The following is a 57671-nucleotide window of genomic DNA, read 5'->3' on the forward strand; positions in this document are numbered from 1 at the left end:
AGCAGTGGAGCGGGCCGTTGCCCGTCGTGCTCAATTGCCTCACCAGTACCCCGCCCTTTTGCCAGCCCGCCCTGGTGGCCACCTTTGATCGGCATCACGGGCAGAATGGACGCGTGGCGCCTCTCACTCCGACCCGTTTCCGGCTGCCTCGTGGCGCTTGTGCTGACGCCGTGCTGGCTTTGGGGACGTTCGTGCTGCTGGCGATCGCCGAGGGGCAGCGGCCGCGCAGTGGCGAGGGCTCGATGCCCTCGCTGATCGTGTCCTGGCTGCTGATCGTCACGGTGTGCGGAGCGCTGCTGTTCCGGCGCCGATACCCGGCGACGGTGGGCTGGTTCACGGCGCTGGCCACCGGGGTCTACTACGTACTCAGTGCCGTCGACGGGCCGTTGGTCCTGGTCCCGATTGTGGCGCTGTACGCCATCGCGGCCCAGGGTCGGATGCGGTTGGCCGTCGCCATCGCGTCGGCGATGGTGATCGGTGTCGGCGTGGGCGCCATCATGACCCACAGCGATGTCACGGGTACTGCGGTGTTCATGCTCACCGGCTGGCTGGTCGCCGTCGTGGCGCTCGGCAGTGTGCGGCACGGTCGCGTGGCGTACGCCGAGGAGGAGGCGCGGCTGCGGGCCACCGAGGAACGGCTGCGCATCGCCCGAGAGTTGCACGATGTGATCGGGCACAACATTTCGATGATCAACGTTCAGTCGGGTGCGGCCCTGCATCGGTTGAAGAAGGATCCTGCGCAGGCTGAGGCGGCGCTCAGCGCCATCAAGGCGGGGAGTCGGGAGACCTTGCAGGAGCTGCGGGCCACTCTCGACGTGCTTCGCCGAGTCGACGAGGACGCGCCCAGGGCACCCGCGCCGGGTCTGGCCCGGGCCGATGCACTGGTGGCCTCGGCGAAGCTCGCGGGGCTCGCGGTGCGGATCGAGCGGACTGGGGCTGAGCGTGCGTTGCCCGCCCAAGTCGACCTGGCCGCATACCGTATCGTGCAGGAATCGTTGACCAATGCGGTCCGGCACAGCGGCGCCGGACAGGTCACGATCCGGCTCGCCTACGGGGATCGGGAGCTGACTGTGGCCGTCGAGGACGACGGCCGGGGTCCGGCAGCCCGCCCGGGCCGGCCGGGAGGCGGCAGCGGCATTGCCGGCATGACGGAGCGGGCGCGGGCACTGGGGGGCGAACTGGCCGCGGGTCCACGGCCGGAAGGCGGATTCGCGGTGCGGGCCCGGCTGCCGTACGGGATCACAGGAGAGCGATGGAGCGGAGCAGCCGATGATCAGGGTCCTGCTGGCGGATGACCACTGGCTGGTGAGGGCCGGGTTCCGGTCTGTGCTGGAGGACGAGGACGACATTGAGGTGGTGGGGGAGGCAGCGGACGGGCGAGCCGCGGTCTCAGCCTGTCGCGAGCTGAAGCCGGACGTGGTCCTGATGGACATCCGGATGCCGGGGATGGACGGTCTGGAGGCCTCCCAGGTGATCACGGGCGATGAGCAGCTGGCGGCGGTGAAGGTGGTCATCCTGACGACCTTCGATCTGGACGACTACGTGTACGGGGCACTGCGCGCCGGGGTGACCGGCTTCCTGGTGAAGGACACCGAGCCGGAGGAACTGCTGCACGCGGTGCGGGTCGCCGCCCGGGGCGATGCCCTGATCAGCCCGTCGGTCACCCGGCGGCTCATCGCCGAGTTCGCGGTCCGGGCCAAGAGCCCTCAGCCGGACCCTCGGCTCGATGTGCTCACCGACCGGGAGCGCGAGGTCATGCAGCTGGTGGCCGCGGGGCTCACGAACGACGAGATCGCCCAGCGGCTCGTGCTGCAAGTGTCGACGGCGAAGACGCACGTCAGCCGCATCCTGACGAAGCTGGGCGCACGAGACAGGTCACAACTCGTGGTCCTGGCATACGAGTCCGGAATGGTCAGTCCCGGCTGGCTGGAGGATTAGGCGGGCCCGGCCTCTTCCGCCAGGTCACTCACGCTTCCATCCCAGGACGTCACTACGGCCCCACGCGGGGCGCACCCGCCCTCGTACAGGTGCACCTGTGCCGGACGGGCGCGGCCGTACACGCTGCGGCAGTCCGGGGGATTCGCTGACCCGGCATGCCCGCGACCACGCGTGGCGCCTGAACCTGTACCTGGCTGACCACCTCGCCGGCCCGGAGGCGGCACGCATGTTCTGTCCCTTGCACGCGGTGCTCGAGTGCAAGGACCGCCTGGCAGACAGGGGCGACAGTGCGTCCATCCGCATGGTCACGCGTGGGCACGGGTGCCGTCCACGATCAGCACGGTGTCCTGAGCGAACCGCCTAGGGGCCTGCAGCGCGAGCGCCGGCCCCAGGTGGTCGACGATGTGGTCGGACGCGGATTTCGAGACGTCGGACAAGAGCGCCGGCTCCCGCAGCGTCAGGTTCGTGCTGCCGTGGGCTCAGCCCAGCGAACGGGGCCATCCATGAGGACACCGACGCTCTGATCACACTAGGCACGGCAAGATCGTCTCACCTGTCGTACCGGCAGTTGTCGAGCCAGTCTGCCCGTTCCTCACGATTGACGCCGCCATCGCCGTCCACCACGTAGGCCAACGCCTCCATGAAGGCAGCGCCCAACGGCCAAAGCCAGTGCGGCCCCACGGCAATAGCGCGACCAGTGGCTGAGATGTATGTGAGGAACTGGCTCGACCACATGCCCAAGGGGCTGAAGTTCTCTCCGTAGTGCCGCTCCAGCGTGGCCGCTTCCTCGGCGGCGTCGATGCAGGCGTCGACGGGGTCCACGTGCAAGCGCGAACCGGGGACACGGGACGAGGAGCTCCTGATCGTCAGCTCACCGAACTCGGCCCAGATCTCTACCGCCACGTCGTTGAGTTCGAACCCGGCTCCCGTCAGCTGCCGTGTCCAGTCCGTAACAGCGATCTATGGGCCCTCCCATTCGACCTTGTCTGTTGCTCCAGTCTGCCGCCCGTCCCGACCAATGGACAGGGTTGTTGGCTACACAGGCCTCGGAGATCGTTTACGGGCCACTCCTTCGATCGGCGGTCCGCGCGTGGGCGCCGTCCTACCTCCGGGGTACCGCGTCGGATACATCTGCCGGGGTACGCCTGGTGTCGTCTCGGGACGGACGATTTCGGACCGGTCGCGCCTGCACGATCAAAGGCATGAACGCACCTCACTCTTCCGGACGGGTCACGACCGCGATCGTCGGTGCTCTCGTCGGAGCTGCCGCCGGCATTCTGCTGGTCTCGGCCGCCGGGGCCCTGGCCTTGGAGGTCGACGGCCTGTTCGTCGGCCTGGCGATCGGCGTACCTGCCCTGTGCGGCGGTGTTGTGGGCGCGTTCCTCATGCCCGGCAACTCACGCTCGAATCCGAGGTAGTCACCATGTCTCCCAACCGCGGCGCACCCGCGCCCCTTGCCCCGCCTGCACCACCAGGCCGAGGAGGCCGGCGAACGAATGCGCGCGTCGGCCGGTTCGGTGCCCTGGCCGACTGGGCCCAGCGCCACCGCTGGGCCGCCCTGCTGCTCTGGGTGGCCGTCCTGGCCGTCGTCACGTTGGGCTCGACGGCCGCCGGCGCCGCGTACAAGAACAACTTCGCGCTGCCGGGCACCGACTCGCAGAAGGCCACCGACCTGTTCACCAAGCACGGTTCGGACCAGGCCGGGGACAGTGTCGAGATCGTCTTCAAGGACACCCGGGGCATTGACGAGCCCAAGGCCGCCGTGGAGAAGATGCTGGCCGAGGTCAAGCAATTGCCGGGCGTCGCCGAGGTGCGCAGTCCCTACGCCGACGCCTCTGCGGTGTCCAAGGACGGCACGATCGCCTACGCCACCGTCACGCTCGACGGCAAGGCCGAGTCCGTGCCGAAGGCGGAGGTCGCCGAGATCATCGAAACCGCCCAGGGCATCGAGTCAGGCAGTCTCCAGGTCGAGCTCGGTGGCGAAGCCGTGCGCGGCGCCGAGGACAAGGAAGCCCCGGTCGCGGAAATGGCCGGAATCGTGGCCGCTGTGATCATCCTCGGGCTGCTCTTCGGCTCCCTGGTGGCGGCGGCCGTCCCGCTGGTCACCGCTCTCTTCGCGGTCGGCTCGGCCCTCGGTCTGATCGTCCTTGCCTCGCACGTCTTCACCATCGCCGATTTCACGCCGCCCATCACGATGCTCGTCGGGCTCGGCGTCGGCGTCGACTACGCCCTGCTGATCTTCTACCGTTACCGGCAGGAACTCACCGACGGCGCCGAGCCGGCCGAAGCCACCCGTAAGGCCCTGGACGCCGCAGGACGTACGGTCTTCTTCGCCGGCTGCACGGTGATCATCGCCCTGCTGGGGCTGGTCGCTCTCGGTCTCGGCTCCCTGCAGGGGGTGGCCCTTTCCCTGGCGCTGACCGTGCTGACGACCATGGCCGCCTCGTTGATCCTGCTGCCCGCACTGCTGGCGGTCTTCGGCAGGCGCATCCAGCGCCATGTGCTCAAGCACGCGGCCAGGACCGAGGCCAAGGGCAAGGCCGAAGGACGCCGTTGGAGGGCCCTGGCCTCGGCGGTACAGCGGCGGCCGCTGCCCGCTCTGGTGGCCGCCACCATCGCCCTGCTGGCGCTGTCCGCACCGGCTCTGGGCATGCGGCTCGGCTTCGCCGACGCGGGCAACGATCCGAGGACCACGACGTCCCGGCAGGCGTACGACCTGCTCACCGAGGGCTTCGGCCCGGGTTTCAACGGTCCGCTGATCGTCCTCACGCAAGGAGACGCGGCGGCCGGCAAGGCCGTGTCGTCCGCACTGGCCAAGACCGAGGGGGTGGCGGCGGCCAGCCCCGCGGTGCCCTCCGAGGACGGCGCTCTGTCCACCGTGTTCGTCTACCCGACGACGTCACCGCAGGACAAGGGCACCGCCGACCTGGTGCACCACCTGCGCGAGGACCTGGCCCCGAAACTCGAGCAGGACACCGGTGCCGAGGTCCTGGTGGGCGGCGCCGTCGCAGGCTCCCAGGACTTCTCGGAGACCGTCTCCAAGCGGATGCCGATCTTCATCGCCGTGGTGGTCGGGCTGTCGTCGCTGCTCCTGATGATGGTCTTCCGGTCGATCCTGATCCCCCTCAAGGCAGCGCTGCTGAACCTGATCTCGATCGCCGCCGCGCTCGGCGCCATGACCCTGGTGTTCCAGCACGGTTTGTTCGGGGTGCAGCCGGGCCCGATCGAAGCCTTCCTCCCCGTGCTGATCTTCGCGATCGTGTTCGGGCTCTCCATGGACTACGAGGTGTTCCTCGTCGGGCGAATGCACGAGGAGTGGGAACGTACGAAGGACCATTCCCTCGCGGTACGGGAAGGACTGGCCTCCACCGGCAAGGTGATCACGGCGGCAGGCGCCATCATGATCGTGGTGTTCGGCGCCTTCATGCTGAGCGCCGACCGAATGCTCCAACAGTTCGGCCTGGGGCTTGCGGTGGCGATTCTGATGGACGCGCTGGTCATCCGCTGTCTGATGGTTCCGGCCCTCATGCAGCTGATGGGCAGGTGGGCCTGGTGGCTGCCCGCCCCGCTCGCCCGGTGGCTGCCCAAGGTGACGCTCGAAGCCCCTGCGGACAGCCCGTCGGCGGCCAAGGTGACCGCCGTTCCTTGATCGGCGGATTGCCCTGATCGCCGCTGCACGTCGAGCAGGCGGCGCGAGCCGCCCGGCACCCTCGGGGAAGCTCGCCCGACGGTCGTGCTCCTGGTGACGGTGGCCCACTGGTACCTCGGTACCAGTGGGCCACCGAAGAGTGGTCTGTGGTCCCAGCGATTCGGCTTTTCCCGCCCGTAGCTTCGAATGCAGAGGTCACGGCCCTTCCGTGGCCGTGATCGGAGCGGAGAAAGGGTGATCTCGATGATCGAAGCGCGCGAGCTGACCAAGCGCTACGGCGACAAGACGGCCGTGGACCGTCTGAGCTTTTCTGTCAAACCTGGTGAAGTGACCGGATTCCTCGGCCCCAACGGCGCGGGCAAGTCGACGACCATGCGCATGATCGCCGGTCTCGATGCCCCTACCGGGGGCGCAGTCACCGTCAATGGTCGCACCTACGCGGAGCACCCGGCGCCGCTGCACGAGATCGGCACTCTGCTCGAGGCCAAGTCCGTCCACCCGGGGCGCAGCGCGCGTAACCACCTGATGGCGTTGGCGCACACGCACGGCATCCCGCGCCGCCGGGTGGACGAAGTGATCGAGCTGGCAGGGCTGACCAGTGTGGCCGGCAAGCGGGTGGGTGCCTTCTCGCTCGGCATGGGGCAGCGGCTCGGTATCGCCGCAGCACTTCTTGGCGATCCGGAGATCGTCATGCTGGACGAGCCGGTCAACGGCCTGGATCCGGAGGGTGTGCTGTGGGTGCGCAACCTCCTGCGCGGGATGGCCGACGAGGGCCGGGCGGTGATGCTCTCCTCGCACCTGATGAGCGAGATGGCGCTGATCGCCGACCACTTGGTCATCGTCGGCCGCGGACGGCTGCTCGCGGACACCACGCTGGACGATTTCACGCGGACGGCCGCCGGCGGCGGCGTGAAGGTCGTCACCGACCAGGCGGAGCGGCTGCGCTCGTTCATCGCCGGCCCGGATGTGGTGATCACCTCCGACTCCGCCGAGGAGTTGGTGGTCTCCGGGCGCACTGCCCGGGAGATCGGAGTGATCGCCGCCTCGCACGGGGTGTCGCTGTATGAGCTGACCCCGCAGGCCGCTTCCCTGGAGACGGCCTTCATGGACCTCACCCGTGATGCTGTGGAGTACCACAGCGGACCCGTCGCCGGCGCGGGCACCGACCGGAAGGCGGCATGATGACCACCTCGTCTCTTTCCGAGGTAGCTGCCGCGTCGACGCCGGTGGGCAAGGTGACGCCTCGCGGGGTCGTGCGTTCGGAGTGGCTCAAGTTCTGGTCGCTGCGCTCCAGTTGGATCGCTCTGGCTGCCTCCCTGGTCGTGCTGCTCGCCTTCGGGGTGATCGCTTCCGCCACCTACAGTCCCCCCACGGCAGGGAACTCTGATCAGGGTATGGGCGACGGTTCCCGCGACGCGGTCAGCCTGGCCCTGATGGGCTCGCCGTTGGTGTCGCTGATCGTGGGCTCGCTGGGAGTGCTGCTGTTCGCGGGCGAGTACAGCACGGGCATGATCCGCTCCACGCTCACCGCGGTCCCCAGGCGGCTGCCGGTGCTGTTGTCCAAGGGTGTTGTGGTGGCGCTGCTGGTGCTGGTCCTTACCGCGATCGGCGCGCTGGTGGCGTTCGCGCTGGGCGCGGTCGGTCTGGACGGCGAGAAGATCTCCCTGTCGCTGGGGGATGAGGGTGTGCTGCGCAGCCTGCTCGGTTTCGGGGTGTACATGGCTCTGGTGGCGGTGTTCGGTGTGGCTCTGGGCGCGTTGCTGCGCTCTCCTGCCGGAGGTATCACCTCCCTGCTCGGCATCCTGATGATCCTGCCCAATCTGACCTCGCTGCTGCCCGACTCGATGGGCGACGCGCTCGAGCCGTACTTCCCCGGCACGGCTGGAGAGGCCATGTTCTCCCTGCACCGGTCGGCCGATTCGCTCTCGCCCGGTGCCGGGTTCGTGGTCTTCGCCGGCTGGGTGGCGCTCGCACTCTCCGCGGCGGCCTTCCGGCTGCAGCGGACCGACGCCTGAGCTGGGAAGTGGAGACCAGCGGGCTCATGAATCGGCACCGCCACGCGGCCCTTGCCGCGAATCGGGTCCGGGGGGCGGCAACCTCGATGCCCCCCGGATTCGAGGCCGGCGGGGGACACCCCCTGCTGGACTGGCTGCTGCGCCGCCGGCGCAGCCTCAAGCAGGTGGGCCGGCGGTATCCCTGGCTGCTCGACACCGCGGTGGTGCTGATCGTGGCGGTGATCGGGCTGACCGACCTGTTCTCCGACGGCGGCAGCGACGGCCCCTTCGGGGTGACCGAAGGCCGCGACGACCTGCCGGCCGCCGTCTCCTACGTGGTGTCCGCCGCGCTGATCGTGCCGCTGTGGTGGCGCCGCCGCGCCCCGGCCCCCGTGTATTTCGTGATCGCCCTGGTCACGCTTGTCCAGGGGGCGCTGGGCCTGCAGTTGGCGGCCGGCATCGCCGCGTTCATCGCCCTGTACACCATGGCCCGCTACGGTTCCCTGCGGCTGGTGGGCTGGGTCGCCGCCGTGGCCATCGCGCAGGAGACGGTTCCGGTTCTCGTACTGCTGCCGGCTGAGCGCTGGCTGCAGAGCCTGTTCTTCGAGCTGGGGACGATGACCGCGGCTGCCGCCGTCGGGCTGACGCTGCGTACCCGACAGCTGTATCTGACCGCGCTGGAAGACCGTGCCCGACGGCTGGAGATCGAACGCGACCAGCGTGAACAGCTCACCGTCGCCGCCGAACGTTCCCGCGTCGCCCGCGAGATGCACGACATCGTCGGCCACAATCTCTCCGTCATGATCAGTGTCGCCGACGGCGCCGCCACCCTCGCCGCCAACAGCGGTGAGCAGTCCGAACAGGCCCTGCGCATCCTCGGCGACACCGGCCGCCAGGCCATGAGTGAACTGCGGCGTGTCCTGGGCGTCCTGCGCGAGACGCAGCACGGCGACCGGCCGCTCAGCCCGCAGCCCGGCATCCGCGATCTGGACGCCCTGCTGGCCCGGGTCCGCACCGCGGGGCTGGGCGTCACCTACCGGAGCGTGGGCAACCTCGACACACTCGGCGGCAGCGTGCAGCTGACCGTCTACCGCATCGTCCAGGAAGCCCTGACCAACACCCTCAAGCATGCCGGTGCAGGCTCCACCGCCGAGGTCGCCGTGACCGCGGACGCCGGACAGGTCCGCATCCGGATCACCGACACCGGCGCCCCGCTGGAGGTGCCCGGGCCGTGGCCACGGCCGCAGGCCGACGATGCCGGGCACGGCGTGGTCGGCATCCGCCAGCGGGCCGCCCTGTACGGCGGCATCGCCACCGTCGGCCCGCGCGACGACCGGCCCGGCTGGATGGTCGATGTCGTACTTCACGCATCCGACGGGCCTGCCCCGCCGACACCAGGAGAAGAACCGCTGCCATGACCACTGTCCTGATCGCGGACGACCAGCCTCTGCAGCGCATGGGCTTCCGCATGCTCATCGAGGGCACCCCCGGCCTGACCTGCGTCGGCGAGGCCGGGCACGGTGCGCAGGCCGTCCGCATGGCAGCCGAACTGCGCCCCGACGTCGTCCTGATGGACATCCGCATGCCTGGCATGGACGGCCTGGAGGCAACCCGCCGGATCACCGCAGGCGGCGGTCGGACCCACATCCTCATCGTGACCACCTTCGACCTCGACGAGTACGCCCACGACGGACTGCGCGCCGGAGCCAGCGGCTTCCTGCTCAAGGACGCTCGCCCCGAGGAGATCGTCTCCGGCATCCACGCGGTCGCAACAGGCGACGCCGTCGTGGCCCCCAGCCTGACCCGGCGCCTGCTGGACGCCTACGCCCACCAGGTCCTCGCCCCGGCCGGCGCCCCTGTCGTCGAGGACCCCCGGCTGGCCACGCTCAGCGGCCGTGAGCGGGAGGTGCTCATGGCCATCGGCAGGGGCTGGAACAACGCAGAGATCGCCGAACGGCTCGTCCTGACCGAATCCACGGTGAAGAAGCACGTGGGCCGGGTCCTTGCCAAGATCGGAGCGAGGGACCGCATCCAGGCCGTGATCACCGCGTACGACGCGGGACTGGTTCGCACGAAGCCGTAGCAGGTCCGCCACGAAGTCGCTCACGGGTCTCCGCCGTGGTCACCGGCAGGGAGACTTCAGGGGCTAGGGAAGCAGCACGGTGAAGCGGGCACCTTCGCCGGGCGCCGTCCTGAGTTCTACGCGGCCGCCGTGGGCTCCCAGGATCGCGGCGGTGATGGCCAGTCCGAGTCCGGTGCCGCCGCGGGAGCGGGAGCGGGCCTCGTCGACCCGGTAGAACCGGTCGAAGATGTTCGGCGCGGCCTCCAGCGGCACGCCGGGACCTTGGTCGACCACTTCCAGTACGACGCGGCTGCCCGGCTCCAAGCTTCCCGCCACGGCCACGGGAGGTTCGGGCACCGTGACGGGCATGCCTACGCGGACGTGCACGGGAGTGCTGGGCGGGGTGTGGGCCATGGCGTTGCTGACGAGGTTCGTGATCACCTGACGCATCCGGTGTTCGTCCACGGTGACCCGGATCGGCTTTTCGGTGCTTTCCAGGATCAGCGGCCGCTCCGGGTCGCGGGCCCCGGCGTCGTGCACGGCGTCCTCGACGAGCGTGCAGATGTCGAGTTCGACCAGGTCAAGGGCGCGTTCCTGGTCGAGCCGGGCGAGCAGCAACATGTCGTCCACAAGGCGGCTCATCCGGATCGCCTCGTCTTCGATCCGGACCATCAGCCGGTCCACGTCGGCCCGGTCCGGCGCGCCGCCGCAGCGGTTGAGCTCGGCGAAGCCACGGATCGATGTCAGCGGGGTGTTGAGCTCGTGCGAGGCGTCCGCCACGAATCTGCGCAGCCGCTCCTCGGACCGTTCCCGTTGGCGCAGTGCGGAGGAAAGCCTGCTGAGCATGGTGTTCAGGGCGCCACCGAGCCGGCCGACCTCGGTGTGGGCATCCGACGCCACCCGCAGCTCGAGGTTGCCGCCGGCGATGTCCTCCGCCGTCTTCTCGATCTTGGTCAAGGGTCGCAGTCCAAGCAGTACCAGCAGGAACCCGACCCCGCCGACGATGAGCAGCAGAGCGGTCCCGACCCCGATCTCGATCCAGATCAGCTGCGTCACGGTCGCCTCGGTGGTCTCCGTCGACTGTGCGGCCACGATGATCCGCTGTCCGTCGGCCATCTCCCGCCTGGACACCACGACGCGCCAGTCGCCGCCGCCCTGCTTGTCGGCAACTGTGAACGGGTGCTCCTCGTACCGGTCGACGGTGGTCGAGTTGATCACCGGCAGGGCCGGCCCCGCCGTGGGCAGCTGGGCGGACAGCTCCGGCTTCCCGTTGGTGTACAGCACGTGGAGCGCGAACTCTGTGGGCAGACCGGTGGAGTTGCGCCGGTCCTCCGGCGACGGCTTCAACTGTCCCGGGCGGCCGTCCACCTGTTGCACGAGGACCCTGAGCTGGTTGTCCATCCGGGCGATCATGGAATCGCGGATCATCACGACGCTCGCGGCCCCGATGGCGCCCAGGCCGAGGGCGGCCAGCACCAGTAACGCCGCAACCAGGCGCGCCCGTAGGGTCCACGGTCTGCGCCACCGGTTCTTGCTCATCGTTCTTCCCTGGGCAGCCGCAGTGAGTAGCCGACGCCCCGGACGGTATGGATCAGCGATGGTTCCACCGAGTCGATCTTGCGGCGCAGATAGCTGATGTACGACTCGACGATCCGGCCGTCCCCGACGAATTCGTAGCTCCACACCCGGTCGAGGATCTGCGGTTTGCTGACCACCCGTTCGGCGTTGACCATGAGGTACCGCAACAGGTTGAACTCGGTGGGCGACAGCCGGACCAGCCGACCGGCCCGGTGGACCTCGTGGGCGTCCTCGTCGAGCACGAGATCGGCGTACCGGAGGGTGCCGTCGTCCTGCGGGACGTCGGTGCCGCTGCCTGTGCGCCGCAGGATCGCCCACAGCCGTAACACCACTTCTTCCAGGCTGAACGGCTTGGTCACGTAGTCGTCGCCGCCGGCTGTCAGGCCCGCGATCCGGTCTTCCACGGCGCCCCGGGCGGTCAGGAAGAGCACCGGCAACCGGTCATGCAAGGTACGGAGGTTGTGGGCGAGGCTGAAGCCGTCGGTGTCGGGCAGCATCACGTCCAGAATGACGATGTCCGGCCGTACACGCCGGGCCGTGGCCAGCGCTTCGGCTCCGCAGTTCGCCGCGTGCACGGAGAACCCGCTCAGCCGAAGCGCTGCCGACAGCAGCTCCAGGATGTTCGGTTCGTCGTCGACTACCAGGACGGTCGTCTCGCCACGTTGATGCTGGTCCACTTGACCAGCATCAACGACAAACCTGGGAACTTGCTGGGAACGCTGTGAATCAGGCGTCGGTGCACTCGTACAGTGTCCCGTTCTGGCCCGCGGTGAGCACAGGATGGCAGTTCTGCTTGATCCATTTGGTCCGCTCGATGAGCGTCTTTGCGTCCGTGTTCATCATCCCGCCGCCCGTGAGCACGAACCGCAGCCTGCCCTCGCGCACCCAGGTGGACAACTGGTCCACCGAGGGCACCGGGTCCTTGCCGTCGAACCCGCCCATGCCGACCACGCTCTGGCTGGTCGCGACGATGTACACCCCCGCGGCCTGGGAGCCGCCCTCGACCGCCAGCGTGATCCCCGCTCCGGACGAATGCGACTTGGCGTAGGACAGGATCTTGCGTTGCTCCGCCGTGAGTTCCCCGCTGTCCCAGCCGGCAGGCATCACCTCCTCCACCGGCCCCGCGGCCGGCAGGCTCGGGGTGCCAGCGGTGGAGACCGAACCGGCAGCGGACCACACGGCGGGTGCCAGCAGCACCGCGCCGAGCCCGAGCGCGATTCCCGCCTTCGGGACCTTGCGTAGCACCAGGGCCAGGATTGCCACCAGTGCGACCAGCACCACCGCGTAACGCAGCCAGCCGTGCCATGAGGTGTCCCGGGAGATGAGCACCCACGCCCATGCCGCGGTCACCGCGACGCCGGCGGGCAGCATGAACCGGCCCAGTCCGTGGCGCTCTTGGTACTTCTGGAACGCCCACACGGTGCCTGCGCCGACCAGTGCGCCGATCGCGGGTGCCATGAGCGTGGTGTAGTACGGGTGGAAGACGCCCTTCTGGTTGCTGAACACGAGCGCGTTCACCAGGAGCCAGCCGCCCCACAGCACCCAGCCTGCCCGGTGGGCGGGGTCCGCTGGGTCGCTGCGGCGCAGCCGCCGGAAGCCGAGCAGCGCCGCGAACGCCAGCGCGATCAGCGCCAGCGGCAGCAGCCAGCTGATCTGCCCGCCGACCGCGTCGCCGAACATCCGGCCCGCACCGGGCGGGCCGCCGAACGAGGCACCGCCTGCGCCGGGGCCGCCCCCGCCGGGGCCGCCTGCGCCGCCGGTGGCAGCCGCCCCGCCGGTGCCGTTCCCATCACCGCCGAACACGCGGCCGAGCCCGTTGTAGCCCAGGATCAGGTCCAGGGCCGTGCCGTCCGTGCTGCCGCCGACGTAGGGCTTCTTACCCGGCCACAGTCCGCATGCGGCGACCCACCACAGTGAGCTCGCCAGCAGCACCACGGCCGCACCGGCCAGGTCGAGCACCTGACGGCGCCAGTGCGCCTTGCTGCCGGCCAGGTACGCGGCGAAGAAGGCGGGAAGGACGATGTACGCGGCCGCCATCTTCGCCAGGAAGCCGCAACCGATCAGGAAGGCCGTGAACAGCAGCCACTTCGTCCGTGTGTGTGGTTCCAGTGCTTTGATCGCGCGAGTGATGGTGCAAGCCGCCGCGACGAGCGTGAGGACGAGCATGGTGTCGGTGTTGTTGGTGCGGGTGATCGCCACGGTGACCGGCGTGAGCGCGAAGACCAACGCGGCGATCAGTGCGGCCTTCTCACCCGCCCACATCCGGACCGCCCGGTGCAGCAGGAAGATCGCCGCGACGCCTTCGACCACCTGCGGCAGCAGCACGGACCACTGGTGGAAGCCGAAGATCTTCACCGAGACCACCTGCGGCCACAGCGCCAACGGCGGTTTGTCGATCGTGACCGTACCGGCCGGGTCGAACGAACCGAACAGGAAGTTCGTGAAGTTCGACGACATCGACTTGACCGCGGCCGTGTAGTACGTGTTGCCCCAGCTGTCGGTCCACAACACCCAGCCGTACAGCACCGTCCCGAGTACGAGGATCGCGATGAGCGCGTACGCCGGCCAGGGCCGGGGACGTTGCCGTGTCGGTGCAATGTGCACTGTCTGCTGCGCGTGACCGGTATCGGCGGCGGTCATACGTTTCCCTTTTCCTGTTTGAAGACCCAGCCACGCAGCAGGACGAACCGGCCGGCTGTGCCGAGCACGGACGCGCCGAGCAGCACGACCAGTTCGAGGAGACGCGAGGGTTCGGCCACTGCCGCGTGCAGAACCAGCAGCGCGGTCGATGTGAAGGCGTAGTAGAGGCCGAAGACGATGAGCCCTTGCAGGTGCGCTCTGCCGGACGAGCCACGGGAGCCGAGGAACGTGAACCGCCGGTTGGCCTCGGTGTTGAACATCGTGGTGACCACGAGCGCCAGCAGATTGGCCGCCAACGGGTGCATCGTCGGCCGCAGGAGCGCGTAGAGCAGCAGGGTGACCGCGGTGGAGACGAGGCCGATCGTGCCGAACGACAGCACTTGCCAGACCAGACCCGGGTCCCGTCGCGACAACACCGCGTCCGGGTGGGCCGCTTGGGGTTCCGGACGCCGCGGCAGGCCGGCGACTCTCGCGGTGCCGGCGGCCTTCGCCCGCGCCACCCGGATCAGACCCCGGATGTCCTCGAGCGCGGTCGATCCGATCCTGACCCGGGTGTCGATGTCCTCGACCCAGTCGACCGGAACCTCGTGCACCCGCAGTCCGTTGTGCTCGGCCAGCAGCAGCAGTTCGGTGTCGAAGAACCAGTTGTCGTCCTTGATGTGGCCGAGCAGCGGGCGGATCACGTCGGTGCGCGCGGCCTTGAAGCCGCACTGGGCGTCGGAGAACTTCGCGCCGTGGCTGAGCCGGATGAGCGCGTTGTAACCCCGGGAGATCAGCTCACGCTTCGGGCCGCGCACGGTCCTCGCGCTCGAGGCCAGCCGCGAGCCGATCGAGACGTCCGAGTGGCCGTTGACCAGTGGAGCCACCAGGGGCAGCAACGCGTCGAGGCCGGTCGACAGGTCGACGTCCATATAGGCCACCACGTCGGCGTCGCTCCATTGCCACGCGGTGCGCAGGGCCCGGCCACGGCCCTTCTCGTCGAGATGCAGCACACGAACCCGATCCGATGCCTCGGTCAGCTCGTTGGCGATCGCCAGGGTGGCGTCGGTGCTGGCGTTGTCGACGATGGTGATGGTCCACTCGAACGGCAACTGTTCGCCCAGATACGACGTCAGGACGTCCACGCAGCCGCGCAGCGCGCGTTCCTCGTTGTACACCGGGATCACGACGTCGACCGTGGCGGTCTTGGTCGCACCGGTCAGGTCCGGCGGTGTCGCCGGGGCAGGGGTGCCAGTCATGACCACAGGTGTGCCAGGCGTACCCGCAAGCAGCCTGGACGGGACCTGAAAGAAGCCTGGGAATCCGCGAGTTCGACTCCCAGGCAACTCGCACAAACGCGTCCTACGGTCGCGGCGTGTCAGCAGCATCGGAATCCGTCGAGAGCGACGAGAAACAGACGCGAACATCCCGCCGAGTGGGACTGATGGCTACAGCGGTCGTGCTAGCAGTCGTGGTCAGGGTCGCCATGTTCGACCACGAGTCCACCGACTACAAGTTCTTCGTCAAGGGCTGGTACGAATTCATTTCCACACACGGTGGATTCGGAGCGCTCAAGTACAGCTTCGCCGATTACAACGTCCCTTATCTGTACCTGATAGCGGCATTGACCTATCTGCCGATACCCGCACTCACCGGGATCAAGATCATCTCGGTGGCGTTCGACCTCGTACTGGCGTACTTCACCTACCGCATCGTCGCGCTGCGCCACACCGACCGCCGGCTGCCGGCACTGGCTGCCCTCATCGTGCTGTCCCTCCCCACCGTGGCGGCCAACAGCGCGATGTGGGGACAGGCCGACTCCATCTACGCCGCGTTCGGCCTCGGCGGCGTGTACTTCCTCCTGCGCCGGCGGCCATGGCCGGCCGGCGTCTTCTTCGGCCTGTCACTGGCCTTCAAGCTGCAGGCGGTCTTCTTGTTCCCGCTGCTCTTGGTCCTCGCTTTGAAGAAGTGGATCCCCTGGCGGGTACTGATGGCCGTCCCCGGGGTCGTCCTGCTCCTTGACGTGCCGGCGCTGCTGGTCGGAGCACCCATAGGGCGCCTGCTGTCGGTCTATGCGGACCAGACGAGCTCGTACACGCAGCTGTCCCTGCACGCGCCGTCGATCTACCAGTTCCTCCCGGCGAGCGCCGACGCGGAGGTGATCCGGCCCATCGGTATCGCGGTGACCGGGCTGGTGATTCTCGGGTTGTGCCTGGGCGTACTGCTCAGCCGAGTCAGGCTGACGACAGCGAAAGTCGTACTGCTGGGAGCAACTTCGGCCGTCCTCGTGCCGTTTCTCCTGCCGTCGATGCACGAGCGCTACTTCTACCTGGCCGAGGTGCTCACCGTGATCGCGGCGTTCCATCTGCCGCGTCGCCTCTGGTACGTGCCCGTCCTTGTGCAGGTGGCCTCGCTTCTCGCCTATCTGCACGTGCTGTTCCCGGCAGAGGATTCATCGCCCCCGGGAGACCTGCCAGGAGGGACCAGCCTTCCCGGCGGAGGGGCCATGCCGGGCGGTACGACAGGCGAGATGCCGAGCGAGATGCCGGCCGGGATGCCGAACCCGTTCGCGCCCACCCTGGAATTCCGGATCCTCGCTGCCCTCATGGCGGTTGCGGTCGTATCCGTGGCATGGACGGCATTCTGCGAGTTCCGGCGAGACTCCCCGTTGGGACCGCCCGAAACACAAACTCACGATGCGCTGAGTACACGGTGATCCACCAGGTTCCACCACGGAATTCCACGACCGACCGGAGGGAGTCAAATCATGTATGTGGCAGCCGCCGACCAGCCAGGGGGTCTCACCGGCCTGGTGATGGACACCATGGACCAGCTGGGCGGACCGGGCGCGGCGCTCCTCGTCGGCATCGACAACATCTTCCCGCCGATGCCGAGCGAACTGGTGCTGCCCCTGGCCGGTTTCGCCGCGAGCCAGGGCACCATGAGCCTGTTCATGGCGCTGTTCTGGACCACCCTCGGCTCCGTCGCCGGCGCCCTGCTCACCTACTGGCTGGGCGCCTGGCTCGGCCGTGACCGCGTCCGTTCCCTGATCAACCGTGCGCCCCTGATGAAGCCGTCAGACTTCGACCGCACCGAACGCTGGTTCCTCAAACACGGCACGAAGGCGGTCTTCTTCGGCCGGATGGTGCCGCTGTTCCGCAGCCTCATCTCGCTTCCTGCGGGCGTCGAACGGATGCCTGTGCTCCGGTTCCTGTGCCTGACCACGCTCGGCAGCTTGATCTGGAACGCCGGCTTCGTCGTGACCGGCTACCAGCTGGGCGCCAACTGGCAGGACGTGGACGCGTACGCGGGCGTCTTCCAGAAGGTGGTCATCGTAGTCGTCGCAATGGCAATCGTCGTGTTCGTGGCGGTCCGGATGCGTGAACGGAGACGAAGCGATGGCAATGTCCAGTAGCGGGTGGCTTGTTGAACTGGTCGGCTGCGCGGGACGCCGACAGAGCGGTGGTCGGAGCCAACTGCCGTGCGGAGTCCTGTTTGCGACGGGGCCGACCGCGGTCGGCCCCGCCAGCGCTCAAAAGGCGGAGTTCGGGGGCGTGTTGGGAGCAGGCGGGAGCAGCCGCCACGAAACGGCCGCCCAGACGTCGCGGACGCGCCGACTGTCCCATCGAGCGCAGCGGCCCCGGCGCTGCAGGATTCCGGAAATGACACCGACTCGACCGAGACATGACTGACAAGTCATCTCAATTGGCGCTCAAAGACGGGGGAATGCGTTGGCCGGTCTGGAGCAGCAACGGTTGAATACCGCCGTGGAGAGCACCTGGACACCGGCCCATCAAGCGGTGGAGAACGAGGACGCAGAGACCTTGGCTCAGCTGCTGGCCGAGGGAGCCGACCCCGACGAGGTGTGCGACAACATGACCCTTCTGACGCATGCCATTGACGCTGAAGGCGATGGGGCCCTGCAGAGCGGCGTCCCACTGACTGTGCATACCACCGCTGTGCTCCTGGCCTTCGGTGCTGACCCGCAACTCCCGGGGCCTGACGGGCAAAGGCCCATGGACCTGGCCCTTCACTATGACCACGACCTGGCAGTCAGGCTTTTGCAACGGCACATCAGCGGGTGAGGTGGCGCAGGCAGCTGAGGGTGCAGGCGATGCTGGTGAGGGCGGGAAAGTGTTCGGCCTTGGTTCGTAGCGGCGATGGAAACGGCGGCAGTCGGCCGGCTACGAGACGGCCCGTTCGACGTCCCAACGGTGGCGGTCCAGCCGCTGAGAGCTGCCCCTTCCCTTGCGGGTGATCCGATCCCGGATACCGCGTGCCGATAACCATCGCCGCAGGTGGCGTAGTCGTATCCCGCATGCGCATCTGCCCTTCTCGTCCGCACACTGACGCTCCGTCATGCGACATGCCGTCCCTGGCAGTTGAGGGAGCCACCGCAGGGGCAGCCTCTCTTCCAAGCCTTCATGTGCTCCCCGCACCTGTAGGCGCGGCGAGTGGCTCTCCTCGCTGACCTGCGCAGGGGCCGGCCGGCCCGGGGCTCAGTCGGCGGCGGTCACATGGGACCGGGCGGTGGTGTCCTGGACGAGGACCAGGGCGGTCACGAGCGCGGCCAGGACGGCCAGGGCGACGAGAGAGGGGACGAGGGTGACGGCGGGTCCTGCGACGAGGCAGACGGCTCCGCCGGCGAGGAGGAGCGGGGAGCGGTGGCTCGTGGTGCGCAGGAGCAGGGCGGCCGAGGCGAGGAGGAACACACCGACGCCGCCCGGCAGGGCCCAGGCAACGACACCGTGGAGGGGGTCGGTCAGGTCGTAATGGCCGGTGTCGGCGATCTGCGTGAGGGCCTTCTTCATGCCGAGGGCGGTGATGACGATTCCGGCCACGAGGGGAAGGTGGAGGAAGGTGTACGCGTCACGGGCCAGCCGGGTGCGGTCGTCGCCGGTCACGGTGGTCAGCCGATGCTCGACCGTCTCGGCGAGTTGACGGAAGTACAGGCGCCACAGCCCTGCGGAAACGAGCAGCCCCAGGGCGGCACCGGCCACGACCGGGGTGCTCAGCGCGAAGCCGGAGACGCCGACGCCGATGGCGACGATCGACTCGCCGAGGGCGATGATGACGATCAGGCCGTGGCGTTCGGCGAAATGGCCGGGTGAGGCGACCCGCCAGCCTGATTTTCCGGTGAGGAAGATGCCCAGGTAGTCGATGACCACGGCGGCGAGCCAGATCATGATCTGGGTGGCGCCGGTGAACGCCGCACCGATGAGGAGCAGGGCGAACGGCGGGGCCACCGAGAGCAGGGCGGTGCGGCGCAGGACGCGATGCAGTGCCTGGTCGGTGGGGTCGGACAGCCAGTACGTGACCAGGTGAAGGACGCGGACGGCGCCGTAGCACAGGACGAAGACCAGGGGGGCGGGCAGTCCGCCGGGCGCGTCGTCGTAGATCTCGGGCACGGTCAGCGACACGATCAGGACGACGGCCATGACGGACACCAGTACGGTGAACATCGCGCCGGAGTCGGCCCGTACGACGTTCCCCAGCCAGGCGAAACAGCACCAGCACCACCACAGCAGCGCCAGCGCGACCATCCCGCCGAGCAGCCGCAACCCGCTCGGGTCGGCCGCCATCAGTGCTGTGACCTGAGTGATCGCATACACGAACACCAAGTCGAAGAAGAGCTCGGCCGGTGTCACTCGGTGGCCGTCCTGGGTCGCGACCAGCCGCGACCCCTCGCCATTCGCTACCACAATTCCCCCTCTGGGGCGCCCCACCGCCCACCGGCGGAACGATAACCCACTGGCTATGGCCAAAGATGGTTGTTGCTGGGTACGGGAGTTCGCTTCTCGCGTACACCACGGAAGAGGGAAGTGATCCTCCGTTTCGGGCGGCCGAGCCCGGTCCGGCACGGTCTCGGCGAGGTGACCCAAGGGGCTTGTCCGACGTGTGGTCCGGGCCGCCGCGTGGTGTCTGCGGCCTTCTGGGGTGGGGTGTCGGGGAGTGTCTTGTGACATACCGTCAGCTCTAGGCAGTCGTTATCCAGGCTGCACGGAGTACGAGCATGGGGAGTTCGCGGATGACCCTGCAGGCCCAACTGGTGCTGCGGGCCTTGCTGGAAGACCCGGCCAACGAGCCAGTGTGAGGGCGGCGTTCACAGCGTCGCGGTCTCGTTGTGCACCTCGGGCGAAGGCATGCAGGTGGTGCAGGCCGGCGCCGCGGACCTGGACGATCCAATGCGAGAGCGCGTCGGCATTGTCGGCGTGAGGCGCAAGGAGCTGGGCGAAGTCCTGTATGGCTGCGGCCAGTTGGATCATCTCGGGGAGGCGGCGGTGGGCTTGGCCAGGAGCTCGTGTTGCTCGGCCTTGAAGTTGCTCCGCGCCGGCGCGACGCATGCCTTGCCCGCAGAAGCGCAACAACTGTGGCCCCGTGGACATCAGTAACAACGCGTGTACCTCCTATTAACTGACGTCACGTTGGGTAGGACCGTGCTCCCCCCACGTCCCGGGAGGGAGCGTCGACGTTCATGGGAGCGCTCCCATAGGGGAGTTGCTGGAAGGAGTCTCGTGGCTACGAGCGCACGAACCCTGCGACGGAGGCTGGCGATACCCTTGCTGGCCCTCGTCCTGGCCGGCGGCGGCACGGTCGCCACTGGGGGTACGGCAACGGCGGCACCCGCCGAGCCGGACACCCCGGCAGGCAGCGGTGTCAGCTCCGGCCTGCGACCCGAAGGGGACCGGGTCGACCTGACCGGGGGTGCCGGCCGGTTAAGAGCGGGCCGGACCGGTAAGTCCGGGGCAGAGCAGAGGCAAACGCCCACCGGCCGCACCGCGTACATCGTGGAGCTCGCCGAGGATCCGGTGACGACGTACACGGGAAAGGTCTCGGGGCTGACCCGGACCCGCCCGGCACCGGGCGAGCAGTTGGAGCCGCAGTCGGGGGCGGCGAAGGCGTACCGGAAGCACCTCGGTACCCAGCGGGCGGCGGTGGCCAAGGCAGCCGGCATTACGGTCAGCGAGGTCTACACCACGGCCTTCAACGGTTTTTCCGCCACGCTGACTTCCGCTCAGGTCAAGGCACTGAAGGCGGACAAGCGGGTCCGTTCGGTCACCGAGTCGCAGATGGTCAGTCTCAGCCAGTCGTCCTTGGGTGACACCACGCCGCAGCCGACGACCGGCACCGCAACAGGCACAGCACCAGGCGCAGCCAAATCAGCTACGACTGCGGCATCGGCAACCGGCCCTCAGGCGACCAGCGCGCAGAAGTCCACCGCGCGGAAGCCGGGCCGAAGCACCGGCGCCGGGATGGTGATCGGCGTCCTGGACACCGGCATCTGGCCGGAAAGCCCGTCGTTCGCCCGGAAGATGTCCGCCCCGGCGGGCTGGCACGGTACCTGCCAGACCGGCGACAGATTCGTCGTCGAGCACTGCAACGGCAAGATCGTCGGCGCCCGGTACTTCGCCGACACGTTCCTCGCGGCCCGTGGCGAGCTGCCCGAGGGCGAGGTGCTCTCCCCGCGGGACATGGGCGGGCACGGTTCGCACACGGCGTCCACCGCCGCCGGTCTGCCCGTCGACGACGTCACCATCGCGGGGCGGAACTTCGGTTCGATCTCCGGTGTGGCCCCGGACGCGCAGATCGCCGTCTACAAGGTCCTGTGGGGCGGCATGGGGTACGACGCCGACATCATCGCGGGCATCGACGCGGCGGTCGCCGACGGCGTACAGGTACTGAACTACTCGATCGGGACCCAGATGGGGGACGCCGAGCCCAACACGCCCATCGGCAACGCCTTCCTCAACGCCACGGTGGCCGGAGTCTTCGTCGCCGCCGCGGCCGGCAACACCGGCTTCAGCAGCGCGGTCAGCAACACCCAGCCATGGGTCACCACGGTCGGCGCGGCGGTGACCAAGGTCAACGCGGGAACGGTCCGGCTCGGCGACGGCACCTCGCTCACCGGCGCTTCCCTGGACGTGCTCCCCGGCGGCCGATCCCTGCCGCTGGTCTTCGGCGAGATGGCCGGCACATTGGAGGAGGGCTCGGCATACTGCTTGCCCGGCAGCCTGGACCCGGCGAAGGTGAAGGGCAAGGTGGTCGCCTGCGCCCTCGACAACCCCTACGACGCGGTGAACGAGCTCAGAGCCAAGGGCGCCGCGGCCATGGTCCTCTTCGCCCCGACCGGCAACTTCAGGGTCAACAGCGTCTACGACTTCCCGGTGCTCTACCTGAACACCAAGGAACAGGCCGGCAAGATCTTCAACTACCTGATGAGGCACCCCGCCGACGCCACCGCACGACTCACCTCCAGCAGCAACGGCTCCAAAGCGCCGAGCGTCGCGGACTACTCCTCGACGGGGCCGGACAAGAACCACTACGGGCTCATGAAGCCCGACCTGGTCGCCCCCGGCAGCGACATCATCGCGGCCGTCTCCCCGCCGGGGAACTTCGGCCGGCAGTACGACGCGTACTCGGGAACCTCGATGGCGGCCCCGCACGTGGCCGCTGAGGCCGCGATCCTCAGGGCCGAGCACCCCGGCTGGACGCCCGGCGCGATCGCCTCTGCACTCCACACCACCGCCGACACCGTGGACGACACCAGCCCCCTGGCCCAGGGCAGCGGGCTGTCGTCGCTGAGGCGGGCCGCCGATCCGGGGCTGGTCATCGAGCCGGACGTCAAGAGCCTGATCGCTTTCAGTGAGGAGGCTCAGCCCGACGGCCGCGAGCTGAACCTGCCGTCGATCGCGCTGCGCGAGTACGACGGGACCAAGCCGGTGGTGTTGACCCGCAAGCTGACCAACGTCGGCAGCAAGCGGGAGACCTACCGTGCCACGACCAGCGGGCTGGAGGGCATGCAGGTCAGCGTCTCACCAGCGGTGGTGACGGTGGCACCGGGCAAGACCGCCTCGGTGACCATCACCCTGCGGCGCGGCAGCGCACCGTGGGACCGCTACGTCACCGGCGCGATCACCTGGCGCAGCACCGCCCATCAGGTGCGGATTCCGGTGGCCGCGCGCCCGTGGGGCATCGCGCCCCGGCAGTACGACGACAATCTGGAGGAGTTCGGACGGCTTGCCGGCGGCGCCTACGGCATGATCGAGCCCGGCTTCACCGGCCCCCTCTCCGGCCGGTCGACGGGTTACGCCCCCATGCGGTGGGAGTCGTACTCGATGCCGACCGGGGTCCGCGGTGGGGTCTTCGACCAGCAGGGCCTCGGGGTTCGGGCCCACTCCTTCAAGGTGCCGGCGGGCAGCGCCGGGATCGTCGTGCAGGCCGAGGCCGACGCCCCGGACGCCAACCTCGACCTGTGGTTGTTCAAGGGCGACAGGCTGGTGTACCGGAGCGCCGCCAGTTGGAGCAGCTCCGAGCGGGCCTGGGCTTTCATGCCGGAAGCGGGCACGTACACGGCGTATGTCTTCGCGCAGGACGCCGGCGGCCCGGTCCTCGACTACCGGCTGGGCCACGTCATCCTCAGCCGTGACGGCCACTACAGCCCCGCGACGCTGGAAATGCCGACCGCAGTGGAGCGCGGCACGACACCGCCGTACAAACTGCGGCCCAACGCTCCGCTGAAGCCGGACCTCGAGTACTGGGCGTACACCGAGTTGCGCACCAAGGGGCAGGTGATTCCTGGCCAGTTGGTGTCCACGACCCAGGACTCCTGGCAGTGACGCCGTAATTCCCCGGGGGCCACGGCTGCCCGAGGGGCCGGTGGGGCGGGGCCGAGCGGCTCCCGTCCCACCGGCTCGCTCACGTCCCGGACTCCACCCTCGCCCGGCCATGGCCCGGGGGAGCGGGCGGCAGTGAAGTCGTCGCTCGGCAAACGAGATCATCGCGAGTTTCGAGAAGCCGAGCGCCGCGAGACCTACGAGGAAACTGCCCACCGACGCCGTCCGCGCCGACGGGAGGACCTACACCCAGCCCCGGCGGGCGGCCTGCCAGGCGAGCTGCATACGGGTCGCCGCGCCCGCGAACGTCATCAGGTGCTGGATGTGGCGCTGGACCGTGCGTCGGCTCAGGCCCATCTGGGAGGCGATCGCCTTGTCCGTGACACCCGCGACGAGCAGGGAGAGCAGACGTCGGTCGGTGGTGGACAGGGCGTCGGCGCCGGCCGCTCCGTCGGTGCCGCTGACCGTGCCGGAGTCGTCGACGTGCAGGGGGACGGCGTCGTCCCAGTACCGCTCGAAGAGGGCGATGAGCGCCGCCAGGAGGCTGCTGTCGCGGACCAGGGCCGCGGTGGGTTCCTCGGGGCTGCCGTGCGGGCCTCCGGGCACGAGGGGGCAGATGGCGATGGCGCGGTCGGCCACGGCAAGTCGGAGGGGCAAGTGGGGTACCGCGCGGGCGACTTCACCGGCCCGGACCCCCTGGATAACGTTGTCGACCGCGCCGTCGTCGTCGAAGAACGCCTTCTCGTACAGGACCCGGTAGCGCACGCCGCGGGCCAGGGCCTCGAACTCCGCGTCGTTGCTGCCGGAGGGCATCGCCACGTACTGCGCCTTGCAGAACCACAGCATCTCGTCGCGGGTGTCGGCTTGGATGCGGCGCAGGTGCTGGCGCAGGGCGTCCGCGCCGGTGATGACCTCGATGAGCTGGCCGGCGTCGCGGCGGCGCATGGTGTCCCGGTAGATGTCCAGCAGACCGGTGGCCGTGGCACGGGCGTGGTCCAGCGCGTCGGCCTGCTGTTTGAGCCGGGGCATGAGCGCCACGTCGGGGGGTGTCGGCCGGTAGAGCCTGGGGGTGGCGTCGGTGTGACTGGCGAGGCCCTTGGCCGTGAGGGCCCGCAACGTCCGCTCGGCTTCCGTGACGACCAGCCCGGCACGGGTCGCGAAGTCGTCTGCCGAGGCCCCGCCCATCGTGACGAGGATCCGGTACGCGGACTCCTCCGCGCCGGTGACTCCGGCGGCCTCCAGCGTCACGGTGTGCTCCTCGGGACCATCCGATCCGACAGTTGAACACCGTACTGCATCCCCGGTGGTTGCAGGGGCATGGCCAACTCCCCTGCAACCACCGTGTATTGGCTATCGCAGCAGGTAGGCGCGCTGCACGGTCTGCCGGACGCTGTGGCCGGCACTGTCCCGTGCCGTCGCCCGCAGCGTCACGTACCTGTCCCCGTGGCCGGACGGTCCGGTCACGGTGGCCGCGAACGTGTTGTGCCCACGTGCCTTCACCCTCGTACTGCTCCAGTGCCTGCCGTCGTCGTACGACACCTCCACCCGGAGGGACACGTCTCGGGGTGCGGGCAGCCCGTCCTGTGCGCGGACGCTCAGACCGATGGTGTGGGTCCGCGCGGCGTGCACGGTGTTGTGCGCGTCGAGCGGTACGTCGTAGTCGAGTTGGAGCAGGGGCAGCCGGGTCGTCCCGGACGTGCCGGCGGAGTGGAAGGACCAGGAGGTGTCGGTGCGTGTGCCGAAAGCCCATTCGTCGTCCGCGCGTGACGTCGTCAGGTCCAGGCGGTAGTCGGACGGGTCGGGGCTCACCTCGAAGTCCGTCCAGGCGCTGTCGGCGTCGGCGACCTTGACACCGTCGCGGTAGAGGGCCGCGGCGGCCGTGTCGCCCCGCTGTCCGTCGGCCTTCGTGTCGAGGCCGCCGACTCCGCCGCCCTCGTAGGCGAGCAGCCGCGACCAGTGTCCCGCGGAGGAGTCGGTGAACTCCGGGACGCGCAGGGCCAGTACGTTCCCCTTGCGCACCGACGGTGCCGCGAAGCCGGCGGGAATCGAGGGGCGGACCACGGCGCCCTGCCAGCGCTCCTCGAGCCGCTCACCCGCTCGGTAGGTGCGCGGCGTGTCGTTCATGCCGACGGCCAGCGGGGTGTCGATGTCGAACGTGGTCGTGTGGTGCACCCGGTGCAGCCAGCGGGTGTCGTCCGCGCTGACGTACTCGGTGCGTACGAAGGCGGTCGGCACATAGCGGGTGTACTGCAGCCACGCGGTGTCCTGGTACGGGCGCCAGGCGAAGCTCTGTTCACCGGCCCAGGGGGCGCCTCCGTTGTCGGCGTAAGTGGCCTTGACCACGGCGCTGTTGTGCGACGACACCGTGTGCACCACATGCTTCGGGATCTGCCCGCGGGACGTCTGCATGACGTCGTAGAGGTAGGGGCTCCTGGCCGTTCCGGTGAACCTGACGGTGGTCTTGTGCCTCTTGAGCCGGGCCAGCAGTGCGGTGCCCGCCGACCTGGAGACGCGCACCGTGGGCACGGCGTCGCGTTCCTCGTCGGGGTTCCAGCGGGTCCACGCGATGTCGGAGAAGTGGACCATCAGCAGCCCTCGTACGCCCGCGCGGGCGGCCTTGCGGGCCACGTCCCGTTCGTCCGCGCCGGTTTCGTTGCGGACGACGGCGAGCTTGCCCCGGGCCCGGCCGAAGTCCGGCTTCTCCATGGTGCCCGCGTCGACGGCGGTCAGCGTGGTGCCCTTCGCCGGGAACAGTGGGGAGTTGGGCATGTAGTACGGGGCGAGCGCGAGGTCCGTTCCGGAGTTCTTCGCCCGCAGCAGCGGGGCGACCAGTTGCCAGCGCGAGGCGAACTCGAAGCTGCCGTCGGTGACCGCCTTCGTGGGGCTGACGTACAACCGCTTGGCCAGGTCGAAGTACATGGTGCCCTGGAGCAGACCGTGTCCGTCGATGCTGCGGTACGTCTGGTAGTTGAGGATGCCGCGCTGTTCGGCGGGCCGCGGGGTGCGGATGTCGACCCGGGTGGTCTTGCGGGCGTCCAGGGTGACGGACGTGTCCTTGGTGACCTTCACCTCCGGCAGGACGACCTGTCGCAGTTCCTGGCCGTCGGCGGCCGTGTCCAGGCTCGAGTAGTCGAGTTGGTACGTGCCCTCCTCGACTTCGGCGACGGCCTTCTCGCCGTCGGTGTAGTCGACGAATCCGTCGGCGCCCCAGATGGTGGGCAGCGCCTGGACGCGCTTGCCGTTGTGGTCGATGGTGGTGACGGTGAGCTGGTGAGTGGGGCCGTGCACCACGAGGCTCAGCGTGGTGTGCACCTTGACGGTGCCGTCGGCGGAGGCGGCGGTGAGGTAGCCGTAGTAGTCGCCGCGTCCGGCCCGGGCGGGGTCCGCGGTCACGGGTACGTCCGCCGTGGCGCCGGGGGCGATGCGCACCGAGTCCGAGTCGAGGCGGAGCGCACCGGGCGCGAGATCGCGGCCGCCGGTGGTGGCGAGGCGGGCCGTGAGGGCGAGGGTGACGTCCTTGTCCGAGGTGTTGGTGTAGCGGACCGTGGCCGTGCGCGGGGCTCCGGTGTCGTCGCCGGTGGAGAAGGGGCCCAGGGCGACGGTTCCGGTGGCGGTGACCGGGCCGAGGGCCGCCGCGGCCACGTCGATACGGCCGCCGCCCTGCTCGGTCGGCTGCCCGCCCTGGACCGTGTGCGCCGTACTGATCAGGGCGTCCTTGATGCGCTGTGCGCTCCAGGTCGGATGTGCCTGGGCGAGCAGGGCCGCGGCGCCCGTGACGTGCGGGGTGGCCATCGAGGTGCCGGAGGCCGCGACGTAGTACTGGTCCACGGGCTCGCCCATGGTGGTGCCTGCGGCGCGGGCGGCCACGATGCCCACGCCCGGGGCGGTCACGTCGGGCTTGACCGCCCGGTCGCCGGTCCGCGGGCCGCGGCTGGAGAACGGGGCGAGCGCGTCGTCCCGGTCCACGGCGCCCACGGTCAGCGCGGCGTCCGCCGCACCGGGTGAGCCGACGGTCCGCGGGCCCTGTTGTCCGCTGTTGCCCGCGGCGACGACGAAGAGGGCGCCGCTCCTGGCGTTGATGTCGTTGACCGCGAGGCTCATCGGGTCGGTGCCGTCGGTCGCGATGTCCGCCCCGAGGCTCATGTTGACGACCTTGGCGCCCGCGGAGGCGGCCCACTCCATGCCGTCGATCACCTGGGACTCGGTCCCGTAGCCGTCGTCCCCGAGGACCTTGCCGATCAGCAGGTCTACGCCCGGGGCCACCCCTTTGCGGCTGCCGCCGGACGCGGCGCCGCTCCCGCCGACGGTGGCGGCGACATGGGTGCCGTGGCCGAAGGCGTCCCCGGTTCCGGAGCTGCCGGAGAAGTCCTTCGCCTGGCTGATCCGGCCCGCCAGATCCGGATGGCTCTGGTCGGCGCCCGTGTCGAGGACCGCCACCTTCACGGCCTTGCCGTCGTAGCCGGCCTTCCACAGGGCGGGGGCGTTGATCTGGTCGGTGCTGCGGTCCAGGGCGGCGTCCACCCGGGCGTCCAGCCACACCTTCGGCGTGGCGGCGATCCGTGCGGCACCCGATGTCCCGCCGGCGGACGCCAGTTGCTTCCAGAAACGGCCCAGGTCGTCGGCGGAGACACGCACCGCCTGCGCGTCGATGCTGTCCAGCCGGCGGGCCGGCGCCTCGTTTGTGGTCAGTGCGGACAGCTTCTTGACCTCGGCTGCCGGGATTCCCCCGGACTGCCCGATGATCAGCGGCAGCGCGTCGCTGTGCGCCTCGTCGTACCTCTGCTTGATCAGCGCGCTCACATCGAACAACTGACGGTCCAAACGACCGGAGTTGACCAGGTCGACGGCGTCGGACGGAAGAACCGTCAGATCCCCGTTCTGCTCCACGGTCCGGAACAGGACACCGTGGCGGCCATGGCCCGGCTGGACGGAGGCGATTCGCCGGCCGTCGGCGGACGTCGTGACGGTCACGCGGTCACCGGTGACGAGGCGCACGGTGGTGCTCCCGCCCGCCGGGGGTTTCGTGGTCACCGTGGTGGGGCGTGGCGTCCCCGCCACGGCCGGGGGCACACCACCGGCGGTCAGCGCCAGCCCGGCCGATATCGCCGCAACGAGGCGGATCCGTCTCATCTGGTCAGCCCTTTCCATGCACGCAAGGGGAAGTTCATGCGGTGCTGCACAGAATCCGGTGGTGCCGGACACCGTGTCACCGCTTCCCGGTGGCGCAGGTGGGACATGTCGCAACCGCGCCATCGCCGCGTGCGCGGGCGGGCCGGTCGGCAGAAGGGGTGCCGGTTCGGGGTCATGGTCGGGAAGTGGCCAAAGAGCGTCGGCCGGAACGGTGTTGCCGCCAGGTGAAGCGGCCAGTGATCCGTCGCGTGATCACAGCGGACGGACAGAAACCGGTTCATCGGCTTTCGGCCGACGACACGAGCGCGTCCGCGCCTGGATCACCGAGCGCGAACAGCGTCGCCACGGCGAGGACTGCGAGATCTGCCACGACGATCCGTGGCCCAGCTACGAGGAACTGACCGGCGCGGACGATGAGTTCGACATCGTCCACGTCGAGGACGGCGATCGGGGATCTGCGCGCGCCGCCTTCGGCCGGGGCACTCTCGCCCTCGACGACGAGCCGGTCACCACCCTCGCCAAGACCATCCGTCTTGCGTGGGCAACACGCCGACCAGACGCCCTGCGATCACAGGATGCCCCGAGGCGGCTCGCGCAGATCCGGACGCGCAGGGCATCGGGTCTGCCTCGTCGGACGTCGGATACCTCTCATCATCTCCAGCGTCGCGGCCGCATACCGAGCCCGGGTAAGCGCCTTTCGTCCAGTGTCCCGGGGCCTTCCGGCCCCGACCCGCGGCTCAGCCGGGCAGCACTCGCCAGCCGGTGTACACCGTCGGCGCGACGCTCGTGCCCTGGGTCGAGCTTGTGTGATAGCAGTTCTCGCCAGGGGTGTCGCTGTAGGACTCATAGGAGTTGAGGGTGTAGTTCACGTTGTACGCCTCGACGCCGTACTGGCCGATCACCCGGCCGTGCGGGGGAACGGACGCGCTGGCCGAGACACCGGTCGTGGTCGTCGTGCTCGTCGTGATGCTCGCGCTGACGGTGGTGGTCAGTGTCTGAAACAGGGTGTAGGAGACGCCGACGGTGACGGTCAGGCCGTAAGTCTTCGACACCGAGGATGTGAAGGTGGCCGTGGCCACGGTGTCCGTGCCGTTGCTGACCGAGCGCTCCTCGGCGACCAGGAATGTGGGCTGCGACGAATTCACCACGTACTCATCGGCCGCCCAGTACCTCAAGCTCCATTCAGGCCAGCTGTAGTAGACCCAGTGCAGCCCGGGCGGACAGTCCGTGGCGTTGGCCTGGGCCGTCGACGTGCCCACGGTCAGTGTCGATGTCAGGGCGGCCAGCACCACCCCGACCGCGGCCCGGGATCTCCAGCGCATCGAGCGGCGCGAGCCGCGCCTGGGCCGCGCATGGTGATCGGTCATCATGCCTCCTCGTCACAGGGCAGAACAGTGGGGATGCACAAGCGGAGTTGGGGGTGCCTCTCTTGAGGGTGTGGGTGATGCATCGGCGGCGTGCGCCGGGACTCGGTGCCCGGTCGTTTGCTCATATCCCGAACGGGCCCTGCGAGCCCGTAGGGGACAGGTGGGGAGGGAACGCCCTGATCGTCGGGGACGCAGCGGCCGGGAGGCGCTGGGACCGGACAGCGCCGGACGGATGACGGGTCTGCGCTGGCCGCGGCGACGGTGGTGTCCGGTGCGCCGGACACCACCGGACATCCGAACGCCTTCGGCCGCAGGCAGGCTCGGTGTTCCGCAGGGGCAGGTGAGGGATTTGACGTGTTCGTTTCCGTGATTCTCGGCGGGTCCCGGCGCATGCTCTGTGCAATGCCGGTCGGCAGCCCGATGCGGGTGAGGGCCGCGCCGTGGAAGAGGGGGAGGGCGGCGTGACGGAAACGGACACACCCGGCATGCTCCTGGAGGAGTTGTGCCACGACCTGCGCTTGTTGTGGCGCCAGGCGGGCGGACCGAGTCTGCGTGTTCTCGGCGCGCAGGTGGGACTGGGCAAGAGCCAGGTGGGCGCCATCCTCAGCAGCGACGTCCGGCGGCCGCCGGACTGGGACGTGGTGCGAGGGCTGCTCAACGGCTTCCAGCGGTACGCACACGCCCACGGACGGATCGCGGAGATGTCCCTGCACACGGGCGTGGACCAGTACTGGCGGCCCCGCTACGCCGTCGTGGAACACGCCTTCAGGCAGCGCGGGCGGCAACCCCGAGTGGCGGGGGTGAATGGCGCGGGCGCGTCACAGGCCGCGCCGAAGCGTGCGGCGGGGCCTCGCCCACCATCCGGTTCCCCGGTCCGTGCGTCCAGATCCGCGGCCCATGCGTCCGATGCCCTGGCCCGTCCGCGCCGGGTGCCCGATCCGGTCTCTGTCCCGCCCATCCCCGCCGAACTGCCGCATGCCGCCGCCGGCTTCAGCGGCAGGACCGCCGAACTCGCCGCGCTGGACGCCCTTCTGCCGCCGGACGGTCGCGCGCACTCCGCGCCGGCCGTGGTGATCTCCGCGATCGGCGGCAGCGCCGGCGTCGGCAAGACCGCCCTGGCCGTGCACTGGGCGCACCGGGTGCGCGAGCGTTTCCCCGATGGCCAGCTCTATGTGAACCTGCATGGCTTCGACCACGATCAAGCACCGATGCTCCCGCAGACCGCGCTGGGCCACATGGTGCGCAGCCTCGGCGTCGCGCCCGCCGACATCCCCGCGGACCTCAACGAACTGACACGCACCTACCGTTCCCGCATGGCCGACCAGCGGCTGCTGCTGGTGCTGGACAACGCGGCCTGCGCCGACCAGGTCCGTCCTCTGTTGCCCGGCAGCCCGTCCTGTCACACCCTCGTCACCAGCCGGAACCGCCTGGGCGGCCTCATCGCCCGCGACGGGGCCATCCCGTTGGTCCTGGACGTCCTCGATCCCGGTGAAGCCGGTGTGCTGCTGGAGGCGCTCCTCGGCCGGGAACGGATCGCCGCCGAGCCCGACGCGGCCTCGGAACTGGTCCAGCTGTGCGGCTTTTTGCCGTTGGCCCTGCGGGTGGCCGCGGCCCACCTCCTGCTCGGTCCCGGCCGCCGCATCGCCGACCTCGTGGCCGAACTGGCGGCAGGCGACCGCTTGTCTGGCCTGGAACTCGACGATGACCCCTCCTGTGCCCCGCGCTCCGCGTTCGCCCTGTCCTACCAGGCGTTGGACAACGGCGCGCGGCAGCTGTTCCGCCGGCTGAGCCTGATACCCGGCCCCGACTTCACCGCCCCTGCCGCGGCCGCGCTGCTGGCGGTGGCGCCCCCGCGGGCCCGGCGGCTGCTGGAGACCCTGGCCGCCGCTCACCTGGTCGAGAACCACGGCACCGGCCGCTACCGCTTCCACGACCTGCTGCGCGAGTACGCCCGGGAACGGGCCGGGCAGGAAGAGACGCCGGCGGAGCGCACGGAAGCGTTCCAACGCCTGGCCGGGTGGTACCTGCGCACGGCCCGGGCCGCCGCCGGGCCGTGGTTGTTCCCGGATCCGCCGGAACTCGACAGCCTCGCTGAAGCACCGTCCGAGCCGGCTCCGGACGAACAGACAGCGAACACCGTGGCCACAGACGGGCCAACGCCGCTCGACCCGGCGGCAGAAGGGCCGCAGGCCCTGGAGCGGCTGGAAGGCGAGCGCGCGAACCTGCTCGCCGCCGTCGACCACGCCGCACTCCACGGCTGCCGTGCGGTCTCCTGGCACCTGACCGACGCAATGTACCGGTACTTCTGGTTCTGCCTGCCCCGGTCCGTGTGGCGGGCCACCGCGCGCACCGCCCTGGACGCCGCGACCGCAGAAGGTGACCTGCGCGGCCAGGCCGCCATGCACATAGCACTCGGCCTGGCGTCCTGGGACATGGCCCGCTACCAGGACGCGCGAGACCATTACGCGCGCACGCTGGAATTGAGCCGACGAGCCGACTGGACGATCGGCCAGGGCTGGGCGCACGGCGGCCTGGGCCTGGCGAGCTGGAGCACCGGGCACCTGGACGAGGCCCTGCGGCACTACACCGTCATGCTGCGCATCACCCGCACGCACCGCGACACTCATGCCGAATCGACTGTCCTGGCCGCCATCGGCAAGGTCTACCGGGACATGGGCATGTTGGCCGAGGCGGCCGACCTGCTGGAGCTGGCGCTGCGCATGAACCCGCGGTTCGAATGGCGCCGCGAGCCCCCCACACTGCCGCGCCAGGCCCTCGGCCTGGTCCGATGGGAGATGGGTATGCTGCGGGAAGGTCTGCAAGACCTCGAACAGGCGCTGACCGCCGAGGCACCGGCCGGATCCCGAGTCGGCCACGCGATGACCCTGGCGACCATCGCCATGATCCACCGCGACCTCGGCCACCACCACACCGCGCTGGAACTCGGGGAACGCGCCCACGCGCTCGTCGAGGACACAGGACGGCTCTCGGTCCGGGCCACCATCTTGAACGGGCTCGCCGGCGCCCACCACGGACTGGGGCAAGACCAGCAGGCGGCCCACCTCCAGCGCCACGCGCTGCTGCTGGCCCGGCGTTCGGGCTACACCCGTGTCCAGGCCGACACCCTCCTCGGACTCGCTGCCGTCCTGCGCGGACAGCACCACCGCACCGAGGCCCGTTCACACGCCGGCCAGGCGCTCGACCTGGCCCGGCGCAGCGGATTCCGGGTGGTGGAAGGACAGGCCCTGACCGAACTCGCGGAGATCGCCGCCGCCGAGGGCGAGTACCACGCGGCGCTCGCCCACGCCCGCGGCGCACTGACGGTCCACGGCCACACCGGCCACCGCCTGGGCGAAGCCCGCGCCCTGGCCGTATGCAGCCGGGCCCTGGACGCTCTTGACGACCCCGCCGCCCCGCGCGCCCGGGACCGGGCCTTGGCCCTGCTCACCGACGTCGGCGCCCCTGCGCCCGACGACCTGCGCGCCACCGCAGCCGATCACATCGACCGCTAGACAGACCGCCGTGAGCCTGGCACCGGCGCTGCCGGACACGGCGCCGAGGACGGTCCGTTTCACGGGAAGGTCATTACCGCGCTCAGGTCGCAGGCCTGCCGATCGAAGGCGAGGTGCAGCGGCCTTCTGCGACTACCCCGCCGAGCGCTGGATCCATCTGCGAACGGCAAACCTCATCGAATCACCCTCTTCGACGGTCGAGTCCAGGCCGGAGGCCACCCGTGGCGCCGGCAGCCCGGCCGCCGCCCTTGCGCTGGTGTTCCAGCTTGTCGAGTCCGCTCAGGCGCGCTGGCGGGCCGTCACCGGGGCGCGCCTCGTGGCCCTGGTCCGCTCCGGCGCCCCGGCTCGGCAACGGAGTCCTGGCCGAGCGGAATGAGGTCACTACAGCCTGATCAGGCACGCAATCGTCATCCGACAGGCCCCGCTTGATTCGTCTCCGCTTGACGCATGCCGATATGGGCATATGATCGCTGCCATGGCACGAGCAGCGACGACATCGGACGTGTTCAACGCGATCGCCGAGCCGCAGCGCCGGAACATCCTGGCGCTGCTGCGGGCGGGTGAGCGGCCGGTGACCGATCTGGCCCAGGAGCTGGGGGTGAGCCAGCCGCGGGCGTCCAAACACCTGCGGGTGCTCCGGGAGGTCGGGCTGGTGCGGGATCGCAAGGCGGGCAAGCAGCGCCTCTACGGCCTGGACGCCCGCGGGCTGCGGCCGGTCCACGAGTGGGTCGGCGGATTCGAGCAGTTCTGGAACGAGAGCTTCGACCGACTGGACACCTACGTGCAGGACCTCAAGCAGACACGGCAGGAGGAATGACCGATGGCAGGGGCAAGGCAAGAGACGCAGGCGAAGCAGGTGGCGGCCGACCGGGAGATCGTGATCTCCCGGGTCATCGACGCCCAGCGGGAGCTGGTGTTCGAGGCGTTCACCGAGGTCCGGCACCTGTCGAGGTGGTGGGGTCCGGAGGGGTTCACCACCACCACGCGGTCCTTCGAGTTCCGCGAGGGCGGGGAGTGGGAGTTCGTGCTGCACGGGCCGGACGGGACCGACTACTCCGAGTGGATCCGCTGGCTGCGGATCATCCCGCCGGAGCGGATCGCGCTGCTGCACGGTGAGTTCCGCGACGACCCGAACGCCTTCGAGTCGGTCCTGACCTTCGCGCCGGACGGCGCCGCGACCCGGATCGTGATGCGCACGGTGTTCCCCACCAAGGAACTGCGCGACGAGGCGGTCGAGAAGTACCACGCGATCGAGGGCGGCCGGCAGACCCTGAGCAACCTGGCGGCCTACGTCACCGGCCTCGCGCGGACGGGGGCGGAGGGCTGATGGCCGGGAAGGTGTTCTTCAGCGTGTCGATGTCGCTGGACGGGTTCATCGCGCCCGAGTCCGTCGGGGACTTGATGGGGCAGCAGTGGATGGAACTGCAGCAGTGGATCTTCCCGCAGCGGTTCTTCCGGGAGAACCTGAAGCTGGGCGAGGGCGGTGAGGAGGGACGCGACAACGACATCGTGCGGGAGACGTTCGAGCGCACCGGCGCGAGTGTCATGGGCAAGCGCATGTTCGACGCCGGTGAGCAGATGTGGCCGGAGGAGGCGCCGTTCCACACGCCGGTCTTCGTCGTGACGCACGAGAAGCGTGACCCCTGGGAGCGGCCGGGCGGGACCACCTTCCACTTCGTCAACGACGGCATCGAGACCGCGCTCGACCAGGCCCGCGAGGCCGCCGGCGACCGCGACGTCCGCATCGCGGGCGGCGGCGCGACGATCCTGGAGTACGTGAGCGCCGGCCTGGTCGACGAGTTCTCGATCGCGCTGTCGCCCGTGCTGTTCGGCTCCGGAGTCCGCCTGTTCGAGGGCGTGGACGCGGCCAGAGTCGCGCTGGAGCCGGTCCGTTCGGAACCGTCGTCGCGGGTGACGCACCTGACCTACGCCGTGCACCCACGCTAGCCGCGCCTCCACTCAGAGCCTCAAGTCAGCATGCGCGAAGGCACCGACCTTTCGGCCACTCGACGCATCCCGCAACGAACATGCGGGGGAGACAGTCCGTCGGCGGCTACGGGCAGGGAGGCCGGTAGGTGAGGTTCCCGAAGTACTGCTTCCATTCGGAACGGGTCATCGTGGGGTGGCTGTCGCGGCACACCCGGGCGGCGACGCGCTCCGGGTCGGTCTCCCACATCTGGGCGGTGCGGTCCGCGCCCGCGGTGCCCAGGGTGTGACCGTCAGGGGCGAACGCCGCTGTGTAGATGTGCTTTCCGCCGCTGGTGAGGGTGGCCCGTGCGCGGGGGTGAGCCGGATCGGTGAGGTCCCACAGCCGGGCGGTCCCGTCCGCACCCGTCGTGGCCAGAGTGCGGCCGTCGGGGGTGAAGGCGGGGGAGTGGACGGCCCCGACATGGCCGACGAGGGTCGCCGCCCCGTGCACGCGACCACCGGCGACGCGCCACAGGCGCACCGTGCCGCCGAAGTCCGTGGTGACCAGGGTCTTTCCGTCCGGGCTGAACGCCGCTGCGTTGACCCCATCCTCCAGTACCGCGGAGGTGTCCAGGCGTCCCGGGCGACGGGGGTCGGTGACGTCCCACAGCCGTACGGTGCCGTCCCAGCCCCCGGTGGCCAGCGTGCGCCCGTCGGGGCTGAAGACGGCGGTGTTGGCGCCGCCCGCGTGTCCGGTGAGGACGGCCAGCTCGCGGGGCGCGCGCGGATCAGCGACATGCCACAGCCGTACGGTGCCGTCGCCGCCGGCTGTGGCCAGGACCTGCCCGTCGGGGCGGAACGTCACCGTGTTCACGTGTGTGCCGTACCCGGGCACCGTGGCCAGTCGCCGGGGGTGGCGGGGATCGGTGACGTCCCACAGAAGGACGGTCCGGTCCCGGCTCCCGGTGGCCAGTGTGCGCCCGTCGGAGCTGAGCGCGAGCCCGCACACGGTGTCCCGGTGCCCGGTGAGGGCGGCGAGTTTCTCCGGACGCGGGGGATCGGTGACGCCCCACAGTCGTACGGTGCGGTCGCCGGCCGTCGCCAGGGTGTGCCCGTCCGGGGTGAACACCACGGCGCACACGGTGTCGGTGTGGCCGACGGCGGAGAGCAACGGGAGGTCCCACAGCCGTGCGGTCTGGTCGTCTCCAGCGCTGGCCAGGCCACGGCCGTCGGGGCTGAACGCCACGAAGACGGCGGCGTCGGTGTGCCCGGTCAGCACTGATTGCCGGGCGGGGTGGCGCGGATCGCCGATGTCCCACACCCTCACCGTCTGGTCCAGACTCGCACTGGCGAGAGAGCGTCCGTCCGGGCTGATCGCGACGGAGCGCACGCCGTCCGTGTGCCCCGCCAACGTCGCCAGCCGGGCCGGGTGTTCGGGCGTCGTGACGTCCCAGAGCCGCACGGTGCGATCCCAACTCGCACTGGCGAGGGTCCGGCCGTCGGGGCTGAACGCCACCCAGTTCAAGGCGGCGGTGTGGCCTTTCAGGGTGGCCACGGCGCGAGCGGGCGCCGACGAGTGGTCCAGGCTCCACAACCGGACGGTGTTGTCGAACACGGCGGTGGCGAGCGTGCGGCCGTCAGGGCTGAACGCGACGGAGACGACCGCACGCTTCGCGTCCTTGCGGCCCGGGAGCGTGTCCCTCGTCCGGGGCCGGCGGGGGTCGGTGAGGTCCCACAGCCGCACCGTGCCGTCGGTGCTCGCGGTGGCGAGCGTGTCGCCGTCGGGGCTGAAGGCCACCGCGTTGACGTCGCGGATGTGGCCGCGCAGGACGGCCGCCAGGCGGGGCCTGGCGGGGTCGATGGTGTCCCACAGCCGGGCGGTGTCGTCCCAGCTCGCGGTGGCCAGGATGCGGCCGTCCGGGCTGAAAGCGGCGTGCCTGACCTTCTCGGTGTGCCCGGCCAGGCCGGCCAGAGTGCGTGGACGGTGCGGGTCGGTGACGCTCCACAGGCGGGCGGTGTTGTCGTTGCTGCCGGTGACCATGACGCGGCCGTCGGAGCGGTAGGCCACCGCGTTGACATTGTCGGTGTGGCCGGTGAGCCGTGTCGCGTACGGAGTGGCGAAGGTGCTGAGCAGGCCGCCGCGGGCCTCGACGGTGGGTGCCAGCTGGTAGGCGGCGAGGCTCAACTGGGCGGCGAGCGCGGGGTTGGTGGAGCGTACCGCGGCGGCCTGCTGTGCGACCTTCTGAGAGAGGGCGATGTTGCGCTGCCGAGTGGCGGCGTCCTGGGCGCGCAGCGCGTAGACGGTGGTGGCGCACGCGGTGAGGAGGAGCACGGCCAGCAGTACGGTGAGTCTGCGCAGGCGACGGGTACCGCGCCGGGTGGCTGCTTGTTCCCGTTCCGCGGCGGCCTGGCTCGCGTCGAGGAACGCCCGCTCCGTCACGGACAAGGACGTACGGTCGAGCGCGACGGCCATGGTCAGACGTGCGCCTCGGTACAGTGCGCCGGGATCGCGTCCCAGCGCTTCCCATGTGTGTGCCCCGTCGGTGAGCTGGCGCAGCGCCCGCATGGCTTCCCGGTCCTCGGTCAGCCATCCGTGCAGTCGGGGCCAGCAGCGGATCAGGGCCTCATGGGCGAGCTCGACCCGTTCGTGGTCCAGTGTCAGCAGACGCGCAGCGGCGGCGCGTTCCAGTACGGCGGTGATGTCGTCGCTGTCGGCCGGTTCGGTGAGTTCCCCCAGTTCCTGAAGGCGTGCCGGCCGACGGGTGTCCTCGGTTCCTTCCCCCAGCGCGGTCAGCCGCACGAACACCCGCTTGACCAACTCCCGTTGTTGCACGTCGAGTTGTTGGTAGAACTCCTCCGCAGTGTGGGCCAGGCCGCCTTCGAGGCCGCCCGCTGCCTCGAAGGCCTCGAGCGTCAGGGCGTTGCCGCGGCGCCGCCGCCACGTCTGCAGCAGCGCGTGCGACAGCAGGGGCAGGGTGCCGGCCTGGCCGTGCGCCTGCGCGGTGAGGGACGCCAGCAGGGCGCCCTGGACGCTGAGTCCGGCCCGCTGCGCGGGACTCACCACGGCCCGGCGCAACTCGTCCAGGCTCATCGGCCCGACCGGCACCTGTGAGTCGCGCATGGCCGCCACCAGCGGCGGATGATGCGTGCAGTGGGCGTAGAAGTCGGCGCGCACACCGAGCACCACCCGGCACTTGCCGGAGGCGGCCGAGGCGGCCGTGACCAATGCCTCGATGAAACCGCGCCGTTCGCCGTCGTCCTGGCACAGCGTGAAGATCTCCTCGAACTGGTCGATGACCAGCACGATCCCGTCGCCGCCTTCGTTGCGGGCGACGATCTGCCGCACCACCCGGTCCAGGTTGTCCGGGTCCTGTCTGAACTCCGCGTACAGGCTCCCCGGTGTCAGGGCGGCCAGCGCACCGAGCCGCACCGCACACTCCTCCAACGGCCGCGGCCCCGGTGTCAGCACCACCACTACCGTCGCCGCGGCCTGCAGACGCGGCACCAGCCCCGCCCGCAGCAGTGACGACTTGCCCGAGCCCGACGCCCCGATCACCACCACGAACCACTGCCGTTCCAGCCGCCCGGCCACCTCCTGCACCAACTGCTCGCGGCCGAAGAACCACTCCGCGTCCTCTTCCGTGAACGACCGCAGACCCGTGTACGGCGAGGACGCTGTGGACTCCTCCGTCGGGCCGGGTGCTGCCTCCTGCGCACCGAGCCGATCCGCCGCCGCCCGCCAGCGCCGCTCCCACTGCTGGGCGTCCCCGTCACAGGCGCGCACGTACGCCAGCGTCACCGCAAGCGTCGGCAGCCGCTGTCCGGCCGCGGCGGAGGACAGCGTCGAGATCGAATAATGGGCCTGCTCCGCCAGGATCCGGTACGGCGGATTGCCCGCCTTCCGCCGTAACTCCCGTAAACCAGCGGCGAACTCGGGTAACGGACCGCCGTCCGCGTCGATCGGTCGCTCCTTGCGCGGCATCGCCGCACCTCCCCGTTGCTTCCCGGTCCCTCAGGACCCGGTCTGAAGCCGCGTCACATTTTTCACGAGTTGTTTGTTCGGCACCAGTGCCTCGAAAGCGAACAACGCGACAGCGGCTACAACGGGAGCGGCCGATTCCCGGCTGGATGCAACGGATTGCGGAGGTAGGGAGATGTCCGTCCTACGGAAAACAACCGCTCGGCTCGGAGCGATCGCCATCGTTCTGGGTGCGGCCCTGGCCGCTGCCCCGTCCGCGCAGGCGGACACGGCGCACACGACCGAGACCAAGCGGCACTCGGTACCCGGCGACGAGGCCCAACCGGCGGGCTGGGACCGTACGATCAGCGTGGGTCAAGGACGCAGCGCCTGTCCGGTGCACTATGTGTGCATCTGGACGGGCACGAACTTCACCGGTAGCGGCCTCGGTTTCACCGGCAGCATCGCACGCGGTGACGCCGTGTCGTGGTTCAACACCGTGTGGCAGGACCACGTCTATTCGGCGTTCAACAACACCCTCAGCGTCCCGATCACCTTCTTCAACATCTACGGCAGTACCTGGACCCCCATCGGCAGTCTCAACCCTGGCACCTGGGTCGCCAGCGGTTGGGTGAACAGCGACAAGGCGGACGGTATGGGCTACGTGTAGGTGGTTGCACCTGCTCGTCCACGCACGGGCCGCCTGCATCGGTACCTGCCTGAACCCGGTCGGCCCGGGCACTCGACCGTGGCGTTCACGCCGACGACCTGACGGTGATCGGGTTGGACGAGACCGTGCACATCGACAGCGAGCCCTCGGAAACGTCGCCGCCCGCGGCATCCGCGGGCTCGGTGTCGGTCTACCTCCACGCGTTCAGGGGGGAAGGAGCAGAGTTGCCGGGACGGGAGAGGGAATCGGCCCGTCCCGGCGCATCCCCGGCTGCCCTTGTCCGTCGGCGAACCCAGCGCGGCACACAGATGATGCGCCCCTGTCGGATGCACCGCGTCCTGGAGAGCCTCGACGATGTCCCGGCATGAACCCGACAGCACCGCCACGGCCGGCTCGGGTGACCCTTGAGCAACCAGCCACACCCTGACCGGTGATTCCGCCGGCAACCAGCTTTGATTCAACCGGTCGAATCAACAGTGCTGGTTGAGGACGGGCGGGGAGGAGATCTCACGCGGGCTCTGTACCGGAGAGTCCTACCGGGCGATCGCCGGCCTGCTGGGGCGTCACCATGATGCCGACGCAAGGGGCCGACGATCTGTTCCGGCGGCCACTCCTCCCTCAGGAGAAGCAGCACCGTCTTCCTCAGCGCTGGACGGCGGGCAAGCAGGCACTGCTTCGGCCGCCGGGCGCGGTCAAGTGCCCGTTCCTGTGCAGCGGGTGCCCGGTGGACGTCGCGTCCGCCGTTGTTGGCTTCGCGGCTGATCGTCGACACCGGGACGATCCGGGGATGAAGATCAGCCACGAGACGAGCTGCTCCGGCAGGAGGAAGTCGGGGGCATCCGCGAGTCGAGGACCGTGCTCGATCACAGCCTGGTGGCCAGCCAGATGGTCACTGCCGCGGTGGCGGTGAGGACGATGTTGAGTGCGATCCGGCGGTCTCCTCCGGTCAGGTGGACGGCGATCGCGCCGGTCTGCAGGAGTACGAAGCCGATGGCCGCGGCCGGTGCCAGTGAGGGAGCGATGCCGGTCAGCGGCGGCAGGATCAGGCCGGTCGCGCCGAGTATTTCGACCGTCCCCAGCGCCCTGAGGGCGGGCAAGGGTACGCGGTCGACCCAGGCCATCATCGGCCGGAGTTGGTCCCGGCTGCGGATCACCTTCAGCGTGCCTGCGTAGAAGTAGAAGAGGGCGAGCAGTCCCGCGACGATCCAATAGGAGATGTTCATGGTTTCCGTTCATCGGCCACCGTTTCGCGGCGGCCCGTCGATTACGTCGATTGCCAGGGGGTCCTGGCAAGGCCCGGGCTGTCGCCCGAGGGAGTCGTGCACCGAAGATCGGGAGCGTCACAGCTCCGCCGGTCGAAAGGAGGGCGACCGCCTTGCGTCCCGTCGACTTCAGGCGGAGTCGGCGGCAGGCTCGGTCGCGTAGCGGTTCAGCGCGTCGATATCGGCTCCCGCGGCGTCAACGGCCAGCCGCCGGAGAAGCCCTCGCCGTGTTGGCCGTGTTGGTGCTGCGGCGGTCCTTGGGTGTGCGGAGCGGGGACGGACTCGGCGATCGCGAGGCGGTGCCCGGTGTGGCTGCCGTCCTCCAGAGCGCGCACGTGTGTGGTGCCCGGAACGATCGTCTCGCCATCGCCGGGACGCACCACCGATACGGCGGGGTCGGTCTGCAGCTCGCTGTTCCATGCCTCTTCGCTCATGCTCACGAGTGCACCGCCGACGCACTGTCAGTGTCCAAGACTCATTCCGCAGCGCCGATACCTGATGGGTATCGTTGCAGCGTGGAGCTACGGACTTTGCGCTACTTCGTGGCGGTCGCCGAGGAACGCCACTTCGGGCGGGCCGCCACCCGACTGCACATGAGTCAGCCGCCGCTGAGCCGGGCGATCAAGCGGTTGGAGGCCGATGTCGGGGCCCTGCTGTTTGCCCGCTCGCCCACTGGCGTCACGCTCACGGCGGTGGGCACGGTGCTGCTCGACGAGGCGCGGGCCCTGCTCGACCATGCCGATCGCGTCCGTGTACGCGTGAGCGCGGCGGCCGGCGTCTCGAACCTCACCGTCGGCATCTTGGGCGACGGTACCGACCCGGGAGTGTCCAGGCTGGCCGCCGCCTACCGCAGAAGCCACCCCGGCATCGACATCCGCATCCGCGACACCGATCTGACCGACCCGACGTGCGGGCTGCGCGCCGGACTGGTCGACGTCGCCCTGACTCGGGCGCCGTTCGACGAGACCGCCCTGACGGTGCGTGTGCTGCGGACCGATCCGGTCGGTGTGGTCCTGCGTGCCGATGATCCGCTGGCCCGCCGGGACCGGCTGCGGCTGGCCGAGCTGAGTGACCGTCGCTGGTTCCAGTTCCCGCAGGGCACCGACCCCATCTGGCAGTCGTACTGGAATGCCGGCAGCCTGCGCGAGGGCCCGGTGGTGCGCGCCGTCCAGGAATGCGTGCAGGCCGTGCTGTGGAACGGCACGGTGGGCCTAGCCCCGCTTGGGCACGAACTGCCCGCAGAGTTGGCCGTGGTGCCGCTGGTCGACATGGTGCCGAGCCGTGTGGTGGCGGTGTGGAACGAGGGTGACACCAACCCGTTGATCCGATCCTTCATCGAGATCGCGACAGCCGCGTACCGCCACTGAGCATCGGCAGCCGGTGCGTCGCAGCTCGCGAACAATGCGCACGTTGCGGCCCTCTGGACACACACGAGACGGGTTGCGGGTCAAGCCTGGGCCCGCGCGGCCTTGTCCCGCCCCGCCCTGTGGCATCCCTCGCGCCCCCTCGGCGCCTTAATCGAAGAGATTGCGCCGAAGTGGGGCCCGGCGCATGAGTCGGCCCTGTGCGAGCATCGCGGCCGGGACTGACGGCGGGCCGCGGACGTGAGCCCCCGCCACCAGTCGGCTTGACCGACCGGCTTCTGGTCACCCTGGTCCGCTTGCGTCATCAGCTGCCGCACGCGGCTTCGGCCGAGTTCTACGGGGTGGGCCGCTCCACCGTTTCCGCCGCAATCGGCGAGGTCAGGCCACCGCTGGCCGCCCGCGGCTTCGCCGTCCCCGACCGGTCGGGACTGCGGCTGCGAACCCTGGGCACTGACGGGGGGCGCCGGGAGGCATGGGTGGGGCAGGATCCGAAAGGGCACGATCCCAAGCTGCGGCCTGCTCCTCGGGGATGAGGCAGAGGCCGTGCTGTGCGGCGTCCTGGGCCATGGGTGTGCAGGCCATGGTGGCTGGGGTGTTCTCCCATTCGGCGAGGTGCAGTCGTCGTGATCACATGCACGACTTGTGCGCACACTATGAACAGAATCAAGCGACACATGGTGCACCGTCACATGCGTTCCTAGCATCACAGCGCTCGGCGCGAACTGCGCCCCTGGAGTTCAGGAGCATCGCTGTGAATCGCTCAGGCCGGACTACTTTTCCCTCTCGTCGCCTCCGGACCCGCGCACGACGTCTCGTGACGCTGACTGCTGGTGTCACAGGCCTCGTTGCCGGGTCACTCAGTGGCATCAGCCCGGCCCGGGCGGCGGCAGAGACGCCCCCAGCACTCGTCTCCTGCCCTGCCAACCTGGCGGAGAAGGCCACCTGTTACACCGGTCAGGACTCCAACGGGGCTTTCTACGCGATCGCTGTTCCCAAGCGGTGGAACGGCTCGCTCGTCGTGCACGCGCACGGCGGCCCCGACTTGGGTGACGCGTCCGATCCCGAGCGGAGCGTCGGCGACCTGCAACGTTGGTCGGTGATGGTGGACCAGGGGTATGCCTGGGCGGGCTCGTCCTATCGGCGCGGGGGATACGGGACCCGTATGGCCGCCGATGACACGGAGAATGTCCGTCGGCTCTTCGTGAAGGAGTTCGGTGTTCCTGATCGAACCTACGTACACGGCCAGTCCTGGGGCGGGAACGTTGCTGCCAAGGTCGTAGAGGTGTACGGCAAGCACGGTGCCTATGACGGTGCTCTGCTCACGAACGGAGTGCTGGGTGGCGGCTCGCGTGGATACGACTACCGTGTCGACCTCCGCGTGGTCTACCAGTACTACTGTCAGAACCTTCCTCGCCCCACCGAGCCCCAGTACCCGCTGTGGCAGGGGCTGCGGCCCACATCGACCCTGACGACGACGGGACTACGGGCCCGTCTTGAGGAGTGCACGGGATACGCGTCGGCACCGCAGGACCGGACCGCTCTGCAGCAGCGCAACCTTGACGACATCCTCGCAGTCACACGTATTCCGGAGCGCACCCTCGAATCGCACCTGCGCTTCTCCGTGTTCACGTTCCGCGACATCGTGCACAACCGGCTCGGCGATCGGAACCCCTTCAGCAACACGGGTGTGTGGTACTCCGGTTCACACGACGACAAGGCGCTCAACAAAGGTGTGGAGCGCTTCTCCGCCGATCCCGTGGCCCGGCGAGACCTGTCCTACGACAGCGATCTCACCGGCCGGGTCTCGATCCCCGTACTCACCTTGCACGCCATTGACGACCCCACCGCGTTCGTCGAACACGAGGCCGCCTACCGGGCCAGCCTCGAAGGCGCGCACCGGGAGAAGAACCTTGTACAGACCTTCACGACGGAAGACGAGCACAGCGAACTGAGCAACGCCGAGTACGCCAACTCCATCGCCGCGCTGTCCACTTGGGTACGTACGGGAACGAAGCCCACCCCGCGGTCCGTCGCATCCTCCTGTGCCTCCTACGACCGCACCTACGGGACAGGCTGCTTCTACGACCCTGAGTTCCATCCTCAGCCGTACGCCTCTCACGTCGAGCCCCGGCCGGGAGGGCTGTCGTGGCCGGCCATGACGGCTCAGCAGGAAAGGAACTGGAGCCGGATCGGCGGGGTCGGCATCGCGCCGTGAGGGGGCTGGCCGAGCCGGCCGAGCCCCATGCCCGGCCGCCAATGCGGGCGGGCGGCAATGCCGTCAGCGAGTGCCAGTAGTTCAGGAGGTCCCCCGGGGGACGGTCCCCCGGGGGACGGTCCCCCACGGGGATGTGGGCTGTGGCTGTCAGTAGCCGATGGTGAAGCGGCGCTGGACGAACCGTGGCAGCTCCGCTTCATCGATCAAGGCGATGGCCGCGTCCTCCGCCGAGATACGGCTGCGGCCGTCGGCGTCCAGGACGGGTTGGTCGCCGCCGATACGGAAGCGGCCGGTGCGCTCGCCGGGGCCGATCTCTTCCGCGGGGCTGAAGTAGGTCCACAGCCGGTTCGATGTCCGTAGAACGTTCAGGGCGTCGCGGTGACCGCGTACCGCTGCGGCGTATTCGCGGGGCAGCCCGAGTTGGTCGAGGGTGGCGTGCAGAAGCTCGTCGGAGTCTGCTCGCACCACTCCCGGTTCGATTTCGAGGCTGCCGGCGCCGCCGATCACGATGAGCCGGGTCTGCGGGCGGCTCTCCAGAGCCTTCAGCAGGGCCCGCGCGGCCGCCGCGTAGACGGTCGGGTCGGCGATCGAGCGCCGGACGGTGTCCGCGAAGTCTTTGGCGGCATTGCCCGGCTGGAATGCGCTGATCAGTATGTCGAGTCCGGGCAGGATGCCGGCGATGCTCTTCGGGTCCAGGACGTCGACGCTCGTCCAGGTGATGTTGTCCCGGCGCTCCGCGCGCTGCGCCTGATCGGCGTCCCGGCTGAATGCCTTGACGTTGTGTCCGCGGTCGAGGGCCTCGGTGACGACCCGGCTGCCGACGGTGCCCGTGGCTCCGATGACTCCGATGTGCATGGTTCTCCCCGGTGCGTGCAGAAGTAGTACGCGCCACGATTCGTGACGGCGTGCAGAAACTATACGCTGTGAAGTTTTTGCGCGAGACTAAGTAAGTCGACGCTGTAGAGTGCCTGTTGTGACAGTCACGGGCACCGGTGGAAGGCGCGAGCGGCTACGAGCCGAGACCACGGCCGAGATCAAAAAGGTGGCGCTGGCGTTGATGGCCGCAGGCGGACCGGACGCCATCACCCTGCGGGCCATCGCCCGCGACATGGGCATGACCGCCAACGCCATCTACGGATACTTCCCGACCAGGGACGACCTGGTCACCACACTGATCAACGACGTGTACACCGCCCTGGCCGACGCGGTGGACACGGCGTGGCAGACCACACCCTCCGCCGAACCCGCCGCCCGGATCGAGGCATGGGCCAACGCCTTCCGGGCCTGGGCCCTGGTCAACCCCCAGGGGTTCCGCCTCATCTACGGCGACCCCGTGCCCGGCTACCAGGCCCCCGAGGGAGGCCCCGCCCCGGCTGCCGCACGGCGGGTCTGCACCGGCCTCACCGCTCTCGCGGCAGCCGCCTGGCCGCACGCCTGGCACCTCTACCAGGACAGTGCCTTCGACTGGTCCGACTTCGACCCCGGGCTCCTCGAGAAGGTGCGGCCCGCCTTCCCCGACCTGCCGCCCGCAGCCGTCGCCCTCGCCCTGCGTATCTGGGGGCACCTGCATGGTCTGGTCTCGCTGGAGGTCTACGGTCACATGGGCACCCAGACCACCAGCCCGGAAAAGCTCTTCCGTGAGGAACTCGCCCAGCTCATACGGACACTTGGCATCCCACCCCGGCGCTGAGCGCCCAGGCGCCGACAGGATCAGTGAACTGCGGACCCAACCGTGAAGGCTGCACCGGCTGCCCGGCAGACGGACGGACCTGCTCTGCCGATCTCCCCGCCCCAGGGCCGAGAGCGGGGTCTGCATCAGGCCGTGCGCATGCCAGGCGCCACAAGCGCACCGCCACCGGGCCCGTCGGGCTGCGGTGGCGGTGTCGGTGGCGTGGGGGAGTTGGTCGGGGGGTGGCCTCGGCGGCGTCGATGATGACGTCGGCGACCGTGTCGGGCTGGGAGATGGAGACCGCGTGACAGGCAGCTCCGAGCCAGAGTCGCTGATCATGTGGGCTGCCGTCACCTTGGTGACCGGACACACCGGCCGCCGGAGTTCCCGGCACATGGGCCGGCAGCCCTCCCGGGAGCACGAACGGGACTGATCACCATGGCCCTGCCGACGAGCAGGGCCACCTCTTTCCGACCGCGACGCCAACGCCGCATCCGGCCGACGGAGGACTGCCGCGTCGGTCGCCTACGATCCGGTCTTTGCGCCGATGCCATGGGCGAGGAGGCTCTCGGCGGTGTCCTCGATGGTGTCGTCGATGGGGCGCGCTCGCCATCCGAGGAGTTTCTCCGCCTTGGTGCTTGTGGCGTCGAGGTCCCGGCCGAGCTGGTGTTTGAGCAGGCGCAGTTCCGGGTTCACGAGGCTCAGTGTGCGGGCGACCCAGACGGGCAGTTCACGGGTGGGGGCTTTCGCGGCGCGTTCACCGAGGCGGTCGTGCAGGATGCGTGCGATGTCGATGACGCGCAGGCTGTGCCCGGCGATGGCCAGGAAGCGTTCGCCGGCGGCTGCCGGATCGGTCATCGCGCGCAGGTGCAGATCTGCGACGTCGCGGACGTCGACGAAGCCCATCCCGAAGGGAGGGCACGCGGGAACCTGCCCTTCGAGCATTCTGCGGACCAGACGCAGGGATGGCGGGTCGTCCAGGCCGAGCAGGGGTCCAAGGACTCCTACGGGGTGGACCGCTGCCAGTTCCAGACCGCCGCCTTCGTCCTGGATGAACTGCCAGGCGGCGCGTTCGGCGAGTGTCTTGGAGCGCTGGTAGGGCGGGATGTCACTGTCGACGTCTGTCCAGTCCTCCTCGGTGAACGGAGTCGAGCGCGGCGGGTGTCCGATCCCGACGGCGCCGAAGGCGCTGGTCAGGACGACCCGGCGGACACCGGCGTCGCGGGCGGCGCGCAGCACTCGCAGGACGCCCTCGCGTGCCGGGACCACCAGGTCGTCGTCGTTGGCCGGCGTGTGACGCAGGGTCGGCGAGGCGACGTGCAGGACGAACTCGCAGCCGGCGACGGCGGCATCCCAGCCCTCGGGCTGTTCGAGATCGGCGCGTACGACGGTGAGACGGTCGTCGTCGAACGGTGTGGCCGCGTGCAGCCAGGACCGCAGTGCCGGCTCGCGTTGCAGGTCGCGGACCGTGGTGCGGACGGTGTGCCCGGCCTCCAGCAGGGCCTGGATGCACCAGCTCCCGATGAAGCCGGTTCCTCCGGTGACCAGTACCTGTGCCATCTGTCTCTCCTTCAGCTGTTGGCTTGTGCGGTAAGGGGGGCCATCGGGTGCGTCGCACGGTGGCGCTGGGTTGCGGCCACGCTGCTTCCCAGGAGGGCGTGGCCGATCATGATCGGGTAGATGACGGCGCGTTCGAACAGGCCGATGTTCCACATCCAGCCGGTGAACACGTCAGTCATGAAGAGGGGGAACGCGATCAGTCCGGCGGTGCCGAGCGCGGTGCTCGCGATCGAGCGGCGTCTGGTGAGGCCGATGCGGGTTCCGCCGGTTCCGACGGCGATTGCCATGAGGTTGCCGGCGAGCATGACGCCCTGCGCGCCGAACGTATGGAACGCGATCAGGCCGTTGTCGACGTTGGCGTTGGAGCCCTGGAAGATGCCGACGAGCGAGACGCCGGTGCCGGCGAGGACGGCGAGGATCATGATGGTGATCGGGCGGGCGCCCTTGCGCGGGTCGAACATGAGGAACGTGCCGACGATCAGGAGGGTGCCGTAGATCACCCAGCCGGTGTCCATGACGGCGCCGAGGGGGGAGTTGGCGACCTGTCCGAACGCGGTCTGCGGCGGGCCGGTCAGGCCGAGGTGGCTGACCCAGTTGTACAGCGGCGAGTACGGCGGGTCCTGCCATGCGGCGGCGGTGACGAACTCGGCGACCCAGGACACGAGCGGACCGAGAAGGATGAGGAGGGCTCCGGCGCGGGCAGCGGCGCCGGAGCGGACGATGGGATTCATGCGAGAGCCATGCCGGGCACACGCTGGCGGATGGCCTCCATCTCGGCCTCGTCCGAGACGCCCTGCCAGTCGTACCGGGGGGTGTAGGGGGCCTGCAAGGCACGCACCTCGTCGTCGGTGAGCTCGACGTCGAGGGAGGCCACCGCCTCGTCGATCTGCCGGACCGAACCGGCGCCGACCAGCGGCGCGGTGACGACCGGCTGGCGTCGGAGCCAGGCGAGCGCGACCTGTGCGCGGGTGATGCCGTGTGCGGCGGCGACCTTCCCGACGGCATCGATGATCGCCTTGTTGGATGCCTCCTCGGCCGGCGAGTAGAGCAGGTCCGCGTAGGCGCCGTCGGTCTCGGAGCGCGCCGTCGAGCGGGCGTCGTCCCATGCGCGGGCGAGGCGGCCGCGGGCCAACGGTGACCAGATGATCGTGCCGACGCCCTCGTCCAGGCACAGCGGGATCATCTCGCGCTCCTCCTCGCGGGCGAGGAGGTTGTAGTGGTCCTGCATCGACACGAACCGCGCCCAGCCGTTCTGCTTCTGCAGGTGCAGAGCCTTGGCGAACTCCCAGGCGTGCATGGACGAGGCGCCGAGGTAACGGACCTTGCCGGCCTTCACGAGGTCGCTCAGCGCCTCGAGGGTCTCTTCCCACGGTGTGGAGTGGTCGTTGCGGTGGATCTGGTAGAGGTCGATGTAGTCGGTTCCCAGGCGGCGCAGGGAGTGGTCGACCTCGGTCATGATCGCCTTGCGGGACAGGCCGCGGCCGTTGGGTCCCAGCCGCATCGGATGGCGCAGCTTGGTCGCGATCACCACCGCGTCGCGGTCGGCGAGGTCCTTCAGGGCGCGGCCGAGGATCTCCTCGCTGGATCCGTTGGAGTACATGTTCGCGGTGTCGAAGAAGTTGATCCCCGCTTCCAGTGCGTGCCTGATCAGCGGGCGTGCTTCGTTCTCGCCCTTCGACCAGACGGGGTGCCCGCGGTCGGGTTCGCCGTAGGTCATCGCGCCGATCGCGATCGGTGACACGTCGAGGCCGGTGGTGCCGAGCTTGATGTAGTGCATGGTGCCCCTCTAAAGTAAGTGGAGAGCTCTCCGAATACGTTAGTGGAGAGTTCTCCACTTAGCAAGGGGAGATCCAGTGGTCCGCTCAGACGCTCGCGAGAACCGGGCACGCATCCTCGAAGCAGCCCGTGCGGCGTTCGCCGAGGACAGCGCCACGTCGATGAACCAGGTCGCCCAGCGCGCCGGCGTCGGAGCGGGCACCTTGTACCGCAACTTCCCCACCCGCGAAGCGCTGGTGCTGGCCGTCTACCAGGACGAGGTGGAGCGCATCGTCGGCATCGCGCCCGAGCTGCTCGCCCAGATGCCCCCGCTCGAAGCCCTGCGCCACTGGACGACCGACCTCGTCGAAGCGATGCGCAGGAAGCACGGCCTCGGCGACGCGCTCAGCCCCAGCGCGCACCAGGCGATGAGCGAGCAGAGCTACGGGCCGGTCATCGCCGCGATCACCGCGTTGCTCGACGCCGGCAAGAAGGACGGAAGCATCCGCCCCGACGCCGACCCAGGGGACTTCCTTCAGCTGACCGGCGCACTGTGGCGTGCCGCGTCCAGCCCCGAGGACCGGGCACCCCACATGCTCGCGCTCATCCTCGACGGACTCCGCACGCACCGATGAACGACGCACGCGCGACAGGGTCGTCAGGTGAATGGCCCTTCCGTCGAAACGGATTTGTCAAGCTTGCGCTGCTTTGCCCTGACGGACGGCGACGACCGGTAGGAACTGAGCGCTGCCGGGTGCTGTGATCTGTTGGAGTGTCGGCCCGGCCGGGGTCGGGGTATCGGCGAGTCCGTTCACCAGGTTGAGCAGTTGGTCGATCGCGGTCTGGCCGTCGGTGAGGGCAGCTTGTTCGTCCTCGGTGAGCGGGATCGTGACGGCCATCTTCCGCAAGTTGCCTCTGGCGTCGAGGAGCTGGGCTCTCGTGGAGTCTTCTGGGGTGTAGAAGTCGCAGCGGGCGCAGGCCATGCGGTGCCGGCATCAAGTGCACCGCCCGCGGCTGGAGTCTCGCGGCTCCGGTCCGCACGGAAGCCGCCTCAGTCCGAAGACGGCTGCGGCTCCTGAGTGTGGGGCCGGGCGAGGGTGTCGACGGCGGCCTGGGCGAAGTCGTGGATGAGACGGGAGCGGCGGGCCGCCACCCACGCCAGGGCCACCTCGTTGGGGCCGATGTCCTCCACGCGCAGCGGGGTCACGTCCGGCCGGGTGTAGAAGGTGGCGGTCGACAGCGGGAGCACACAGACACCCGCGCCGGCGGCCACGAGTTCGAGCTTCTCCTCCACCTGGTGGATCACCGGGACCTCGGGGCGCCGCCCGCCCTGCAGTTCCAGTGCCACGTCGCGCCACTCGGGAACGGCGTCGGGATCCTGCAGCAGGTGCTCGGCGGCGAGTTCCTTGATGCTCACCGATGTCCTGCCGGCCAAGGGATGCCCCGTCGGCACCATGACGACGCGGGGCTCCCTGAAGAGCGGACGTATCTGCAGACCCTCGCGGTCAATGGGCAGACGCACGATGCTGACGTCGGCCCGGCCGTCCAGCAGCACCTCCACCTGGTCGTCCCAAGTGGTGCGCAACAGGCGAACGTTCACGTCCGGATGGTGCGTGGTGAAGGTGACCCTGGCCGGGGTGACCGTGATGCCGGGCATGAAGCCGATGGTCAGCGACTGTGTGCCCTGGGCCGCCGATCTCACACGCTTCGTCAGGGCCTGGGCAGAGGCGAGCAGGGGAAGGGCGTCCTCCAGCAGCTGCTCTCCCGCCGCAGTGAGCAGCGTCCCGCGGCGGCCGCGGTCGAACACCTCCGCTCCGAGATCGTCCTCGAGGCTGCGGATCTGTCGGGACAGCACCGGTTGGGCGATGTGCAGCCGCTCCGCGGCCCGTCCGAAATGGAGTTCCTGCGCCACGGCCACGAAATAGCGCAGCTTCCGCAGATCAAGATCCACCCGGACTCACCGCCTGCTCCGTCGCCACGGCACACCCGGTCGGTCGGCCGTTGTGGACCATGGCCGTCCTGGACGTCCTGCGTCACGGCCATGGCAGTCGATCACCAATCTACCGGGCGGGCGCGCACCGCCGCAGACGCTGTCGGCCGGCGGGTGCGCAGGTGTGCTCAGCCACGGGCGAGTACGTCCAGCGGGTCGGTGTGGGCGGGAGTCCAGCCCAGTTCCTCCCTGGCCCGGGCCGGAGTGAACTGCTGGTCGAGAGCGAAGGCCTCGGCGATCGGGCCCATCTGTTCACGGGCCTGTTCCAGGCTGACCGACGCGACCTTGCCCTCGATTCCCGCGGCCCGGCTCAGTGCCAGGGCGCACTCCTTGGCGGTGGGATTGGCGCCGCCGACGCCGACGTACACCGAACCCGGCTTCGCCTTGAGTGCCGCGACGTACAACTCGGCGATGTCGTCGACGTGCACCAGCGCCCACCGGTTGGTCCCGTCGCCGATGTAGGGGATGGCGCCGGCCTCCTTGCCCGGGGTGGTGTAGAAGATGTCGATGAGACGGTTCTCGCCGCCGTACAGCAGGCCGGGCTGTATCAAGACGGGGCGGCCACCGCGCTGGGCGCGCTCGAGGACGGCGTCCTCCACGGACTTGCGCCAGGCGACCAGGGGCGGCGGGTTCCACGGGGCGGTCTCGTCCGCCATGCCCTGGGTGTCGCCGTAGACCCAGGTGCCGCCCGTGTGCACGTAGGGGCCGCTGCCGATGCCGTCCTGCATGGCCCCGGCCGCCTCCAGATCCTCGGCAGCGGTCTCGGCCTGCGCCAGGTGTACGGCGGCCTCCGCACGGGCGGCCGCGGCGTTCAGCACGCCGAGGTCCCCCAGCCCGCCCCGCACCGGTGTCGCGCCGAGGGCACGGGCGGTCTCGGCGGAGCGGTCGCTGCGGGCCAGGGCCTGCACGGTGTGTCCCTGCCGGATCAGTGCGCCGATGGTGGCCCTGCCGATGTATCCGGATCCGCCGGTGAGGAAAACCCTCATGGTCTCAGCTCCTGTCAGTGGCTCAACGTCTTGCCCCCACAGCCTCCGCCGGACGATGGCACTGCGTCCAAGACCTCTTTCGACGCCTCTGATACCCGTCAGGCATCACACGTGTGCCGGTGGACCGGAGGCGCCCATGCTGATGCCCGGTGGGCATCAGCGGAGGCAGAAGAGGTCTTGGACGCCCGCTCTTGTGTGCCCGGATGCTGGCCACAGCCCCCTTCCCCGGACCCAGCACCCTGCAGGAGCCATCGAAGATCCCGGCAGACCGGGGCAGCCACGTCGCTGAGGGCCACCTCATCAGTTCAACGCCTCCCGTACGAGGAGCTGCCCCATGGCTGCCACCACCGAAGCGCGGGCTGTCCTCACACCGAACCGCGTCCACCCAGGCATTTCGAGAAGGCTGACCCTGCTGCTGGCCGTGGCCACGGGGGCGATCGCCGCCAACCTGTACTACGCCCAGCCACTCCTGGATGTGATCGCACGATCCCTGGGCACCTCGGACGGCGCCGCGGGCGCGATCGTCACCGTCACCCAACTCGGCTTCGCCGCAGGCCTGGTGTTCGTCCTGCCCCTGGCGGACATCGTCAAGCGCCGATCCCTGCTGACCGCTCTGCTGCTGCTCGACGCCGCCGCGCTCACCATGGTGGGCCTGGCCCCCGACCTCGGCGTCGCCCTGGCCGCCTACGCCGTGCTGGGCCTGGCCAACGTCGCGGCCCAGCTGCTCGTCCCGGCCGCAGCCCAGCTCGCCGACGACGCCCAGCGCGGGCGCGCCGTGGCGACCGTCATCAGCGGCCCTGCTCACCGGCATGCTGCTCGCGCGGACCATCTCCGGCGTGGTGACCGAATACATCGGCTGGCGCCCGCTGTTCCTCGCGGCGGCCTTCCTGATGAGCATCGTCAACGTCATCCTGCGCCGCGCCCTGCGCACCATGGACGTCGACATCCCGCACCGCGCCCCGTACGGCGAGGTGTTGCGCTCCACCCTCCGCATCTACCGCGCCACCCCCGCGCTCCGCGTCCGCTCCGCGTCCGCTCCGCGGACGGCGCCCTGGGCTTCGCCGGCTTCAGTATCTTCTGGTCCACGGCCGCCCTGCAGCTCAGCCGTGCCCCCTTCCACCACTCGCCCGCCGTCATCGGCCTGTTCGGGCTTCTGGGCGCGGCGGGCGCCATGGCCGCAAACCTCACCGGCCGCGTGAAGCGGCACACCCACCCCATGCCGACCGTGCTCGCCGTCGCCCTGATCGCCCTGGCGTACGTGGTGCTCCTGTTCTCCGCCCGGACCCTGGTCGGTATCGTGGCCGGCATCGTGATCCTCGACATCGGCGTGCAGGGTCTGCACGTGCTCAACCAGCGGATCATCTACGACATCGACGCGGCCGCGCGCAACCGGCTCAACAGCATCTGCATGACCTTCTACTTCCTGGGCGGCGCGCTCGGGTCGGCGATGGCGTCGTTCGTGTGGACATGGGCGGGGTGGACCTGCGTCTGCCTCACGGGCCTCGGTGTCACCGCCTTCGCCGTGGTGCTGCGGGCCTTCACCTCCCTGCGTGACAAGGAGGCGGTAGAGGCCGGCTGACCGCGGCAGGCGGTGCCTGCGCTTGCACGGGACGGGGCCAAGCTCTGCGTTTCTCCACGTACGGCGCCCGTCGCCTCACACGTCGATCAGCAGCACGCCCAGTCAGATGACGGATGTGTCGCTCCAGGTCGGCGTTGGCAACAACGATGTCGACAGTTTGGGGTTGAACGGTCACGTCAGCTGGTCAGACGGAAGGACTGGGCCGTCGAGCCGGAACAGCTCCGCTGGGACGGCTTCGCGCCATTGGCGGTGGAAGATCCGTCCACCGCGAGGCACTTGTCGCTGTGCCGGGCCACGAAGCGGTACTGCCCCGAGGCGATGGACTCGGCACGCCACTGTTGGTTGGTGCCGCCGACGTAGTCCCACAGGTGCACCTTGGTCCCGTCGGCGGTTGCGCCGGCGCCGCCGTCCACATCCCAGGACTTGTTGTTGTGCTGGTTGACCACCTGGTAGTAGCCGTCACCGGTGGAGCGGAACTGCCACTTCTCGTTGGCCCCGTCGCCGCACGACCACTGCTGGAGCAGGGTGCCATTGGCGGTGCCCCAGTCGGTGGCGTCCAGGCAGGCACCGCTGCTGGTGCTTGCCACCCGGTACCAGGCGCTGGTGTCGATCGGGCCGGTCGGGTCACCACCGCCGGACCGGTTCCACACGAAGGTTGCGACCGCGCCGCCCGGCAGGGTGTAAGTGAGGGAGCCACCGCTGTCGGAGATGGAGAAGCGCTGCGTCCCGACGGTGTTGACGACGTAGGCGACGCGCGTGCCGTCCGGGTTCTGGAAGACGACGTTCTGGATCCCCCGCCGTCCTGGCCGGTGGAGCCGATCCGGGTGGCGCCGGCCTTGACGAACTTGCTGATGAGGCCGAGCGAGTAATACTCCGCACCCCGGTTGACGTTGCCGTTCGCGATCTCGGCCACGCCGTTGCAGCGGTTGGCGCAGTGCCCCTGGTGCGGGCCGCCGTTCTGGTCGAGGGCGAGGTTCCAGGTGAGGACGGTCTCGCCGCCGTTGCGCATGTTCTGCACGACGAGGTTCTCCGCCTGCCAGCGCAGACTGTCTGCGAACGTGGAGGCAGGATCGGAGCTGTCGGTCCCGGAGCACTCGGTGAAGAAGACACGCTTGCCCGCGTCGCTCTTCCTCGCGGAATGTCCTGCTCGCCTCCGTGGCAGGTTCCGCCCCGCGCGATCGCTCCGGCGGGGCGAAACCTGCCTGTCCGGGTTCAGCAGGTGGCGTTCAAGCCGGCCCAGTCCGCGCGGTCGTTGTAGCCTCCGTCCCCGGCGTCGCCGACCACCAGGTCCAGGACGCGGACCCCGGTCAGGTCGACGTCGGCCTGACGGGTGCCGTCGCGGTCGAGGACACCGCTGTCGAACAGCACCTTGCCGTCACCGAGCACCTGGAACGTCGAGGTGCCGCCTTCCGGGCCGACGTTGCGCACCGCGTCGTCGATGCCGACGGTGGCCGTCAGCCGGGTGCAGCGGTCGCCGAGGTAGTAGCGGATGGTGGAGGGGGAGGCGACGCCGATACCGGTGGGGTACTCCTGGCCGAGCAGGCTGATCGGCGTCCAGCCGCCGACACTGCGGTCGACGGTCGGGGTCATCCATCCGCTGGTGGCACTGATCCAGTCGTGGTGGGACAGGGCGACGTCGCCGTGTGGTGGCGCCGGCGCCACTACGAGCGTGGTGGCCGTCTCCTGCCGTAGACGCTTCTTGCCGGTGGCCTCGTAGGACGTGGTCGCGGCCAGGGTGGCGCTGCCCGCTGCCGCCGTGTCCGGCAGGGTGACCGTGAAGGTGAAGGTCGCGGAGCGGCCTGGCATCAGCAGGTTCGGCGCGGTACCGGTCGGGCGAGCGGTCCAGCCGGTGGGGGCCGCCAGCTCCACACGGGAAGCGAAGACGGGCCGCGGGCTGTCGTTGCGGACGTCGACCTCGACCTGCGCCTGGTCACCGCCGGCGACGACGGGGGCGATGCCGGCCGGCACGGTGTCGCCGCCGACCTTCGTGACCTGGGGCAGGCCGGCCACGACGTGCGGGAGGCCGGGCTTGCCCGTGGCCCGGGCGACGCGGAAGAGGGCCGCGCCGTGGGCCGGGACGGCGGCACTGATCGTGCCGGCGCTCTCGGTGACTTGGTTGGTCCAGGCGTTCTTCAGGGTGAACCGGCTTCCGCTCAGGCCGACCGAGGACGCCTTCGTGGCCAGGGTCGCCGGGCTGTCGCCGCGGTTGAGCAGCACCACGGCCCGGTCGCCGTTCGCGAGCCGCTTGACCCAGGTCTCCGTCGTGCCGGCCGGGCCGACGCGGACGGCTTGGAGTGCGGCGCTGTCCTGGTTGACGGCGAGGACGTCACGGTCCGCGAGGATGCCGAGCGAGGTCTTGCTGAGATTGCGGACGTCGCTGCCGATCACCAGCGGCGCGGCCGCGACCGACCAGAGCGTCATCTGCGTGCGGAACTCCTCGTCGCTCATGCCGAGTTCGGGGCCCAGGTAGTCAGGGTCGTTGAAGTGTCCCGGGCCGGCCGCCTCGGGATGCCGCGCGTTCGCGTCGTAGTTGCGCAGCACGTCCTTGAACTTGATCTCACCGACGAATCCGACGTCCGTGTACGTGCGCCAGGACTGGGCGATGGCCGGTGCGTAGGACCAGGAGTACGTCGACTGCTGCTCCTCGGGGTAGTTGCCCCAGTCCGGGGAGGTGACGGGGTTGCAGAGGTTGAAGATCATGGGACGTCCGCTGGCGTTGTCGCGCAGCGCCTTGGCGAACTGGGTGTAGACGGTCTTCGGATCGAGGTCGGCGGCGATGCCGCAGAGGTAGTCCACCTTGACGGCGTCGAACTTCCAGGCGGCGAACTGGTCGGCGTCGCGCTGGTAGTAGCCGTGGCTGCCCAGCCCGCATTTGCCCGGGATGTAGGGGCCGGCGTCGGTGTAGATGCCGGCCTTGAGGCCCTTGGAGTGGATGTAGTCGACGAGCGGCTCGAGCCCGTCGGGGAACTGGGCGGGGTTGGGCACCAGGTCCCCGGCCGCGCTGCGTGGGGTCGGCGCGGCCCAGTTGCCGTCGATCCAGACGTACTTGTATCCGGCGTCGCGCAGACCGCTGCTGACCAGGAAGTCGGCGGTCGACTCGATCTCGGCCGCGGTCGGGTCGCCGCCGAGTGCGTAGTAGGTGTTCCAGCCCATGTACGGCGTCGGGCTCAGGACCGGTGGGGAGGCCGACGTCGATACGGTGGCGCTGTCGCCGGGCGGGGGAGTGGCGTGGGCGGGGGCCTGCACGACCAGCAGCGTGGTCAGCAGGGCCAGCAGGACGGTGAGATGTCGT

The 57671-nt window shown here is 69.6% G+C and carries 43 protein-coding genes and 6 pseudogenes (1 of these 49 only partly in view); 24 read left to right on the plus strand and 25 right to left on the minus strand.

Annotated elements, in window-relative coordinates; genetic code table 11:
• Positions 1-113: 113 nt before the first annotated feature.
• Together PH203_RS37580 and PH203_RS37585 are read left to right on the plus strand one after the other, a co-directional pair.
• A complete protein-coding gene (locus tag PH203_RS37580) occupies positions 114-1295 on the plus strand; it encodes a sensor histidine kinase (RefSeq protein WP_289926219.1) in 1182 nt (393 codons plus the stop codon).
• Positions 1270-1938, plus strand: coding sequence for a response regulator transcription factor (locus PH203_RS37585; RefSeq protein ID WP_289926085.1), 669 nt, complete (start codon positions 1270-1272; stop codon positions 1936-1938). The genes PH203_RS37580 and PH203_RS37585 overlap by 26 nt, the downstream gene beginning before the upstream one ends.
• 301 nt (positions 1939-2239) lie before the next feature.
• Here the strand turns inward: PH203_RS37585 and PH203_RS37590 are convergent.
• Positions 2240-2475: pseudogene (locus PH203_RS37590) on the minus strand (IS5/IS1182 family transposase); the annotation flags it as partial.
• A gap of 12 nt (positions 2476-2487) precedes the next feature.
• Complete coding sequence (locus PH203_RS37595) at positions 2488-2898, minus strand: SUKH-3 domain-containing protein (protein WP_289926220.1); 411 nt, start codon at positions 2896-2898, stop codon at positions 2488-2490.
• Between the two features lie 242 nt (positions 2899-3140).
• On the opposite strand from PH203_RS37595, the gene PH203_RS37600 reads away from it, so the two are divergent.
• The 6 genes from PH203_RS37600 (at position 3141) to PH203_RS37625 (ending at position 9664) form a co-directional block, all read left to right on the plus strand.
• The gene (locus PH203_RS37600; RefSeq protein WP_289926087.1) at positions 3141-3356 is read left to right on the plus strand and encodes a hypothetical protein; all 216 of its coding nucleotides are present in this window, start codon (positions 3141-3143) and stop codon (positions 3354-3356) included.
• Positions 3357-3361: 5 nt separating this feature from the next.
• Entirely contained in the window at positions 3362-5587 is a 2226-nt protein-coding gene (locus tag PH203_RS37605; protein ID WP_289926090.1) for an MMPL family transporter, read from the plus strand.
• 243 nt (positions 5588-5830) lie between these two features.
• Positions 5831-6769 carry an ABC transporter ATP-binding protein gene (locus PH203_RS37610; RefSeq protein WP_289926091.1) on the plus strand — a complete coding sequence of 313 codons (939 nt, stop codon included), beginning with the start codon at positions 5831-5833 and terminating at the stop codon, positions 6767-6769.
• The gene (locus tag PH203_RS37615; protein WP_289926093.1) at positions 6769-7602 is read left to right on the plus strand and encodes an ABC transporter permease subunit; all 834 of its coding nucleotides are present in this window, start codon (positions 6769-6771) and stop codon (positions 7600-7602) included. The genes PH203_RS37610 and PH203_RS37615 overlap by 1 nt, the downstream gene beginning before the upstream one ends.
• An 86-nt stretch (positions 7603-7688) precedes the next feature.
• A complete protein-coding gene (locus PH203_RS37620) occupies positions 7689-8999 on the plus strand; it encodes a histidine kinase (RefSeq protein WP_289926094.1) in 1311 nt (436 codons plus the stop codon).
• Positions 8996-9664: a response regulator transcription factor gene (locus tag PH203_RS37625; protein WP_289926097.1), complete on the plus strand. Its 669-nt coding sequence runs from the start codon at positions 8996-8998 to the stop codon at positions 9662-9664. The genes PH203_RS37620 and PH203_RS37625 overlap by 4 nt, the downstream gene beginning before the upstream one ends.
• 63 nt (positions 9665-9727) lie before the next feature.
• On the opposite strand, the gene PH203_RS37630 is transcribed toward PH203_RS37625, so the two are convergent.
• The 4 genes from PH203_RS37630 to PH203_RS37645 are packed head-to-tail and all read right to left on the minus strand — an operon-like array spanning position 9728 to position 15099.
• Complete coding sequence (locus PH203_RS37630) at positions 9728-11182, minus strand: HAMP domain-containing sensor histidine kinase (protein WP_289926099.1); 1455 nt, start codon at positions 11180-11182, stop codon at positions 9728-9730.
• Positions 11179-11898, minus strand: a complete 720-nt coding sequence (locus tag PH203_RS37635; protein WP_289926101.1) for a response regulator transcription factor — start codon at positions 11896-11898, stop codon at positions 11179-11181. Before PH203_RS37635 ends, PH203_RS37630 begins: the two co-directional genes overlap by 4 nt.
• A gap of 49 nt (positions 11899-11947) precedes the next feature.
• Entirely contained in the window at positions 11948-13861 is a 1914-nt protein-coding gene (locus PH203_RS37640) for a glycosyltransferase family 39 protein (RefSeq protein WP_289926103.1), read from the minus strand.
• Positions 13858-15099, minus strand: a complete 1242-nt coding sequence (locus tag PH203_RS37645; RefSeq protein ID WP_289926104.1) for a bifunctional glycosyltransferase family 2/GtrA family protein — start codon at positions 15097-15099, stop codon at positions 13858-13860. Before PH203_RS37645 ends, PH203_RS37640 begins: the two co-directional genes overlap by 4 nt.
• 185 nt (positions 15100-15284) lie before the next feature.
• Here PH203_RS37645 and PH203_RS37650 point away from each other — a divergent pair, with 185 nt between their 5' ends.
• From PH203_RS37650 to PH203_RS37660, 3 genes are all read left to right on the plus strand, one after another.
• Positions 15285-16556 (plus strand): glycosyltransferase 87 family protein, encoded by a 1272-nt coding sequence (locus tag PH203_RS37650; protein WP_289926105.1) that lies wholly within the window; start codon positions 15285-15287, stop codon positions 16554-16556.
• A gap of 51 nt (positions 16557-16607) precedes the next feature.
• On the plus strand, positions 16608-17255 hold the full coding sequence (locus PH203_RS37655) for a DedA family protein (protein ID WP_289926106.1): 648 nt from the start codon (positions 16608-16610) through the stop codon (positions 17253-17255).
• Between the two features lie 352 nt (positions 17256-17607).
• The gene (locus PH203_RS37660) at positions 17608-17925 is read left to right on the plus strand and encodes an ankyrin repeat domain-containing protein (RefSeq protein WP_289926221.1); all 318 of its coding nucleotides are present in this window, start codon (positions 17608-17610) and stop codon (positions 17923-17925) included.
• On the opposite strand, the pseudogene PH203_RS37665 reads toward PH203_RS37660, so the two are convergent.
• From PH203_RS37665 to PH203_RS37675, 3 genes and pseudogenes are all read right to left on the minus strand, one after another.
• A pseudogene (locus PH203_RS37665) lies at positions 17915-18144 on the minus strand (IS5/IS1182 family transposase); the annotation flags it as partial. The gene PH203_RS37660 and the pseudogene PH203_RS37665 overlap by 11 nt on opposite strands.
• Before the next feature lie 195 nt (positions 18145-18339).
• Positions 18340-19488, minus strand: coding sequence for a low temperature requirement protein A (locus PH203_RS37670; protein ID WP_289926107.1), 1149 nt, complete (start codon positions 19486-19488; stop codon positions 18340-18342).
• 438 nt (positions 19489-19926) lie between these two features.
• Positions 19927-20141: pseudogene (locus tag PH203_RS37675) on the minus strand (ISL3 family transposase); the annotation flags it as partial.
• Between the two features lie 214 nt (positions 20142-20355).
• Between PH203_RS37675 and PH203_RS37680 the strand changes: the two are divergent.
• A complete protein-coding gene (locus PH203_RS37680; RefSeq protein WP_289926109.1) occupies positions 20356-23457 on the plus strand; it encodes a S8 family serine peptidase in 3102 nt (1033 codons plus the stop codon).
• Between the two features lie 240 nt (positions 23458-23697).
• Here PH203_RS37680 and PH203_RS37685 read toward each other — a convergent pair whose 3' ends face one another.
• From PH203_RS37685 to PH203_RS37700, 4 genes are all read right to left on the minus strand, one after another.
• Complete coding sequence (locus PH203_RS37685) at positions 23698-24702, minus strand: LuxR family transcriptional regulator (protein WP_289926111.1); 1005 nt, start codon at positions 24700-24702, stop codon at positions 23698-23700.
• Between the two features lie 102 nt (positions 24703-24804).
• On the minus strand, positions 24805-28584 hold the full coding sequence (locus tag PH203_RS37690) for a S8 family serine peptidase (RefSeq protein ID WP_289926112.1): 3780 nt from the start codon (positions 28582-28584) through the stop codon (positions 24805-24807).
• A gap of 277 nt (positions 28585-28861) precedes the next feature.
• Positions 28862-29017, minus strand: a complete 156-nt coding sequence (locus tag PH203_RS37695) for a hypothetical protein (protein WP_289926114.1) — start codon at positions 29015-29017, stop codon at positions 28862-28864.
• Between the two features lie 304 nt (positions 29018-29321).
• Positions 29322-29951, minus strand: coding sequence for a hypothetical protein (locus PH203_RS37700; RefSeq protein ID WP_289926116.1), 630 nt, complete (start codon positions 29949-29951; stop codon positions 29322-29324).
• 461 nt (positions 29952-30412) lie between these two features.
• On the opposite strand from PH203_RS37700, the gene PH203_RS37705 reads away from it, so the two are divergent.
• The 4 genes from PH203_RS37705 to PH203_RS37725 all read left to right on the plus strand — a co-directional run bounded on the left by PH203_RS37705 (position 30413) and on the right by PH203_RS37725 (position 35410).
• Entirely contained in the window at positions 30413-33463 is a 3051-nt protein-coding gene (locus PH203_RS37705; protein ID WP_289926118.1) for a tetratricopeptide repeat protein, read from the plus strand.
• A gap of 475 nt (positions 33464-33938) precedes the next feature.
• Positions 33939-34280: a metalloregulator ArsR/SmtB family transcription factor gene (locus PH203_RS37715; protein WP_289926119.1), complete on the plus strand. Its 342-nt coding sequence runs from the start codon at positions 33939-33941 to the stop codon at positions 34278-34280.
• A 3-nt stretch (positions 34281-34283) separates the two neighbouring features.
• On the plus strand, positions 34284-34790 hold the full coding sequence (locus tag PH203_RS37720) for an SRPBCC family protein (RefSeq protein ID WP_289926120.1): 507 nt from the start codon (positions 34284-34286) through the stop codon (positions 34788-34790).
• A complete protein-coding gene (locus PH203_RS37725; RefSeq protein ID WP_289926121.1) occupies positions 34790-35410 on the plus strand; it encodes a dihydrofolate reductase family protein in 621 nt (206 codons plus the stop codon). The genes PH203_RS37720 and PH203_RS37725 overlap by 1 nt, the downstream gene beginning before the upstream one ends.
• Positions 35411-35516: 106 nt before the next feature.
• On the opposite strand, the gene PH203_RS37730 is transcribed toward PH203_RS37725, so the two are convergent.
• Entirely contained in the window at positions 35517-39353 is a 3837-nt protein-coding gene (locus PH203_RS37730) for an XRE family transcriptional regulator (RefSeq protein ID WP_289926122.1), read from the minus strand.
• Between the two features lie 172 nt (positions 39354-39525).
• Between PH203_RS37730 and PH203_RS37735 the strand changes: the two genes are divergently transcribed.
• Positions 39526-39999 (plus strand): peptidase inhibitor family I36 protein, encoded by a 474-nt coding sequence (locus PH203_RS37735; RefSeq protein ID WP_289926123.1) that lies wholly within the window; start codon positions 39526-39528, stop codon positions 39997-39999.
• An 863-nt stretch (positions 40000-40862) separates the two neighbouring features.
• Here PH203_RS37735 and PH203_RS37740 read toward each other — a convergent pair.
• Positions 40863-41222, minus strand: a complete 360-nt coding sequence (locus PH203_RS37740; RefSeq protein ID WP_289926125.1) for a DoxX family protein — start codon at positions 41220-41222, stop codon at positions 40863-40865.
• 254 nt (positions 41223-41476) lie between these two features.
• Positions 41477-41695: pseudogene (locus PH203_RS37745) on the minus strand (cupin domain-containing protein); the annotation flags it as partial.
• Between the two features lie 81 nt (positions 41696-41776).
• Here PH203_RS37745 and PH203_RS37750 point away from each other — a divergent pair.
• From PH203_RS37750 to PH203_RS37760, 3 genes and pseudogenes are all read left to right on the plus strand, one after another.
• Complete coding sequence (locus PH203_RS37750) at positions 41777-42628, plus strand: LysR substrate-binding domain-containing protein (RefSeq protein ID WP_289926126.1); 852 nt, start codon at positions 41777-41779, stop codon at positions 42626-42628.
• Between the two features lie 266 nt (positions 42629-42894).
• Positions 42895-43071: pseudogene (locus PH203_RS49780) on the plus strand (transposase family protein); the annotation flags it as partial.
• A gap of 368 nt (positions 43072-43439) precedes the next feature.
• Positions 43440-44840: a hypothetical protein gene (locus PH203_RS37760; protein WP_289926131.1), complete on the plus strand. Its 1401-nt coding sequence runs from the start codon at positions 43440-43442 to the stop codon at positions 44838-44840.
• A gap of 147 nt (positions 44841-44987) precedes the next feature.
• Here PH203_RS37760 and PH203_RS37765 read toward each other — a convergent pair whose 3' ends face one another.
• On the minus strand, positions 44988-45695 hold the full coding sequence (locus tag PH203_RS37765; RefSeq protein ID WP_289926133.1) for an NAD(P)H-binding protein: 708 nt from the start codon (positions 45693-45695) through the stop codon (positions 44988-44990).
• Between the two features lie 118 nt (positions 45696-45813).
• Between PH203_RS37765 and PH203_RS37770 the strand changes: the two genes are divergently transcribed.
• The gene (locus PH203_RS37770) at positions 45814-46530 is read left to right on the plus strand and encodes a TetR/AcrR family transcriptional regulator (RefSeq protein ID WP_289926135.1); all 717 of its coding nucleotides are present in this window, start codon (positions 45814-45816) and stop codon (positions 46528-46530) included.
• 283 nt (positions 46531-46813) lie between these two features.
• Complete coding sequence (locus tag PH203_RS37775; RefSeq protein WP_289926137.1) at positions 46814-46942, plus strand: hypothetical protein; 129 nt, start codon at positions 46814-46816, stop codon at positions 46940-46942.
• A gap of 92 nt (positions 46943-47034) precedes the next feature.
• Here PH203_RS37775 and PH203_RS37780 read toward each other — a convergent pair whose 3' ends face one another.
• From PH203_RS37780 to PH203_RS37790, 3 genes are read right to left on the minus strand one after another with little or no spacing between them, the layout of a single operon-like run.
• On the minus strand, positions 47035-48069 hold the full coding sequence (locus PH203_RS37780; protein ID WP_289926139.1) for an aldehyde reductase: 1035 nt from the start codon (positions 48067-48069) through the stop codon (positions 47035-47037).
• A gap of 11 nt (positions 48070-48080) precedes the next feature.
• Complete coding sequence (locus tag PH203_RS37785; protein WP_289926142.1) at positions 48081-48800, minus strand: DUF998 domain-containing protein; 720 nt, start codon at positions 48798-48800, stop codon at positions 48081-48083.
• A complete protein-coding gene (locus tag PH203_RS37790) occupies positions 48797-49846 on the minus strand; it encodes an aldo/keto reductase (RefSeq protein ID WP_289926144.1) in 1050 nt (349 codons plus the stop codon). Before PH203_RS37790 ends, PH203_RS37785 begins: the two co-directional genes overlap by 4 nt.
• A 76-nt stretch (positions 49847-49922) precedes the next feature.
• On the opposite strand from PH203_RS37790, the gene PH203_RS37795 reads away from it, so the two are divergent.
• Positions 49923-50459, plus strand: a complete 537-nt coding sequence (locus PH203_RS37795; protein ID WP_289926146.1) for a TetR/AcrR family transcriptional regulator — start codon at positions 49923-49925, stop codon at positions 50457-50459.
• A gap of 57 nt (positions 50460-50516) precedes the next feature.
• Here PH203_RS37795 and PH203_RS37800 read toward each other — a convergent pair whose 3' ends face one another.
• The 3 genes from PH203_RS37800 to PH203_RS37810 form a co-directional block, all read right to left on the minus strand.
• Positions 50517-50723 (minus strand): hypothetical protein, encoded by a 207-nt coding sequence (locus PH203_RS37800; protein WP_289926148.1) that lies wholly within the window; start codon positions 50721-50723, stop codon positions 50517-50519.
• 152 nt (positions 50724-50875) lie between these two features.
• Entirely contained in the window at positions 50876-51775 is a 900-nt protein-coding gene (locus PH203_RS37805; RefSeq protein ID WP_289926149.1) for a LysR substrate-binding domain-containing protein, read from the minus strand.
• Between the two features lie 167 nt (positions 51776-51942).
• Complete coding sequence (locus PH203_RS37810; protein ID WP_289926151.1) at positions 51943-52800, minus strand: NAD-dependent epimerase/dehydratase family protein; 858 nt, start codon at positions 52798-52800, stop codon at positions 51943-51945.
• A gap of 334 nt (positions 52801-53134) precedes the next feature.
• Between PH203_RS37810 and PH203_RS37815 the strand changes: the two genes are divergently transcribed.
• Positions 53135-54379, plus strand: a complete 1245-nt coding sequence (locus PH203_RS37815) for an MFS transporter (RefSeq protein WP_289926154.1) — start codon at positions 53135-53137, stop codon at positions 54377-54379.
• Between the two features lie 176 nt (positions 54380-54555).
• Here the strand turns inward: PH203_RS37815 and PH203_RS37820 are convergent.
• Both PH203_RS37820 and PH203_RS37825 read right to left on the minus strand, forming a co-directional pair.
• Positions 54556-55517, minus strand: a pseudogene (locus PH203_RS37820) (RICIN domain-containing protein); the annotation flags it as partial.
• Positions 55518-55591: 74 nt separating this feature from the next.
• Positions 55592-57671, minus strand: the 3' portion of a protein-coding gene (locus PH203_RS37825) for an NPCBM/NEW2 domain-containing protein (RefSeq protein ID WP_289926157.1). Its footprint extends 5 nt past the window's final position; 2080 of the gene's 2085 nt are visible here — the last part of the coding sequence; the start codon falls outside the window, past its right edge; its stop codon occupies positions 55592-55594.

This window comes from Streptomyces sp. S.PB5 (genome assembly GCF_030403745.1).
Classification (GTDB): Bacteria; Actinomycetota; Actinomycetes; order Streptomycetales; family Streptomycetaceae; genus Streptomyces.

Bases quoted from the DNA above. Each gene is read 5' to 3' on its own strand.
- PH203_RS37585 (WP_289926085.1), top strand. From the start codon at position 1,270: ATGATCAGGGTCCTGCTGGCGGATGACCACTGGCTGGTGAGGGCCGGG.
- PH203_RS37600 (WP_289926087.1), top strand. From the start codon at position 3,141: ATGAACGCACCTCACTCTTCCGGACGGGTCACGACCGCGATCGTCGGT.
- PH203_RS37605 (WP_289926090.1), top strand. From the start codon at position 3,362: ATGTCTCCCAACCGCGGCGCACCCGCGCCCCTTGCCCCGCCTGCACCA.
- PH203_RS37610 (WP_289926091.1), top strand. From the start codon at position 5,831: ATGATCGAAGCGCGCGAGCTGACCAAGCGCTACGGCGACAAGACGGCC.
- PH203_RS37615 (WP_289926093.1), top strand. From the start codon at position 6,769: ATGACCACCTCGTCTCTTTCCGAGGTAGCTGCCGCGTCGACGCCGGTG.
- PH203_RS37620 (WP_289926094.1), top strand. From the start codon at position 7,689: ATGCCCCCCGGATTCGAGGCCGGCGGGGGACACCCCCTGCTGGACTGG.
- PH203_RS37625 (WP_289926097.1), top strand. From the start codon at position 8,996: ATGACCACTGTCCTGATCGCGGACGACCAGCCTCTGCAGCGCATGGGC.
- PH203_RS37630 (WP_289926099.1), bottom strand. From the start codon at position 11,182: ATGAGCAAGAACCGGTGGCGCAGACCGTGGACCCTACGGGCGCGCCTG.
- PH203_RS37640 (WP_289926103.1), bottom strand. From the start codon at position 13,861: ATGACCGCCGCCGATACCGGTCACGCGCAGCAGACAGTGCACATTGCA.
- PH203_RS37645 (WP_289926104.1), bottom strand. From the start codon at position 15,099: ATGACTGGCACCCCTGCCCCGGCGACACCGCCGGACCTGACCGGTGCG.
- PH203_RS37650 (WP_289926105.1), top strand. From the start codon at position 15,285: ATGGCTACAGCGGTCGTGCTAGCAGTCGTGGTCAGGGTCGCCATGTTC.
- PH203_RS37655 (WP_289926106.1), top strand. From the start codon at position 16,608: ATGTATGTGGCAGCCGCCGACCAGCCAGGGGGTCTCACCGGCCTGGTG.
- PH203_RS37690 (WP_289926112.1), bottom strand. From the start codon at position 28,584: ATGAGACGGATCCGCCTCGTTGCGGCGATATCGGCCGGGCTGGCGCTG.
- PH203_RS37700 (WP_289926116.1), bottom strand. From the start codon at position 29,951: ATGACCGATCACCATGCGCGGCCCAGGCGCGGCTCGCGCCGCTCGATG.
- PH203_RS37715 (WP_289926119.1), top strand. From the start codon at position 33,939: ATGGCACGAGCAGCGACGACATCGGACGTGTTCAACGCGATCGCCGAG.
- PH203_RS37720 (WP_289926120.1), top strand. From the start codon at position 34,284: ATGGCAGGGGCAAGGCAAGAGACGCAGGCGAAGCAGGTGGCGGCCGAC.
- PH203_RS37725 (WP_289926121.1), top strand. From the start codon at position 34,790: ATGGCCGGGAAGGTGTTCTTCAGCGTGTCGATGTCGCTGGACGGGTTC.
- PH203_RS37730 (WP_289926122.1), bottom strand. From the start codon at position 39,353: ATGCCGCGCAAGGAGCGACCGATCGACGCGGACGGCGGTCCGTTACCC.
- PH203_RS37735 (WP_289926123.1), top strand. From the start codon at position 39,526: ATGTCCGTCCTACGGAAAACAACCGCTCGGCTCGGAGCGATCGCCATC.
- PH203_RS37740 (WP_289926125.1), bottom strand. From the start codon at position 41,222: ATGAACATCTCCTATTGGATCGTCGCGGGACTGCTCGCCCTCTTCTAC.
- PH203_RS37765 (WP_289926133.1), bottom strand. From the start codon at position 45,695: ATGCACATCGGAGTCATCGGAGCCACGGGCACCGTCGGCAGCCGGGTC.
- PH203_RS37780 (WP_289926139.1), bottom strand. From the start codon at position 48,069: ATGGCACAGGTACTGGTCACCGGAGGAACCGGCTTCATCGGGAGCTGG.
- PH203_RS37785 (WP_289926142.1), bottom strand. From the start codon at position 48,800: ATGAATCCCATCGTCCGCTCCGGCGCCGCTGCCCGCGCCGGAGCCCTC.
- PH203_RS37790 (WP_289926144.1), bottom strand. From the start codon at position 49,846: ATGCACTACATCAAGCTCGGCACCACCGGCCTCGACGTGTCACCGATC.
- PH203_RS37800 (WP_289926148.1), bottom strand. From the start codon at position 50,723: ATGGCCGTCACGATCCCGCTCACCGAGGACGAACAAGCTGCCCTCACC.
- PH203_RS37810 (WP_289926151.1), bottom strand. From the start codon at position 52,800: ATGAGGGTTTTCCTCACCGGCGGATCCGGATACATCGGCAGGGCCACC.
- PH203_RS37815 (WP_289926154.1), top strand. From the start codon at position 53,135: ATGGCTGCCACCACCGAAGCGCGGGCTGTCCTCACACCGAACCGCGTC.